At 52.6% G+C, this 57,671-nt stretch carries 50 protein-coding genes; 28 read left to right on the top strand and 22 right to left on the bottom strand.

Annotated elements, in window-relative coordinates; all coding sequences use genetic code 11:
- Positions 1-32 precede the first annotated feature (32 nt).
- Positions 33-374 carry a (2Fe-2S)-binding protein gene (locus IGR76_07585; protein ID MBF2078372.1) on the bottom strand — a complete coding sequence of 114 codons (342 nt, stop codon included), beginning with the start codon at positions 372-374 and terminating at the stop codon, positions 33-35.
- Positions 375-497: 123 nt separating this feature from the next.
- On the opposite strand from IGR76_07585, the gene cimA reads away from it, so the two are divergent.
- Positions 498-2,171 carry a citramalate synthase gene (gene cimA / locus IGR76_07580; GenBank protein ID MBF2078371.1) on the top strand — a complete coding sequence of 558 codons (1,674 nt, stop codon included), beginning with the start codon at positions 498-500 and terminating at the stop codon, positions 2,169-2,171.
- 5 nt (positions 2,172-2,176) lie between these two features.
- A complete protein-coding gene (locus IGR76_07575) occupies positions 2,177-2,962 on the top strand; it encodes an RNA methyltransferase (protein ID MBF2078370.1) in 786 nt (261 codons plus the stop codon).
- A 3-nt stretch (positions 2,963-2,965) separates the two neighbouring features.
- Here the strand turns inward: IGR76_07575 and IGR76_07570 are convergent, their stop codons facing one another.
- A complete protein-coding gene (locus IGR76_07570; GenBank protein MBF2078369.1) occupies positions 2,966-3,883 on the bottom strand; it encodes an NAD(+) kinase in 918 nt (305 codons plus the stop codon).
- Positions 3,884-4,116: 233 nt separating this feature from the next.
- Between IGR76_07570 and IGR76_07565 the strand changes: the two genes are divergently transcribed.
- Together IGR76_07565 and IGR76_07560 are read left to right on the top strand one after the other, a co-directional pair.
- Positions 4,117-5,871, top strand: a complete 1,755-nt coding sequence (locus IGR76_07565) for a hypothetical protein (protein ID MBF2078368.1) — start codon at positions 4,117-4,119, stop codon at positions 5,869-5,871.
- A gap of 145 nt (positions 5,872-6,016) precedes the next feature.
- Positions 6,017-6,997, top strand: coding sequence for an SDR family oxidoreductase (locus tag IGR76_07560; GenBank protein ID MBF2078367.1), 981 nt, complete (start codon positions 6,017-6,019; stop codon positions 6,995-6,997).
- Positions 6,998-7,113: 116 nt separating this feature from the next.
- Here IGR76_07560 and ndk read toward each other — a convergent pair whose 3' ends face one another.
- From ndk to lepB, 3 genes are all read right to left on the bottom strand, one after another.
- Positions 7,114-7,563 carry a nucleoside-diphosphate kinase gene (gene ndk, locus IGR76_07555; GenBank protein MBF2078366.1) on the bottom strand — a complete coding sequence of 150 codons (450 nt, stop codon included), beginning with the start codon at positions 7,561-7,563 and terminating at the stop codon, positions 7,114-7,116.
- A 124-nt stretch (positions 7,564-7,687) separates the two neighbouring features.
- Complete coding sequence (locus IGR76_07550; protein ID MBF2078365.1) at positions 7,688-8,491, bottom strand: RMD1 family protein; 804 nt, start codon at positions 8,489-8,491, stop codon at positions 7,688-7,690.
- A gap of 146 nt (positions 8,492-8,637) precedes the next feature.
- The gene (gene lepB, locus IGR76_07545) at positions 8,638-9,207 is read right to left on the bottom strand and encodes a signal peptidase I (GenBank protein MBF2078364.1); all 570 of its coding nucleotides are present in this window, start codon (positions 9,205-9,207) and stop codon (positions 8,638-8,640) included.
- Positions 9,208-9,677: 470 nt separating this feature from the next.
- On the opposite strand from lepB, the gene IGR76_07540 reads away from it, so the two are divergent.
- Positions 9,678-10,025: a resolvase gene (locus IGR76_07540; GenBank protein ID MBF2078363.1), complete on the top strand. Its 348-nt coding sequence runs from the start codon at positions 9,678-9,680 to the stop codon at positions 10,023-10,025.
- Positions 10,026-10,108: 83 nt separating this feature from the next.
- On the top strand, positions 10,109-12,214 hold the full coding sequence (locus IGR76_07535; GenBank protein MBF2078362.1) for a M3 family metallopeptidase: 2,106 nt from the start codon (positions 10,109-10,111) through the stop codon (positions 12,212-12,214).
- Here IGR76_07535 and IGR76_07530 read toward each other — a convergent pair.
- Both IGR76_07530 and IGR76_07525 read right to left on the bottom strand, forming a co-directional pair.
- Positions 12,211-13,320, bottom strand: a complete 1,110-nt coding sequence (locus IGR76_07530) for a hypothetical protein (GenBank protein MBF2078361.1) — start codon at positions 13,318-13,320, stop codon at positions 12,211-12,213. The genes IGR76_07535 and IGR76_07530 overlap by 4 nt on opposite strands.
- A 167-nt stretch (positions 13,321-13,487) precedes the next feature.
- Positions 13,488-13,901 (bottom strand): DUF393 domain-containing protein, encoded by a 414-nt coding sequence (locus IGR76_07525; GenBank protein MBF2078360.1) that lies wholly within the window; start codon positions 13,899-13,901, stop codon positions 13,488-13,490.
- A 482-nt stretch (positions 13,902-14,383) separates the two neighbouring features.
- Between IGR76_07525 and IGR76_07520 the strand changes: the two genes are divergently transcribed.
- The 8 genes from IGR76_07520 to IGR76_07485 all read left to right on the top strand — a co-directional run bounded on the left by IGR76_07520 (position 14,384) and on the right by IGR76_07485 (position 23,124).
- Positions 14,384-15,442 (top strand): PstS family phosphate ABC transporter substrate-binding protein, encoded by a 1,059-nt coding sequence (locus IGR76_07520; GenBank protein ID MBF2078359.1) that lies wholly within the window; start codon positions 14,384-14,386, stop codon positions 15,440-15,442.
- A gap of 155 nt (positions 15,443-15,597) precedes the next feature.
- Positions 15,598-16,539, top strand: a complete 942-nt coding sequence (pstC, locus tag IGR76_07515) for a phosphate ABC transporter permease subunit PstC (protein MBF2078358.1) — start codon at positions 15,598-15,600, stop codon at positions 16,537-16,539.
- On the top strand, positions 16,539-17,459 hold the full coding sequence (pstA, locus tag IGR76_07510; protein MBF2078357.1) for a phosphate ABC transporter permease PstA: 921 nt from the start codon (positions 16,539-16,541) through the stop codon (positions 17,457-17,459). Before pstC ends, pstA begins: the two co-directional genes overlap by 1 nt.
- 85 nt (positions 17,460-17,544) lie before the next feature.
- Positions 17,545-18,351, top strand: a complete 807-nt coding sequence (gene pstB, locus IGR76_07505; GenBank protein ID MBF2078356.1) for a phosphate ABC transporter ATP-binding protein — start codon at positions 17,545-17,547, stop codon at positions 18,349-18,351.
- Between the two features lie 138 nt (positions 18,352-18,489).
- Positions 18,490-19,128, top strand: a complete 639-nt coding sequence (locus tag IGR76_07500; GenBank protein ID MBF2078355.1) for a histidine phosphatase family protein — start codon at positions 18,490-18,492, stop codon at positions 19,126-19,128.
- 331 nt (positions 19,129-19,459) lie between these two features.
- Positions 19,460-20,821 carry a 30S ribosomal protein S12 methylthiotransferase RimO gene (rimO, locus tag IGR76_07495; GenBank protein ID MBF2078354.1) on the top strand — a complete coding sequence of 454 codons (1,362 nt, stop codon included), beginning with the start codon at positions 19,460-19,462 and terminating at the stop codon, positions 20,819-20,821.
- Between the two features lie 16 nt (positions 20,822-20,837).
- A complete protein-coding gene (locus IGR76_07490; protein MBF2078353.1) occupies positions 20,838-22,259 on the top strand; it encodes a DEAD/DEAH box helicase in 1,422 nt (473 codons plus the stop codon).
- A gap of 76 nt (positions 22,260-22,335) precedes the next feature.
- Positions 22,336-23,124, top strand: coding sequence for a 3'-5' exonuclease (locus tag IGR76_07485; GenBank protein MBF2078352.1), 789 nt, complete (start codon positions 22,336-22,338; stop codon positions 23,122-23,124).
- A 12-nt stretch (positions 23,125-23,136) separates the two neighbouring features.
- Here the strand turns inward: IGR76_07485 and IGR76_07480 are convergent, their stop codons facing one another.
- Complete coding sequence (locus tag IGR76_07480; GenBank protein ID MBF2078351.1) at positions 23,137-24,024, bottom strand: hypothetical protein; 888 nt, start codon at positions 24,022-24,024, stop codon at positions 23,137-23,139.
- Positions 24,025-24,726: 702 nt separating this feature from the next.
- Between IGR76_07480 and IGR76_07475 the strand changes: the two genes are divergently transcribed.
- From IGR76_07475 to IGR76_07455, 5 genes are all read left to right on the top strand, one after another.
- Positions 24,727-25,581, top strand: coding sequence for a BtpA/SgcQ family protein (locus IGR76_07475; protein ID MBF2078350.1), 855 nt, complete (start codon positions 24,727-24,729; stop codon positions 25,579-25,581).
- 284 nt (positions 25,582-25,865) lie between these two features.
- Positions 25,866-26,795 carry a vitamin K epoxide reductase family protein gene (locus IGR76_07470; protein MBF2078349.1) on the top strand — a complete coding sequence of 310 codons (930 nt, stop codon included), beginning with the start codon at positions 25,866-25,868 and terminating at the stop codon, positions 26,793-26,795.
- Positions 26,796-26,920: 125 nt separating this feature from the next.
- On the top strand, positions 26,921-30,013 hold the full coding sequence (locus IGR76_07465; GenBank protein MBF2078348.1) for a tetratricopeptide repeat protein: 3,093 nt from the start codon (positions 26,921-26,923) through the stop codon (positions 30,011-30,013).
- A 45-nt stretch (positions 30,014-30,058) separates the two neighbouring features.
- Positions 30,059-30,433: a cyclic nucleotide-binding domain-containing protein gene (locus IGR76_07460; GenBank protein MBF2078347.1), complete on the top strand. Its 375-nt coding sequence runs from the start codon at positions 30,059-30,061 to the stop codon at positions 30,431-30,433.
- A 333-nt stretch (positions 30,434-30,766) separates the two neighbouring features.
- Positions 30,767-31,438 (top strand): PEP-CTERM sorting domain-containing protein, encoded by a 672-nt coding sequence (locus IGR76_07455; GenBank protein ID MBF2078346.1) that lies wholly within the window; start codon positions 30,767-30,769, stop codon positions 31,436-31,438.
- Positions 31,439-31,661: 223 nt separating this feature from the next.
- On the opposite strand, the gene polA is transcribed toward IGR76_07455, so the two are convergent.
- A complete protein-coding gene (polA, locus tag IGR76_07450; protein ID MBF2078345.1) occupies positions 31,662-34,601 on the bottom strand; it encodes a DNA polymerase I in 2,940 nt (979 codons plus the stop codon).
- 93 nt (positions 34,602-34,694) lie between these two features.
- On the opposite strand from polA, the gene IGR76_07445 reads away from it, so the two are divergent.
- Together IGR76_07445 and IGR76_07440 are read left to right on the top strand one after the other, a co-directional pair.
- A complete protein-coding gene (locus tag IGR76_07445; protein MBF2078344.1) occupies positions 34,695-35,105 on the top strand; it encodes a VOC family protein in 411 nt (136 codons plus the stop codon).
- 124 nt (positions 35,106-35,229) lie between these two features.
- Complete coding sequence (locus IGR76_07440) at positions 35,230-36,516, top strand: glycosyltransferase family 39 protein (GenBank protein MBF2078343.1); 1,287 nt, start codon at positions 35,230-35,232, stop codon at positions 36,514-36,516.
- Between the two features lie 41 nt (positions 36,517-36,557).
- Here the strand turns inward: IGR76_07440 and IGR76_07435 are convergent, their stop codons facing one another.
- Positions 36,558-37,751, bottom strand: coding sequence for a 1-deoxy-D-xylulose-5-phosphate reductoisomerase (locus IGR76_07435; protein MBF2078342.1), 1,194 nt, complete (start codon positions 37,749-37,751; stop codon positions 36,558-36,560).
- Positions 37,752-37,952: 201 nt separating this feature from the next.
- Between IGR76_07435 and IGR76_07430 the strand changes: the two genes are divergently transcribed.
- The 5 genes from IGR76_07430 to IGR76_07410 are packed head-to-tail and all read left to right on the top strand — an operon-like array spanning position 37,953 to position 40,644.
- The gene (locus tag IGR76_07430) at positions 37,953-38,318 is read left to right on the top strand and encodes a hypothetical protein (protein MBF2078341.1); all 366 of its coding nucleotides are present in this window, start codon (positions 37,953-37,955) and stop codon (positions 38,316-38,318) included.
- A gap of 13 nt (positions 38,319-38,331) precedes the next feature.
- Positions 38,332-38,694, top strand: a complete 363-nt coding sequence (locus IGR76_07425; protein ID MBF2078340.1) for a YtxH domain-containing protein — start codon at positions 38,332-38,334, stop codon at positions 38,692-38,694.
- A 9-nt stretch (positions 38,695-38,703) separates the two neighbouring features.
- On the top strand, positions 38,704-39,240 hold the full coding sequence (locus IGR76_07420; protein MBF2078339.1) for a DUF948 domain-containing protein: 537 nt from the start codon (positions 38,704-38,706) through the stop codon (positions 39,238-39,240).
- 57 nt (positions 39,241-39,297) lie between these two features.
- Positions 39,298-39,972, top strand: coding sequence for a phosphoribosylglycinamide formyltransferase (locus IGR76_07415; GenBank protein ID MBF2078338.1), 675 nt, complete (start codon positions 39,298-39,300; stop codon positions 39,970-39,972).
- A 30-nt stretch (positions 39,973-40,002) separates the two neighbouring features.
- A complete protein-coding gene (locus tag IGR76_07410) occupies positions 40,003-40,644 on the top strand; it encodes a TenA family transcriptional regulator (protein ID MBF2078337.1) in 642 nt (213 codons plus the stop codon).
- 2 nt (positions 40,645-40,646) lie between these two features.
- Here IGR76_07410 and IGR76_07405 read toward each other — a convergent pair whose 3' ends face one another.
- The 3 genes from IGR76_07405 to IGR76_07395 all read right to left on the bottom strand — a co-directional run bounded on the left by IGR76_07405 (position 40,647) and on the right by IGR76_07395 (position 43,074).
- Positions 40,647-41,504 (bottom strand): DUF1049 domain-containing protein, encoded by an 858-nt coding sequence (locus IGR76_07405; protein MBF2078336.1) that lies wholly within the window; start codon positions 41,502-41,504, stop codon positions 40,647-40,649.
- 140 nt (positions 41,505-41,644) lie between these two features.
- Entirely contained in the window at positions 41,645-42,601 is a 957-nt protein-coding gene (locus IGR76_07400) for a site-specific DNA-methyltransferase (protein MBF2078335.1), read from the bottom strand.
- Positions 42,601-43,074, bottom strand: a complete 474-nt coding sequence (locus IGR76_07395; protein ID MBF2078334.1) for a CRR6 family NdhI maturation factor — start codon at positions 43,072-43,074, stop codon at positions 42,601-42,603. Before IGR76_07395 ends, IGR76_07400 begins: the two co-directional genes overlap by 1 nt.
- 266 nt (positions 43,075-43,340) lie before the next feature.
- Between IGR76_07395 and IGR76_07390 the strand changes: the two genes are divergently transcribed.
- Positions 43,341-43,652: a XisI protein gene (locus tag IGR76_07390; protein MBF2078333.1), complete on the top strand. Its 312-nt coding sequence runs from the start codon at positions 43,341-43,343 to the stop codon at positions 43,650-43,652.
- Positions 43,653-43,682: 30 nt separating this feature from the next.
- On the opposite strand, the gene IGR76_07385 is transcribed toward IGR76_07390, so the two are convergent.
- From IGR76_07385 to hetZ, 4 genes are all read right to left on the bottom strand, one after another.
- Positions 43,683-44,126 carry an anti-sigma regulatory factor gene (locus tag IGR76_07385; protein MBF2078332.1) on the bottom strand — a complete coding sequence of 148 codons (444 nt, stop codon included), beginning with the start codon at positions 44,124-44,126 and terminating at the stop codon, positions 43,683-43,685.
- 3 nt (positions 44,127-44,129) lie between these two features.
- Entirely contained in the window at positions 44,130-45,857 is a 1,728-nt protein-coding gene (locus IGR76_07380) for a SpoIIE family protein phosphatase (protein MBF2078331.1), read from the bottom strand.
- 381 nt (positions 45,858-46,238) lie between these two features.
- Positions 46,239-47,129: a hypothetical protein gene (locus IGR76_07375; protein ID MBF2078330.1), complete on the bottom strand. Its 891-nt coding sequence runs from the start codon at positions 47,127-47,129 to the stop codon at positions 46,239-46,241.
- 195 nt (positions 47,130-47,324) lie between these two features.
- Positions 47,325-48,494, bottom strand: coding sequence for a heterocyst differentiation protein HetZ (gene hetZ / locus IGR76_07370; protein ID MBF2078329.1), 1,170 nt, complete (start codon positions 48,492-48,494; stop codon positions 47,325-47,327).
- Positions 48,495-48,625: 131 nt separating this feature from the next.
- Here hetZ and IGR76_07365 point away from each other — a divergent pair, with 131 nt between their 5' ends.
- Positions 48,626-49,096, top strand: a complete 471-nt coding sequence (locus IGR76_07365) for a hypothetical protein (protein MBF2078328.1) — start codon at positions 48,626-48,628, stop codon at positions 49,094-49,096.
- Positions 49,097-49,639: 543 nt separating this feature from the next.
- On the opposite strand, the gene sds is transcribed toward IGR76_07365, so the two are convergent.
- The 5 genes from sds to IGR76_07340 form a co-directional block, all read right to left on the bottom strand.
- The gene (gene sds / locus IGR76_07360) at positions 49,640-50,611 is read right to left on the bottom strand and encodes a solanesyl diphosphate synthase (GenBank protein MBF2078327.1); all 972 of its coding nucleotides are present in this window, start codon (positions 50,609-50,611) and stop codon (positions 49,640-49,642) included.
- 806 nt (positions 50,612-51,417) lie between these two features.
- Complete coding sequence (locus IGR76_07355) at positions 51,418-53,604, bottom strand: Eco57I restriction-modification methylase domain-containing protein (GenBank protein MBF2078326.1); 2,187 nt, start codon at positions 53,602-53,604, stop codon at positions 51,418-51,420.
- 2 nt (positions 53,605-53,606) lie between these two features.
- Positions 53,607-54,695, bottom strand: a complete 1,089-nt coding sequence (locus IGR76_07350) for a tetratricopeptide repeat protein (GenBank protein MBF2078325.1) — start codon at positions 54,693-54,695, stop codon at positions 53,607-53,609.
- A 43-nt stretch (positions 54,696-54,738) separates the two neighbouring features.
- Positions 54,739-55,512: a 16S rRNA (uracil(1498)-N(3))-methyltransferase gene (locus tag IGR76_07345; protein ID MBF2078324.1), complete on the bottom strand. Its 774-nt coding sequence runs from the start codon at positions 55,510-55,512 to the stop codon at positions 54,739-54,741.
- A 13-nt stretch (positions 55,513-55,525) separates the two neighbouring features.
- Positions 55,526-57,671, bottom strand: a 2,146-nt coding sequence (locus IGR76_07340; protein MBF2078323.1) for a DUF3488 domain-containing protein, incomplete at its 5' end; no start/stop codon positions are given.

Here is a 57,671-nt window from a genome sequence, read left to right as displayed (position 1 = left end):
TACATTTTAATGCCTTGCCACATTTAGCGTTGCTATTCAGGGTCAGGTGTCCAAACTGGAGTGTCGCCCTGTCCCCAAAAGCCGTCGTACTTTGTTACCTTCACATCACCCAAGACGCGGGTTTGACATGCTAAGCGACGATTTTGCGTGAGAGAATGGGGAGGAAGCGATCGCCGGGTGCGATCGCGCCAGTTGGTTTCTGACACATCACCATCAATCTCCACCGCACAGGTACCACAGGTTCCCAACCCTCGGCAGTTAATCAGAGCCGATTGACCGTTATGAAGGGCAATTCCCTGCTGAAGCAGTGCGGTTCTCAAGTTAGTATTCGATGCGCACTCAAACGTTTGACCTTGCGCTTTAATGATCGGCATATACTCTGGTGGGTAAATGGTATACACCTTGATATTTTAAGATTTCGTTTTTGGTGGATCAGCGCTGACGACTCAGCTATTTCGTTTTGAACCGATATTCCCAGGACTGACTTTTCTGAACCCATGACCTCCGAGACAACCACCCGACGGCAAACTCCCATCTGGATCTACGACACGACGCTTCGCGATGGCGCACAGCGAGAAGGCTTATCCCTTTCCATTGATGACAAAATGCGGATTGCTCACCAGCTCGATCGGTTAGGAATTCCGTTAATTGAAGGGGGATGGCCAGGAGCGAATCCTAAGGATGTCCAGTTCTTTTGGCGGCTTCAGGAAGAACCTCTGACCCAGGCCAATGTCGTCGCCTTTTGCTCCACTCGTCGTCCGGGGAAATCTGCGGAGGAGGATACGCTGTTGCAGTCGATCCTAGCAGCGGGAACCCATTGGGTGACGATGTTTGGCAAGTCCTGGGATTTACACGTTACGGAAGGTCTAAAAACCACCCTAGAGGAAAATCTGGCGATGATCCGCGATTCGGTGGCCTTCTTCCGGCAGAACGATCGCCGCGTCATCTACGATGCCGAACATTGGTTTGATGGGTATGAGGCTAATCCAGACTATGCCCTGGACACCCTGAAAGCGGCGATCGCAGGCGGCGCAGAGTGGCTGGTTTTGTGCGATACCAATGGCGGAACCTTGCCCCACGAGGTACAGGCGATCGTGCGGGATGTGGTGCAGACTCTGGGTATTCAACCCGTTGAAGGCGGAACCTTACCCACCCTAGAGCCACTAGCCTCGCCCCAATTAGGCATCCACACCCACAATGATTCGGGAACAGCGGTGGCGAATGCGATCGCGGCGGTGATGGAAGGGGCACGCATGGTTCAGGGCACGATTAACGGCTATGGCGAGCGTTGCGGTAATGCCAACCTCTGCACCTTGATTCCGAACCTGCAACTGAAGCTAGGCTATCAATGCATCCAGTCAGACCAACTGGGTCAACTCACCGATTCCAGCCGTCTAATTAGCGAAATTGCAAACCTTGCGCCGGATGACCATGCCCCGTTTGTCGGCCTCTCTGCCTTTGCCCATAAGGGCGGCATCCATGTCAGTGCCGTTGAGCGGAACCCTCTCACCTACGAACACATCCGTCCGGAGCAGGTGGGCAACCGTCGGCGCATTGTCATTTCCGATCAAGCCGGACTCAGCAACGTGTTAGCGAAAGCCCGCAGTTTTGGCATTGACCTGGATAAGCAAGATCCCACCTGTCGTCAGCTTTTGCAGCGTCTCAAAGAGCTGGAAAATGAGGGATACCAATTTGAAGCTGCCGAGGCCAGTTTTGAACTGATGATGCGGGAAGCGCTGGGGCAACGTCCCCATTTCTTCGGGGTGGAAGGGTTCCAGGTGCATTGCGACATGAAGCCGGATGCTGACGTTTGGAACAGTCGTTCCCTCGCCACGATCAAAGTCACCGTTAACGACCAGGAAATTCTGGAAGCGGCGGAAGGCAATGGCCCGGTTTCAGCCTTGGATGCGGCACTGCGGAAGGCGTTAACGAATTTTTACCCTGAAATTGCCGAGTTCCACCTCACGGACTACAAAGTGCGGATTTTAGACGGGGGGGCGGGAACCAGCGCTAAGCCCAGAGTCTTGATCGAATCCAGCAACGGCTATCAGCGCTGGACGACGGTGGGCGTATCCACCAACATCATCGAGGCATCCTACCAGGCGATCGTGGAAGGCTTGGAGTATGGTCTGATGCTGCAACACCAGGCCAAGGCGGCCCTAACGTCCTAACCCCTATGCTCACGAGTCTGCAAAATCCGCTGGTTAAACAGCTTCGCAAGCTCCACCAAACCAAGGAGCGTCATCGTCAACAGGTCTTTCTTTTAGAAGGAACCCACCTCGTTGAGGAAGCTTGTGCTGCCCACCTTCCCCTCAGCGTCCTCTGTTTTACGGAGGCATGGCAAACGCGGTATCCCGACCTCTGCCAGCAAGCCGCCGCCGCTGCTGAGCGGGTAGAGGTGGTGAGTCCAGAGATTATTGCGGCGATCGCCACTACGGTTACGCCCGATGGTGTGGTTGCCACGGCTGGGCGCGATCGCCTGCATGAGTCGGTTCCGGTGGATGTTTCCCTAGGATTGGCGATCGAGTCGTTGCAGGATCCGGGGAACGTCGGAACCATTATCCGCACCGCCGCCGCCGCCGGGGTAGATGGCCTGTGGATCAGTCCCGACAGTGTGGATTTAGATCATCCCAAGGTGTTGCGAGCCTCGGCAGGGCAGTGGTTTCGCTTGCCCATGATGGTAAGTTCCGATCTCGTGGCGGATGTGCAGGAACGGCAAGCCGAGGGGATGCAGATTGTCGCAACGTTACCGACGGCCTCCAAGACCTATTGGGAGTTGGACTTCACTCAACCCACGCTGATTTTGATTGGCAATGAGGGAGCCGGACTGTCCCCTGAATTAGCCCAACTTGCCGATGAGCAGGTGCAAATCCCGCTGGCTCCGGGAGTGGAATCCTTAAATGCGGCGATCGCCACGGCCTTAATTCTGTACGAAGCACGCCGACAGCGAACCCAGCGTTAACGTTTAGGGCAACTCCACCGAGGTTGGCTTAGCGATGTGGGGCAAGCCCCAGCCCAGTTTTTCCCGCAACACATGGAAAAATTCCGGTGGGCGCAGGCGAATGAACTTGGCACGGTAGGGCGATCGATAAATCTGCACCCGATCTTCCGGCAACACATAGCATCCGGCATTGCCATCGACCACCATCACCAGGCGATCAGGATTGGCGGCAAAGATCGTCACAGGCTCCTCGTCTGAGAAGACCAGCGCACGGGAGGCTAGGGAATGGGGACAAATGGGAATTAGTTGTAAAACGGGAACGCCGGGGGTAATCACCGGGCCACCTGCGGAGAGGGCATAGGCTGTAGAACCCGTAGGCGTGGCAATGATCACCCCATCCGCTGCCACATCCACCGGAGCATGTTGACCAATTTCAATCTCGAAATGGCACATGCTGGTCAACGGTTCGCGATGAATCACCATCTCGTTCAGGCACAGTGCCTCCCAGATCAGGTAGCCGTCGCGGAAGACTTGAACAGTGATCATCACCCGTTCTTCAATGGAGTACTCTCCACGTTTCAGGGCATCTATCGCTTGGGGCAATTGATTCAGATAGGTTTCCGTTAAGAACCCCATATGTCCAGTATTGATAGCCAGGAGCGGAATTTGGCACGGGGCAATCTGACGGAAGGCAGACAGCACTGTGCCGTCGCCACCCAGAACCACCGCAAACTCCATCGTTTCATCAAACTCTGGCGGCACGAGTTTATCAATCGGGGTATGACAAACGGGTCGCTCTGGGCTGGAATAGCCCAAAATGCCACCCACCCCAGTCGCAGTATGAACGGTATACCCGTGCTGGCTGAACGTTTGCTTAAGCTCGTCAGCGACTCGACAGGCAATCGGTTTAATGTCGTTATAAATAATGCCTACGTTCGGCACACTCAGCGTCCACTTCCAAAACTCTAGAGAGATGCAACCCGTGTGCTGCATCGGGATACAAAGTTAGCCGCGTTCAGCATCTCTCAGCGAGAACGGCATGAATTCGGCCTCTTTATTAGATTAGTGTGTTATCGCCTGCTTTGCACAGATCGGCCTGTAAAGGTGTGTAATGTCCACCGGAGGCACAAGCACGGTTTAATGGGACTTGATCCCCACTGTTTCTAGACTTTGCCGTGGTTCATTCTGTATTTCGACCCCTGCGATCGCGATCGCAAACAGTATTTTGGCTCAGTCTCAGCCTCACCTTTGCCGCTATCTATAGTTTTCTGGCCTTGCGAATCGCGTTTAGCAGCGACTTTGTGGTTCAGGACGACGCCCGCCAGCACGTCTTTTGGATGCAGCGGTTTATGGATTCCACGCTGTTTCCGAACGACTGGATTGCCGACTACTTTCAGAGTGTTGCGCCCTGGGGATATCAGTGGCTTTACCATGGTGCGGCTCTGGTTGGTATTGACCCGCTGCTATTCAGTAAAATTTTGCCGCCCATTCTGAGCCTGATCACGGCAGCGTTGTGCTTTGGGGTAACGATTCAAATCCTGCCTGTTCCGGTTGCCGGATTCTGCGCGTCGGTGTTGCTGAGTCAGGCATTAGCCATGACGGATGCCATCTTCTCGGCAACGCCTAAGGCCTTCATTTATCCGCTGTTTTTGGCATTTCTGTACTATCTCCTGCGGCGATCGCCCCTCCCTTGCGCTATTTCTCTAGGACTTCTGGGTTTGTTCTACCCCCAGGTGATGCTGGTGGGGGCGGGGGTGCTGGTGCTACGCCTGGGGATGTGGGATCGGGGACGGCTCAAAATTGTAACCGATGGGCGCGATCGCCAAGTGTGCATTACGGGACTGGTCGCCGCGTTCGTCGTCCTGTTGCCCTACGTCGTATTGCCCAATCCCTTTGGCCCTGTGGTCACGGCAGAGGCAGCGCGACGGATGCCAGAGTTCTTGCCCGGTGGACGATCGGCCTTTTTTGACGATGCGAATCCCTGGAGCTTTTGGACCAAAGGCCGGGGCGGACTCCGCCTTGAGTCGATTCTGACTCCCGCTACAAACGCCCTGGGACTGCTGCTGCCTCTCTGTATCCGGTTCCCAGCTCGTCTACCCCTCGTCCGTGCCCTAACCCGGAACGTCGTCCTCCTGCCCCAACTGCTGATCACCTCCCTGGGGCTGTTTGCCCTGGCGCATCTGCTGCTGTTCAAGCTGCATTTACCCAGCCGCTACACCGAACATAGCCTGCGAGTCTTGCTAACTATCAGTGCTGGCATTGTCATTACTGTGGTGATGGATGCCCTTATCCAGTGGGCTTTTCCCGGATCGCCCGCTGAGTCGAATGGTTCTACGGATGTGGCGCAGCGATCGCCCCTCAAGACAACGGCGGCGATCGCCGGAACCGGACTCCTATCAGCGCTCCTGGTGTTCTATCCTGCCTTTGTTGCTGAGTTCCCCATTCCCCGCTACGAAATCGGTACGGAAGCCACCCTCTACCGCTACCTGCGATCGCAGCCTCCCGATACCTTAATCGCCTCCCTGGATAACGAAGCCAATAACCTACCGACCTTTGCCCAGCGACCGATTCTCACCGGAGATGAGTACGCCCTTCCCTATCACGTGGGCTACTACACAGAAATTCGCAAGCGAACGAGTGATCTGATTCAGGCTCAGTACAGTTTGGAGCCAAGTCAGGTGCGATCGCTCATCGAAGAGTACGGCATCGATTTCTGGCTGGTGCGATCGTCCGCCTTTAATCCGAAATATCTGCAGAACAATCCCTGGCTGCAACAATATCAGCCTGCCGCCGAGGATGCGATCGCCACCCTCGACGCGGGGCAACTGCCCGTCCTGCAAACCGTAGTGCCAACCTGTACCCTCCTGGAGAGCGATCGCCTTGCCCTACTGGAAACCCAGTGTATTTTAAATATTCTTAGCGCGGATTAGAGCGAGTCTATAGGCGATTAGAGGGGGCGATCGCCGCTTCTGCCTTAACGCCCTTCCTATAGATCACCTTTCAGGAAACTACCTCATTCTGAGTGGTATCTTAGAAAAAGTTAAAGTTTTGTTATCGAAATTCCCATATACCCTCATGACTCTATTGGTTGTTGGTGCTACTGGTACGCTAGGGAGGCAGGTAACTCGCCGCGCACTGGACGAAGGATACAAGGTTCGCTGCTTGGTGCGGAGTCCCAAGAAAGCTGCATTTCTTAAAGAATGGGGTGCCGATCTGGTGCTAGGCGATCTACGTGAGCCGGAAACGTTACCTGGAGCGCTAGAGGGAATTACAGCGGTGATCGACGCGGCTACAACCCGGGCTACGGACTCCGCACGAATGTATCAGGTGGACTGGGAAGGAAAGGTAGCGCTCATCCAAGCCGCTGTGGAAGCGGGCGTCGAACGGTTTATCTTTTTCTCTATCCTGGATGCTGAGAAATACCCGGACGTGCCGCTGATGAATATTAAGCACTGCACCGAGAAATTTCTGGCTGAGTCAGGGCTGAATTACACCATCCTCAGACCGTGCGGATTCATGCAGGGTCTGATCGGTCAGTATGCGATTCCCATCCTGGAACGTCAGGCCGTTTGGGTCATGGGCGACACCGCTCCAATCGCCTATATGAATACGCAGGACATCGCTAAATTCGCCATCAAAGCCCTCGAAGTTCCCGAAACCGAAAAGAAAACCTTTCCCGTCGTTGGCCCCCGCGCTTGGAGTGCCTACGAAATTATTCGCCTTTGTGAACGGTCATCGGGTCGGGATGCAAAGATCTCCCGCATGCCGTTGGGCTTACTCCGCGCCACTCGCAAAATTACGAGCTTTTTTGAATGGGGCTGGAATGTGTCCGATCGCCTTGCCTTTGCCGAGGTGATCGCCTCTGGGAAACCATTGACGGCATCCATGGAGGAAACCTACGCAACGTTTGGCATCGACCCAGAGGAAACCACCCGTCTGGAAGATTACATGCAAGAGTACTTTGGTCGCATCCTTAAAAAGCTCAAGGAACTAGAGTACGAAAAGGAAAAGGCCAAGAAAAAGAAGAAGACACCGTTCAAAACCCCGAAAGCCTAACAAAACCAACGAAACAATACCCCCGCGAGGCACAGCTTCACGGGGGTATCATTATCTAAATCTAATGAGTAAGGCGCTTTCATTTGTGGGGTGCGATCGCATACCCCTATGCTTTCCTATTCGTACAGCCAGGGCTTGATCGTAGGATCCCAGTTGGACAGTTCCCCATCGCTGAACCATAGGGATACTTCCCGCTGAGCCGTTTCAATGGCATCTGAACCGTGGATGATGTTGCGGCCGATGCTTACCCCAAAATCTCCGCGAATCGTTCCTGGTTCGGCGTTGAGAGGATTGGTAGCACCAATGATTTTGCGGGCAGAGGCAACTACGCCATCCCCTTCCCACACCATTGCCACCACCGGGGCAGAGGTAATGAAGTCCACCAAGCCTGCAAAAAATGGCTTGTCTTTGTGAACATCGTAATGACGCTCGGCTAGCTCACGGCTAACCGTCATCATTTTGAGTCCAACCAGGTTGAACCCTTTCGTTTCAAAGCGGCTGATAATTTCGCCCACCAGGCCGCGCTGGACGCCGTCGGGCTTAATTGCAAGAAATGTGCGTTCCACAGTGACTAGCTCCTAACTGTCTGTTGGGATTCTCTAAACTGAAGGCATGGAAACCTTCTAGCAGGTCATCACAACAATAGACCGTTGGGGCGATCGACTTCAAGCTATCGATCGGGAATCGGCATCAAGCGCCGCTAAAGAACAAATCATAGGTGGATAGTAAAATCTCAATGACAATCAGCAGCACAATGTACCACTCCATCCGCAGGGTTGAGTTGTGCTGGAGAAGGTCTAGGGCAGTTTCAGCAGTGCGTGAAATTAGTTCCAGCTTGCGTTCTAGGGCTAAATGACGCTCACGAATTTCATACTCATCTTCCAGCCGCAGAAACAGACGCTCTAAATTTGGCGCATCCCACAGCATTTCCGGCTTATCAATAATTTCGACCCGTCCTACGATTTTGTTCTGGATAAACAAATTTGTGCCGATCTGGGTCAGTAATTCCTTGCTGAGTCGCTCGTCCTTAGCCGTGCGCTGGAGCTTGGCAGCAAACGGCTCGATCCGATCAAACAGTTTTGCGGTGCTGTTCTCGTAGTGGGCGAGCACCACACTTTTTGCCAAAATCACCGAGACGATTTGCACATGCTCGACGCTAAATTCAGGCAGCCAAATGCCATCGGGTTCCACTCGTCCCTTACCCGATGCATCGAGGTGAAGACTGGTTTCTTCCGTTTCTGGGGAGGGAAACGGATCGACAATCAACGCCTGAAGTTGGGTCAGAAATGCGGCCTCTTCAACGGGCTGTAATCCAAACAGAACAACGGCTCCGTATTTGAATAACGCCGCACAGCCCTGCGAACCCACTGGAACCACAAGGGGCATAATCGCCAGAGTTTCAGTATTCTCCAGCATTTTGAGGTTGAGCCGTTCGCCAACGAATAAGGCGTAGGCTCGAACCGAGGTTTGATCGTCAAACAAAAGCTTCTGCATATCGGCTAATGTAACCAGTCTCACAGTAAAAAAACTGCAAGATTAGATTCATTTCCCTAGGGTGGTCTGTCCCTATGGTAGTCGCAGGTGACGGAGGAGGTATAGCAAAGCAACTTTGCGTTGTCTACAACTTATCTACAGTTGGTCTACAGCGGGCCAATCCGGTTGGGTGGCCAATAGCGGAAAACCGCCCGTCCCACGATGCGATCCTCCGGCAAGAAGCCCCAAACGTGGCCGTCGCAGCTATTGTTGCGGTTGTCGCCGAGTACTAGGAGTGAGTTGGGGGGCACGGTGACGGTGGGAAGTTGATAGTTGGGTGCCTCGGCAAGGTAGGGTTCGGCATCGACGGCACCGTTGATAAAGGTTTGGCCACCGCTAACCGCAACCTGCTCACCCGGTGTACCAATGACACGTTTAATAAAATCGCTGGTTTGACCGTTAGGTAAATTACACGCTTTGACCGCACTGGGAGGAGCTTCAAAAACGATGATGTCGCCTGTACTGGGTTCGCTAAACAGGTAGCTTGGCTTAAACACAATCAGGCGATCGCCCACTTCGAGGGTGGGAACCATCGATTCGGAGGGAATATGGAAGGCTTGGGCGATAAAGGTGCGAATTCCAATAGCAGCAACTAGCGCTATACCCAAGGTTTTAAACCACTCCAGCAGCTCATTGGTGGATTCTGCCTTCGGGTGATCGGATTCGGATTGTTTCATGGATTGTTATCCAAACAGACCATTGGTGAGCAATTCTGAGCCATTGTATAGCGTTTTTCTAAACGGGATGTAGAAAAGCGATCAGGGGAATGTACTATCGGTTTGAGTGATTCAGGATGATTTTACAAGGCATCGTGTAGATTAAACGTCCCTCTAACTGGTGAATGGCTCTGTTCCCATCTGCGTTTTGCCAAGGTACGGGAAAAGCTATGGTATTTCCGTTGCCTTCTACAGTGATGTGGACAACACCTCGAACGCGGCAACAACCTTCTACAATACTACTGATAAATTTTCTGATAAGTGGTTTGGGCATTTGGCAACGCCAGGTTTAGATGACAGAACGGGCGATCGCTCCCCCCCGTGCCTAGACGCGATCGCCCATCATCTACCCTCAGATTGCAAACCACTGTCATGGTTGAATCCTATCTTTTGCCTCTCTTCTATTCCCTAGACTCCTCTTGTACGAACGCATGAATCCTGAAACTGTTACTGCTCACAATGGGTTAATGACCGTAGACGATGTGCAAAAAGCCTTGGGGCGATCGCGCGCCTCGGTGTACCGCTATGCCAACACTGATCCAGAGCATCTAAATCCTGATTACGACCCCACTCGGCTCAATCCAGAATTCCGCACCCATAAAGACGAACCCATCGTGTTTCACCCCAATGAAGTCGCCCGCTTTGCCCAAGACGTATTAGGGATTAAGCACATCACCATTGAAGTGCGCGAATCGGCAGAAACGGTAACCCACCGCCTCCTGAAAGAAATCCTGAGCGAATTACGCCACATTCGCACGATGCTGGACGCCCGATCCTAAGCTGTCGCATCGGCAAGCTACAGGGATTCTCGCTAGACTGAAACGTAGTGCTAAATTCCAATCCAGTCTAATTACAAGAATTTATGAGTTCATCTGTAACTGCGCTTGAAAATCCGCTTTTGGTGGGTCAGGGGTTACCTCCCTTTGAACAGATCCAGCCCCAGCATATTGTGCCTGCGGTTCAGCAACTGTTATCTGATCTGGAAGATCAGCTTACGTCCTTAGAAGCGACCCTCAACCCAACCTGGACGGGCTTAGTTGAGCCATTGAATGCCATCAGCGAACGTCTATCGTGGACGTGGAGCATCATTGGTCATTTGATGGGCGTCAAAAATAGCGATGAACTCCGCAGTGCCTACGAAGCGGTTGAGCCTGAACTGGTTAAATTTTCTAATCGTCTTAGCCAAAGCAAGCCCATTTATGACGGATTCAAAGCCCTGCGCGAGGGTGAGCAATGGCATCAGTTAGACGAAGCGCAACATCGCATTGTGGAAACCGCCCTTCGGGATGCGGAATTTTCGGGTGTGGGGCTTGAGGGAGCTGAAAAGGAGCGGTTCAACGAAATTCAGCTTGAACTTGCCGAACTTTCCACCCAGTTTTCCAACCACGTTCTAGACGCCACCAAAGCCTTTAGTATCCTGCTCACCGACCCTGACGATGTAGCGGGACTGCCCCCTAGCCTCCTTTCCCTAGCGGCGCAAAGTGCCCGTGCCGAAGGCCATGAAGACGCTACACCCGAAAATGGCCCCTGGCGCATTACTCTGGATTACCCTAGCTACGTGCCCTTTATGCAGCACAGTCAGCAGCGGGAACTGCGCGAAAAACTGTACAAGGCTTTTGTTAGCCGTGCGTCTAGCGGAGACACGAGCAACCGTCCCCTGATTCAGCGCATCTTAAAATTGCGGAACGAGAAAGCCGCGTTACTCGGATTTGATAATTTCGCGGAGTTGAGCCTTGCCAGCAAGATGGCTCCGAATGTCCAAGCGGTTGAAGATTTGATGGAATCGCTGCGGCAGGTGAGCTACGGTGCGGCCTTGGCTGAACTCGACACTCTGCGCGATTATGCCAATCAAAAGCAGCCCGGTGCGGGGGATGATCTCAAGCATTGGGATGTGAGCTTTTGGTCAGAGCGGCAGCGGGAAGAAAAGTTTGCGTTCAACAGCGAGGAACTGCGCCCCTATTTTCCACTGGATCAGGTGTTGAATGGGCTGTTTGAGTTAGCGCATCGGCTGTTTGGCGTTTCTATTTCTCCTGCCGATGGACAGGCTCCCGTTTGGCATCCCGATGTGCGCTACTTCAAAGTAGCCGATGAATCAGGAGCGGCGATCGCCTACTTCTATCTTGATGCCTACAGCCGTCCAGCAGAGAAGCGCGGCGGTGCCTGGATGGATATGTGTGTGCAGCGGGGCAAGTTCGTGTCTGAGGATGGCACGACGGTACGGCTACCAGTGGCCTATCTCGTTTGCAATCAAACTCCTCCCGTAGACGATAAGCCGAGCCTGATGACCTTCAACGAAGTCGAAACCCTGTTCCACGAATTCGGTCACGGTCTGCAGCACATGCTGACCCAGGTGGATTATCCCGAAGCGGCAGGCATCAGCAACGTGGAGTGGGATGCGGTCGAGTTACCGAGTCAGTTCATGGAAAACTGGTGCTATCACCGTGCCACCCTGCTCGGTTTGGGTCGCCATTATGAAACCGGAGAGCCTTTACCCGAACACTACTATCAAAAGTTGCTGGCAGCCCGCACCTACATGAGCGGTAGCGCCATGCTGCGGCAACTGCACTTTAGCTTGCTGGATATTGAACTCCATTCCCGCTATAACCCCGACGGTTCGGAAACTCCGGAGGACGTGCGCGATCGCCTTGCCCAGACCACGATGGTGATGCCGCCCTTGCCCGAAGATGCGTTTCTGTGCGCGTTCGGCCATATCTTTGCGGGCGGCTATGCCGCAGGCTATTACAGCTATAAGTGGGCCGAGGTGCTGAGTGCGGATGCCTTTGCCGCTTTTGAAGAAGCCGGACTGGAAGACGAACAGGCGATCGCCCAAGTCGGCCACCGCTTCCGGGATACGGTGCTAGCCCTGGGGGGAAGTCAGCATCCAATGACGGTGTTCAAGGCGTTCCGGGGACGCGAACCCGACACAGAACCGTTGCTTCGTCATAACGGCCTCTTAGCAGCAGCTTAGGTCAACTGGAACCATCGCAACGCCGATTGCCACATCGCATAGCCAGAGCGACTGAGATGGAGGCCATCGGTTGTTAAGTCTAGGCGAAGGTTGCCCTCATCATCCGCAAACGTCGTCTGCAAATCGAGGTAGGCGACGTTTTCGCGTTGGGCGGTTTGGGCGATCGCCTGGTTCAAGGCTGTAATCCGTTCGTTGGGAATAGTAGGGAGGCGAGTGGGTAGCAAGGAGTAAACATAAACCTGAGCATCGGGGTGGCGTTGGCGCAGTTCATGCATGATTTGCTGAAGATTGGACAGCACCTCTGCATCGGTTGCCCCAGCCCGGAGGTCATTAATCCCCACCATCACATAGATCACATCGGGATTCGTCCCGTCAAACAGACTCAGACGCCGCAGCACTCCCGCCGAGGTATCCCCCGAAATGCCCTGATTGAGCCAAAAGCGATCGTGCGGTAATTGGTCATTCGGAAACCACTGGCTGAGGGAATCACCCAGAATCACCGTCAAGCGATTGCTGCCCTGCCCCCATGCCATCGCGTCTGCTTCCCGTTTCAGCAGGGCTAACCAATCCTCATATTGGGGATGATAGGTAGCGTCTTGCCACACGTTCTGAAAACTATTTGGTGGCAGACGGGTATACGTCTGACCGTTACGCAGGGCTTCCAGTCGCTGGGCGTAGAGTTGGCTACCCGACATCGGACGTACCGAGGGACTGCTTCCCGTTTCTAGAAATTCTGGGAACGGCATTGTGCTAGACACCATCGACGGCACTTGAAAGTAGGTCGAAGCAAGATCCGCGCTATCAATGGGGGGAATGGCTTTGGGAGTTTTCTCAAGCATGGACGGTGAGTTCGCTGGGGCTATTGAGCGATCGCCCATCTTGTAAGCGGTGTCGCTAGGCATCACCTGCGGAGGAAGGACGCTAAACTCTGGAGAAACAGACTCCACCGGAGTACCTTCCATGCCCTGCACAAGATTCACACCATTCTGACGGGCGATCGCCATCTCAGCATCAACCCCATTCAGATCTAGCGAGGGGGAAACCGTCGGCGCTTGGGCGAGATGTTTTTGAGCAACGAGGCTCAACGTCCACAACAATTCACTCATGGATCATCGTACTGACGACTAACGGACTTGAGCAGCAATCCTGCTGACCCCTTCTCACGGGCGATCGCCCATCCAGTCAGGACAGTTTCTACCCAAAAACCTAAAGTTTTCCTAACAAACCCCATCCCCCCAAGACTCAAGACTCAAAACTCTATCCCATCACCCCATCACTCCCTCACGCGACACCCATCCCCACAAATCGGATGCTGCGACCAATAGGTATCCCTGCGCTGACCAAAGATCTCGTACCGATGATCGCGCACTTGTTCATACAGGCGATCGCCCGTCCATTTCACCCCTGGGATTGCCCGATACGCCTGCACAAACAAATCCCCTGCGGGCAACCGTCGGCCAATTTCTTCGGCGGCGTTGCTACCCTGCCAGCGCTCTGTTGGATTGTCGGCATTGATTAGCAGCATGCCCAACTCGCAATCGGCGGCGGTGATGCCAAACTGTTCCAGCACAGGCTGATCCTGCATCGGCGCATACTGGAAGCGATCGCCCCGATCGAGGGATTCAAGCAATCTGACCAGCGTCACACACAGATTACAGTTTCCGTCGTAGATTACGTAGTACGTCATACCGTTCCGCTCGACTCATAGCTTGCTCTCTTCAGTCTAAAGAGGTTAACCCGTTGTTGTGAGGAGGAGGGCGATCGCGTTTCCTTTTTCAGGAAACAATCAAAAAAAGTAAGTAGATAGTCGTAAATAAACAAAGCTCTTCGTAGGATGGGTTAGCGATAGCGTAACCCATGCTGTCAAAGGATTTGATGCGTTACGGCTACACCTAACACATCCTACGTTTAATTAGGGTCACCTACTTAGTCTTTAATACAGCAATTAATTTAATTGATAGATGATTTCACTTATCCATCAAATTGCCTTTGAGGAAAAGCTTTAGACTGGAAGCTTATATCAACTTTTGTTGCTTAGACGTTGCAAATCCGCATTTTTTAATTTTTATCTTACAAGAGATAATACTCTGTTAACATTTTTGTTAACCTCATCTTCACGCCCACACAGTACGATGCTTGCGACATGATGTAAAAAATCAGAACAAACCCATGAGTTTTCAAGCAAGCGCAAAGCAAAAAATCCTTTGGACATCTTTAGTGGCTCTCGCTTTTGGTGCGACTGCCTGTGGTGGCGGCGCAACGGATACCGCAACCAGCGATACTGATGGCGCAACGAATCCTGCGGCGTCTGATCTGACCGGGAGTGTCCTGGTCGATGGTTCCAGCACGGTCTTTCCAATTTCCGAAGCCATGGCTGAAGAGTTTATGGCAAAAAACCCCGGCGTTCGCGTCACAGTCGGTGTATCTGGTACGGGTGGCGGTTTCAAAAAATTCTGTGCAGGTGAAACCGATATTTCCAATGCGTCTCGTCCGATTAAGCAAGAGGAAATTGAGCTGTGTAAACAGAATGGCATTGAGTATGTCGAGATTCCGATTGCGTTTGATGGTCTTTCCGTGGTAGTTAATCCTGGAAATGACTTTGCGCAATGTCTGACGGTTGAAGAGTTAAAGACAATGTGGGAGCCTGCTGCGCAAGGAACCATTACCAATTGGAATCAAATTCGACCCGATTTTCCTGACCAGCCTTTGGCACTCTACGGTGCCGGTACAGATTCTGGAACCTTCGATTACTTCACGGCTGCCATTGTAGGAGAAGAATCAGCAAGCCGTGGTGACTATACCGCTAGTGAAGATGACAACGTGATTGTTCAAGGGGTGGCGAGCGATCCAAATAGCTTAGGGTATTTTGGTTTCGCCTACTATTCTGAAAACCAGGATCAACTGAAATTAGTTGAGGTAGATGGGGGGAACGGATGCGTTGCTCCAAGTGAAGAGACTATTGCTGATGGCTCCTACCAGCCACTGTCTCGCCCAGAATTCTTTTACGTGAAGGCAACATCTTTGGACAATCCAGCAGTGGAAGCCTTTGCTCGGTATCAGATTGATCCAGATAATGCAAATCTAGTAGCAGAAACTGGATATGTTCCTCTGCCTGCCGACATTCAGAAGCTTACTGCAGTGCGGCTTGATGAGCGCAGAGTGGGTAGCGTATTTGAGGGTGGTTCTGCTGTCGGCCTAAAGCTGTCTGAGCTACTGAGTAAGGAGTAACGAGATCATCTTCAATCTAGAGGGTTTTGATTTCTCTAGGTTGAGCCTGAGCGGCTGTGGTGCATCTAAGATTCTGTTCGTGCCTCTACAGCCGCTTTGATTTCACTGATTGTATAACGTTTCACTTAATGCTCTCTCTCACCTAGTTTTTCACCATGACAAGTGATTTGCCCTCTTTTCAAACAGAGCGGTCATCCCTCTGGCAGCCCAATCGGCAACTAAGTAAGAGTATTGAGATGCTCGTCAAGATCATTTTCGGTGCTTTTGCCTTTCTTTCTGTCATTACCACTATCGGTATTGTATTAACCCTAATTTTTGAGACCATCAAGTTCTTTAAGGTTGTTCCCCTGTGGCAGTTTCTGACGGATCGGCAGTGGACGCCGTTGTTTAGCAATCAGCAGTTCGGTATTTTCGTGCTTCTGAGTGCCACGATTATGACCACGTTAATTGCGATTTTAGTGGCGCTTCCGCTCGGTTTAATGGCTGCGATTTATCTGAGTGAATATGCTGGTTCTAATACTCGAAAGCGCCTAAAGCCCGCTTTAGAAATTCTGGCTGGAATTCCAACGGTTGTCTTTGGTTACTTCGCATTGTTAACAGTAACCCCGGTCTTGCAAACGTTTGTTCCTGGGTTACAAGGATTTAACGCGCTCAGTGCAGGTTTGATTCTCGGCGTTTCTATCATTCCGTTAGTGGCTTCATTAAGTGAGGATGCCATTTACTCAGTGCCTCAGAGTTTACGCGATGGTTCCTATGCTCTTGGCGCAACGAAGCGAGAAACCATTACCGCTGTAGTAATCCCTGCGGCGCTGTCAGGAATTGTAGCTTCGTTCATTTTGGCTGTATCGCGGGCGATCGGAGAAACGATGATTGTGACCCTGGCCGCAGGGCAAAATCCTCGACTAGGCCTTAATCCGTTGGTACCTGTTCAAACCATGACGTCGTTCATTGTGCAGGTTAGCTTAGGGGATACGCCAGCAGGCTCTCTTGCATACAAAACTATCTTTGTTGTAGGTATGACACTATTCTTAATTACGTTAGTGCTCAACCTATTTAGCTTCTGGTTTGTCCGTCGTTTCCGGGAGAAGTACGACTAATGACTGTTCAAGACCCTCAGTCCATGTATGGCGATCGCTTGCCAAGTGAAGAGATCTTTGTCCCAAATTTAGCGGGGCGATATAAACGAGATGCTGTGTTTGCCGCTCTGGCATTGGTTTGCACCTGGATCGGTTTACTAGTTCTAGCGTGGCTGCTCATCGATATTTTTATGGATGGTGCTCACCGCCTCAATTGGAATTTCCTGACTTCATTTCCGTCGCGCCGTCCTGATGATGCAGGTTTGTTATCTGCTTTGGTTGGTTCGATTTGGCTTATTGGAATTGTGGCATTGTTCGCGTTTCCAATTGGCATTGGTGCAGGTATATTTCTCGAGGAGTTCGTTAAAGACAGCTTCTGGGAAAATATTGTGGAAATCAATATTTCTAACTTAGCTGGCGTTCCATCGATCATTTATGGGCTTTTGGGCTTAGCTGCGTTTGTACGTTTGATGGAGCCTTTGACTGGAGGGCGCAGTATTTTGTCTGGAGGGTTGACTCTTGCTCTTCTGGTGCTTCCCATTGTGATTGTGGCCACTCGTGAAGCTTTACGATCTGTTCCAGATAGTCTAAGACAAGCAGGATTTGCCCTAGGAGCAACTCGTTGGCAAGTGGTGCGCGAGCATATTTTGCCTCAGGCTTTGCCTGGAATCCTGACGGGAACAATTCTGGCTCTTTCACGAGCAATTGGTGAAACAGCTCCGCTCATTACCATCGGAGCATTAACATTTATCGCCTTTTTACCAGACGGGCCATTCGATGCATTTACAGCACTGCCAATTCAGGTTTATAACTGGATTGCCCGTCCTCAGAAAGAATTTCATGAGCTTGCAGCAGCGGGCATTATCGTACTCCTCGTTATGCTATTGCTGATGAACTCGGTCGCGATTTTTTTACGGAATCGGTTGCAAAAAGTTCGTTAGATTTCTTTGTGAGAATGCGGATTCCGTGAAACGTACATGATGGGATTGAAGTTTGATTATTCTGTTGATTTAGAGAGATGCAACCATGGTTTCTGATACGGCTAATTCTACGATTACCGAAGCTATTCTTCGCACAAAAAATCTGCAAGTTTATTATGAATCTAACTTAGCAGTTCGAGATGTCTCATTGGATATCCCACCGCAGAAGATTGTCGCATTTATTGGCCCTTCTGGGTGTGGTAAGAGCACCGTGCTCCGTTGCTTTAACCGTACTAATGATTTGATTCCAGGTGCACGAGTGGATGGTAGAGTAACATTCCACGGTAGAGACTTGTACGGAAAAGACATTGATCCAGTTGAGGTTCGACGTCGCATTGGCATGGTGTTTCAGAAACCGAATCCGTTTCCAAAGTCGATTTATGAAAATATTGCCTTTGGTGCCCGCATTAATGGCTATAAGGGCGATATGGATGAGCTGGTGGAAACCTCGCTACGGCGAGCCGCGATTTGGGACGAGGTGAAAGATAAGCTGAAGGATAGCGGTTTGTCGCTCTCGGGTGGACAGCAGCAGCGGTTGTGTATCGCACGGGCGATCGCCATCGAACCTGAAGTGATCCTGATGGACGAACCGTGTTCAGCGCTAGACCCGATTTCGACTCTGCGGGTTGAGGAACTGATGCAAGAACTCAAAGAGCAATACACCATCGTCATCGTGACCCACAACATGCAGCAAGCGTCGCGAGTGTCAGACTACACAGCCTTCTTTAATGCCGAAGCAACTGAAAAGGGCAGTAAGGTTGGGTATCTTGTGGAGTATGACAATACTCAGCAGATTTTCACCAGTCCAGTCCAGCAAGCCACCCAGGACTACGTTAGCGGTCGTTTTGGCTAAATCTGCAACGATTTCACCGGATTCACTTTGGCTATCATCCTTCAAAACAGCCTGCGTCCATTCGTAAGGCTGTTTTCTGTCCTATTGAGCCTGCATTGAACCTTCGGGCAACGCCGTCCTTTCAACATCGCGATTATTATGAGTCTAACGTTATACCTTCTCCGGCACGGTGAAACGGTGTACAGCCAAACGGGGGGCTACTGCGGCATGCTGGATCCGGACCTTACCCCGGCGGGACACCAAATGGCAGTGGCCTTTGCTGAAGCCCATCGAGATACACCGTGGAATGCGGTGTACTGTAGTCCCATGAAACGGACAGTCGCCACAGCGAAGCCGTTATGTGACACGGTTGGCTTAGATATGCAACTCCGGGAGGGGTTGAAGGAAATGGCCTATGGAGAATGGGAAGGTAAGACCGTTGAGGAGGTTAGAACTCAATACCCAAATGACTATGTTCGTTGGCTAACGGAACCTGCATGGAATCCACCGACGGGCGGCGAAACATCAGTGCAAATTGCCAGTCGGGCGGCCTTAGTGATTGCGGAAATTGAGGAAAAATATGAGACGGGCAACGTCCTAGTCGTGTCCCATAAAGCGACGATTCGGATCATGCTCTGTTCTCTCCTCGGAATTGATGTAGGTCGATATCGCGATCGCATCGATACCCCTGCTGCATCCTTGAGTGTGGTCAAGTTTGACGTTCATGGCCCGTTGCTCCAGCGGTTGGGCGATCGCGCCTATATGGATGAGGTGTTGCGATCGCGCCCTGGCACGTAATTGAACCCTAAATGGACCGATAACGGGGTTCATAAGCCTAGCATCTTCGTCAGCGTTTGCTGGCTTTTTTGAAATTTTGTGTAGTTATGTTGTGTTTTCTAGGTTAGTATTTATAGGCAACCGACTACGCAGAGGTCGCACCTGATAGTATGCATCGTCCTGGCTGGTGCCAGATGTTAGGATCTGAACTCGCCATAATGCGATCGCTGCACGTTTTAAGTATGAACCCCTGAGGTTAACTGAGTAGTCATTTACCCTTGGAATTATTGAAGACCACTAGGTTCTTTTCATACTGTCTGTTTCTGATCCCGACATCGTTGACATAAGCTACATGGGCAATAAGCCAACCATTGCAATCTCACACCTAGGGTGTGAGAAAAACCGAGTCGATACCGAACATATGCTGGGCCTGCTTGTACAGGCAGGGTACGACGTTGATAGCAACGAAGAATTAGCCGATTACGTCATTGTCAATACCTGTAGTTTTATTCAGGCTGCCCGTGAAGAGTCGGTGCAGACCTTGGTGGAGCTGGCAGAAGCGAATAAGAAGATTGTGATTACAGGCTGCATGGCGCAGCACTTTCAGGAGCAGCTTCTTGAGGAACTGCCCGAAGCGGTGGCGGTTGTTGGCACTGGAGATTACGGCAAGATCGTTCAGGTGATTGAGCGGGCTGAGGCTGGCGAGCGGGTGCGGGAAATCACGCCCGAACCCACCTATATTGCCGACGAAACCGTGCCTCGCTACCGAACCACCACTGAAGGGGTTGCTTACCTCCGGGTTGCCGAGGGCTGCGACTATCGCTGTGCATTCTGCATCATTCCGCATCTGCGCGGAAATCAGCGATCGCGATCGATCGAATCCATTGTGGCGGAAGCAGAGCAACTGGCAGCGGAAGGCGTTCAGGAGATCGTCCTCATCTCCCAGATTACAACCAACTACGGTTTGGATCTGTATGGTGAACCCAGGCTGGCGGAGTTGCTGCGAGCCTTAGGGAAGGTGGACGTGCCCTGGATTCGGATGCACTACGCTTACCCAACCGGATTGACGCCTGCGGTGATGGATGCGATTCGAGACACGCCTAACGTATTGCCCTATCTGGATCTGCCGTTACAGCATTCCCATCCTGAAATTTTGCGGGCGATGAATCGTCCGTGGCAGGGTCGGGTGAATGACGGCATTATTGAGCGTATCAAGACGGCTCTACCCAACGCGGTGCTACGGACGACGTTTATCGTTGGCTTTCCGGGCGAAACGGATGCGCATTTCCAGCATTTGATGGCGTTCGTCCAGCGTCACGAGTTTGATCACGTTGGCGTCTTTACCTTCTCCCCCGAAGAGGGAACGCCAGCCTACGACTTGCCCGATCAAATCCCCCAAGCGATCATGGATGAGCGTCGCGATGCCCTGATGGCACTACAGCAGCCCATTTCCCTAAAGCGCAATCAGGCCGAGATTAATCGGGTTGTTGATGTTCTGATCGAACAAGAACATCCAGAGACCGGAGTGCTGGTGGGACGCTCAGCTCGCTTTGCACCGGATGTAGACGGTGTAGTTTACGTTCAAGGTGAGGCTCGCCTTGGCTCTATTGTTCCCGTTGAAATCACCGACGCAGATGTGTACGACCTCTATGGTCAAATCGCAGATGCTCAAACCCAGTTGAGAGGCGCGCTCAGCCGTGTCTCGGCTTGTTGATATAGAAGGAGACTCAATGACGATTTCATTTAAAAGTCTAGGCTTATCCGAGGCGCGCGTTCATCATCTGGAGCAATTGGGCTTCACGCAGCCTACGGCTATCCAGGCTCAGGCGATCCCCCATCTTCTCTCTGGGCGCGATGTAGTCGGACAGGCGCAAACCGGAACCGGAAAAACCGCTGCGTTTTCGCTCCCAATTCTGGAGCAGATTGATTTGGGTAATCGTGCAGTGCAGGCGCTGGTACTCACCCCAACCCGCGAGCTGGCCGAACAGGTTTGCCAGTCGATTCGGGGTCTCAATGGCGATCGCCGTCTTCAGGTTATGGCCGTGTATGGCGGGCAGGCGATCGATCGCCAAATCTCACGCCTTCAGCGGGGTGTACATCTAATTGTGGGCACGCCCGGACGGATTCTAGATCTGCTCGGTCGGGGGGATCTCACCCTGTCGAAGCTGAACTGGTTGGTCTTAGATGAAGCCGATGAAATGCTGAACATGGGCTTTATCAAAGATGTTGAACAGATTTTGAGTCAGTCTCCGTCGGAGCGGCAAACGGCTTTCTTCTCCGCAACGATGGCTCCTGAAATTCGGGAATTGGCCGCTAAGTTTTTGCGATCGCCCGTCACGGTGACCGTTGAGCAACCCAAAGCAGCTCCTAACCGCATCATTCAGCGGGCGTATATGACCCCCCGTGGGTGGTCTAAGGTTCGCGCCTTACAGCCGATTCTAGAACTCGAAGATCCGGAATCCGCCCTGATCTTCGTCCGAACACGCCGCGCTGCTGCGGAATTAACTCGTCAGCTCCAAGCTGCAGGTCACAGCGTCGATGAGTATCATGGCGATCTCAGCCAGTCCCAGCGGGAACGTCTCTTGCTGCGGTTCCGCCAACGTCAGGTGCGTTGGGTGGTGGCAACGGATATTGCTGCCAGAGGTCTCCATGTGGATGATCTCAGCCATGTGGTTAACGTGGATTTGCCCGATAGCGTTGAAAACTACGTTCACCGCATTGGCCGAACCGGACGGGCGGGTAAAGAAGGCGTGGCGATTTCGATCGTTCATCCGTTGGATAAGCGCAAGCTGCGGGATATCGAGTCCCACATTCGCCAAAAGCTGGAATGGGGGCAAATTCCAACACGGGCAGAGATTGAAGCTCGCCAGCTTAATCATTTGCAGACTCGCGTTCGGGAAGCCCTGGCCGGAGAACGAATGGCGTCGTTCCTGCCAATCGTGGCTCAGCTCAGCGAAGAGTTTGAACCACACATGATCGCTGCGGCTGCTCTCCAGATGGCCTACGATCAAACACGTCCTTCCTGGATGCGGGTTGATTCTGGTGCCGCCGAGGAGCAGCAACCCGCCGAGTCTGGAGAACGTTCCTCTCGTTCGCGATCGCGCTCCAAGTTTCCACGTCCGCGTCGGGCATCGTCTTCGCCAACCCGCTAGGTCTTGCCGGGTTGAATAGAATCCCTTAAGCTAACGTGGCACTTGCATTGGAGCAGGTTGCCACGTTATTGATCCCATGCTTTCTTTCGATCTTCTGAACCACTATCGTCACCTTAGCCAAGCGGTTTTTACGGTCGTTGATGTCGAAACGACAGGCATTTATCCGATTAAGAGCCGTGTGATTGAGTTGTCTGTTCTCCAGGCCAGTTTGACCGATGGTGTGATTACCCAGCGAACAAGTCTGATCAATCCAGGGGTTATCGTTCCGCCACCGATTACCCGGTTTACGGGCATTTCCCAAGCGATGGTGGATACGGCACCGCCCAGCGCCGAGGTCTTTCCTGCTTATTTGCCTAGTGTCCAGCGTGGCACCCTCACTGCCCATAATCTGGAGTTTGACTACGCCTTCCTCCAATCTGAATTTCAGCAGCTCGACATTGAGTTTGAGCGCTCGGAGGATGAGCGGCTCTGTACGGTGCAGCTTGCGCGCCTGATGCTGCCAGAGCTGCGATCGCGCAGTTTGCCCAACTTAGTGCAGCACTTCAACTTCTCTGTAGGAGCGTCCCATCGGGCAGAAGCGGACACTCAAGCCTGTTGGTTACTCGCAGAACGGCTCCTCACCGAAATTGTGAACGAATCCGATGAGGAATTACTGCAACGCTTTGCCCAGCAGTGGCTCCCGCTGAAATATGCAGCACGATTGATGGGATATCGTCCTTCCGTAGCGCGATCGCACCTCCAATCCGCTGGAGCAGAGGGTCGATTGGTGGGACAGGGCAAGTCTAAAACCTGGATGTTTCGTCGGGGCGATGTAGAACGGGTGATTCTAGAGCAACGCGGCGATCAGCAACTGTCTTGGTTTTAGCGTCCAGTGAGGCTATCGATACTCGTCCGACGCACTCCGCCACGCATAGGGATCGCCGTAGAGGGTTGCTGTTTCGGTACTTTGGTTAAACTCAATTTGGATAGCAGGACTGAACCCCAGATCCAGATAACCAGAAAGCCAGGTGCGATTGTTTGACGGATTCACGAACGCAACTTGGTACGTGCCTGCAGCCAAATAAATAGATTGGGTGGAATTTGAGGCATCAAAGGCCAGTTGCTGGCTTCCATCCTGCCCCGTCAGTATCACAGTCACATCGCTGAGGCTTCCGGAAACAAGCTCTACCTGCACCAAACTATTGTTGCCAAAGGTAGGGATAGGATACGGCACGTAAACCCGATCGATGATGGATGGCTCGTAGTAGTATGAATCGTCATCGTAGCGGTAGGGATAGCGCCAAGGATTGTCTAGAAACGAGGAGCCGTAGTAAAGGCCAAAGTCCTCGTCGCCGTAGTACAGTCGAAATGTCCAGTCGCCGATGTTCCACGGTGGGCGATCGCCATAGGAACGATACAGATGATCATCAATATAGCGATCCTCGCTATCGCCGTAGTAATGGTGATACTCATCTTCCCAATACTCTCGGAGATGGTCGTTCTGTTCCTCGCGCCGAGTTCGCCACTCGCGTAAATCATTACGCCACTCGTCCTGGGCATTTTGCAACTGTTGGCGCATCTGATCGTGTTGATCCATCGCCCGCTGACGGTCTTCCTCTCTCTGAGTCTCGAACCGCTCCTCCTGATCTTGCGTCCATTGGGCGATCGCCGCCGGGGAGGACTGAACATCATTACTTGCTGGCAGATTCCCGTTGGCAGCATAGCTGGGGGTAATCTGCATAGCCCACAAGAGGCCAATGGAAAGAAGGGGAAGAGGCGATCGCATGGGAAACCTCCATCAAGGGACGAGAACGCTGGAAAGATGGCCAACTCGATAGACGCCCTATCTATAGGATAGTCCGTCCGACGAGGCGGTGAGGGGATGGTAACGGTGGTCGCCCTCCAGCCTGTGGGGGTTCAGCCTTGCTACATAATCGAACTCTGACAATTAGCCCGATCCAAGATGGAATCTGCACGCCAAAATAGAGCTAGCCCCTTGGTAAGAGTCCTCTGGGGTTGCCATGATGCCGAGCAAATCGCCTCGGTGCATCCCCTGTGGGCGATCGCTGAATTTTGAAGTTCCAATGGACTAGAAACCACGGAAACAGATTCTGCTGGATATCAAATTCCGATGAATGACCATCCCTTGAGACATTTCGGTTCCAGATTACTGTTACAGTTAGACATATCAGTGCGTCTCAATACCCCAGCGTCTTCTTATGGACTGGATTTTTCAGATGAACTGAGGAACCAATGGAGTTAAGATGAGATTTCGGAAACTCCAGGATTAGGCGTGCGATCGCCCTCAAAGGCTCATAGAACGTGGGAAAAGTCAGCTTTTCCTAAGTTCCAGTGGCTTTTCTGAGTCGAACATTGTTATCTAGTAGCCTCAATTGCAGACATTCCCATTTGCAAGAGTTGGCAACATTGTTCTTGGCGTTACGCTGTCCGTATACTGAGGCCAAATAGTCCGAATAATGTTAGACCCGTGGACTTAAAGCAAACGTTCAAAACAAACAATCCTGTTATTGGTGTCATTCACCTCTTGCCACTGCCAACGTCTCCACGTTGGGGTGGTAGTCTGAGCGCTGTTATTGAGCGTGCCGAGCAAGAGGCCACTGCGTTAGCCTCCGGTGGAGCGCACGGGATCATTGTTGAAAATTTCTTTGACGCACCCTTTGTTAAAGATCTGGTTGACCCAGCCGTTGTGAGCGCATTTAGCATTGTGATTCAGCGTCTGAAGCAACTGGTTACCTTACCCATTGGGGTGAATGTGCTGCGGAATGATGCGTGTAGTGCCATGGCGATCGCCACCTGTGCAGACGCACAGTTTATCCGCGTCAACGTCCTCACCGGAGTCATGGCAACCGATCAAGGCTTAATTGAAGGGCAGGCGCACAAACTGTTGCGCTATCGGCGCGAACTCGGTAGCGATGTCAAGATTTTTGCAGATGTGTTGGTAAAACACGCCCGACCGCTCGTTTCTCCCAATCTAACCACGGCGGTTCAGGAAACCATCGAGCGGGGATTGGCCGATGGGGTGATTCTTTCCGGCTGGACAACGGGAAGTCCGCCCAGTTTGGAAGATCTAGAACTGGCGACGGCTGCCGCAAACGGAACGCCTGTATTTATTGGCAGTGGTGCGGATTGGGAAAATATTCCGCGATTGATTCAGGCGGCGGATGGCGTCATTGTATCGAGTTCGCTGAAACGTCGTGGCCAGATTGATCAGCCGATTGATCCCATCCGCGTCGGACAATTTATCGAATCCATGCAGCAGGGAATTGAGAAGAAGCCTCAGACAGTCGAGGCTCCGAAGTCTGTTCCCGTATCAACTCTGTAAATCAACTCTGTAAAGAGAAACGGTGGAATTCGGCTCGGAGAGGATGGCAAGGTTAGGATAGGAGCGGGAAAGTCATCGTTCACTAGAGACAGTGTCCACTCCTCGTCTCAAGTAGGATAGGATAGTTGCCTAACCTGCACATCGGCTTTATCAGAGTCGCCAGGTTGCAGCCAGCAGCAAGCTATCCTTTGAAATATCAACGTTTTTCCGTTCACAGTTCCATTTGCTGTGAACTCTTGTATTGTTTTAGTGTGTTGTTAGCCTGTTCCCATAGGTGAATGCTTATGAGCCGTCGCCGTCAACAAACGTCCTGGCTTCAGCGTCGGTCGCGCCTAATTATTGCGGCGATCGCAGCCGTTGGAGCTATAGGGACTGCATATCTGACGATTGTTAAACTTTCAGGAGACGCTGCAAGCTGTCCCACGAAGAGTTGTGACCAGGTCTTGTCTAGCCCCTATGCCGAGGTGTTTGGACTGCCTTTGACCCTCTTTGGATTTTTGGGCTATGCGTCAATGGGCATCATGGCGATCGCGCCCCTACTGATCAACCCAGAAACGCAAAAAGACTTACGGTACAAAGTTGAAACCTGGACGTGGTTGCTCCTATTTCTGGGGGCAACTGCCATGGCGACCTTCAGCGGTTACCTGATGTACGTGCTGGCCTTTAAGCTTCAGGCTGCTTGTCCGTACTGTATTGCCTCTGCTACCTTTAGCCTCAGTATGTTCTTGCTGACTATCTTTGGTCGAGCCTGGGCAGATAAAGGCCAGCTCGTCTTTTCGGGGCTCATCGTTGTAGTCGTCACGTTAGTCGGAACTTTGGGTATTTATAACCACATCGAAAATCCGCCGCCGCCAGTCGTTGCCGAAGATGGGGGGCAACTGGGTTTGCCCATTACCACCAGCTCTGGGGAGTCGGAAATTGGCCTTGCGAAGCATCTAACCTCCATTGGAGCCAAGATGTATGGAGCCTACTGGTGTCCGCACTGTCACGACCAGAAGCAATTGTTTGGCAAGCAAGCTGTTGCGGAACTGACCTACATCGAATGTGCGCCGGATGGAGCCAATTCTCAAACTGCGTTGTGTCAAGAGCAGAGTGAAAATGTCCAAGGATTCCCAACCTGGGAAATTAACGGCCAGTTTTACGCTGGGACTCAGACTCTGGCACGCTTAGCCGAATTATCGGGTTATCAAGGGCCAAGCAACTTCCAGAATTAGGTCAATCCTCAGCTTAGATAGAAAGAAGGCTTCCGATTTGGGGGCCTTCGTGTTTTTTGTTCACAAAATTGGGTGATCTCGAAATTCAGTTGGCAAAATCTGAAGAGAACCGCTACTGAGAATCTATGCGCGACGTATCCCAAGCCCTCCGTCTTGCCAATCAGCAATACCAAACTGGACAATTTGCCCAGGCCGAGCAAACCTGTCGGCAACTCTTAACGGATGTAAACGACTCCGAGATCGAGGCTCAGACCTGGCAAATCTTGGGGATGGCGCAACAGCGTCAGGGTAATTTGGACGGGGCGATCGCATCCTATCAGCAGGCGATCGCCCTGAATCCGAGTGATGTGCGAAATTACAACAATCTCGGCACGGCATTTCGGGCGTTGAATCGTCCCACAGAGGCGATCGCATCCTATCAGCAAGCCCTTGAACATCGCCCCAACTATCCCGAAGCCCACAATAATCTGGCAAATCTATGCCGTCAGCAGGGGCAGCTAGAGGAGGCGATCGCCCATTATCAGAAAGCGTTGGAATTACAGCCAGGGCTCGTAGATGCGATGCACGGTCTGGGCAGTGTCTATCATCAGCAGGAGCAGTACGAAAAAGCGATCGCGTGGTTTCAGAAAGCGATCGCCCAAAATCCCAAAAATCCTGACGTGTTGAATAATCTGGGCAACACGCTGCAACGACTGAAAAAGTTTGACCTGGCTATAGAGTGCTACCGTCGGGCGATCGCCCTGCGTAAGACCGATCCCGCTTTCTTCAACAACTTAGGTGCGGCGCTGCAAGAGTTGGGTCGGGTTGAGGAATCCGTGGTGGCCTATCAGCACGCGATCCAACTTCAGCCAACCTATGCCGATGCGTACTACAACCTCGGCAATAACTATAAAGAGCAGGATCGCCTGGAGGATGCTGTTCGCGTTTACGAAACGGCGATCGCCCTCCGTCCCGACTATCCTGCGGCTTACAACAACTTGGGATTGGTGCTATTTGAACGTAATCAACTGGACGAATCCATTGCAACCTATCAAAAGGCGATCGCCCTCCGCGCCGACTATCCCGATGGTCATCTCAACATGGGGCTGTCCCTGTTGCAAGCTGGAGATTTAGCCGCCGGATTTCGGGAATACGAATGGCGATGGCTCGTGAAAGGGCCAAACTTCAAACCCGCGCGAGTGTTTCCACAACCCCAATGGGATGGCGGTGATCTGGATGGTCAAACCATTCTGCTCCATGCCGAGCAGGGCTTTGGCGACACCATCCAATTTATCCGCTATGCGCCGCTGATTGTGCAGCGCGGTGGACGGGTCGTTGTCGAGTGTCAGCAGCCCTTAGTGAGACTGTTAGCGTCAATGGAGGCGATCGCCCAGTGTGTGCCGCGCGGCGCAACGCTGCCCGACTTCGACGTTCATGCCCCGATCATGAGCCTCCCCCACCGGTTCGGCACCACCCTAGACAGCGTTCCCGCCCAGATTCCCTACCTCACGGCTCCAGATGCTCCTCGATTGCCGCTGTCCGAAACGGGACGCCCACGGGTGGGGATCGTGTGGGCGGGAAGTCCCGGCAATATGAACGATCGCCGCCGCAGTGTACGCTTTCAGGACATCCAACCTCTCCTTGAAGTGGATTCCATTGAATTTATCTGTCTGCAAAAGGAAGTGCGTCCAGAGGAGGAAGCGCTGGTACAAGCCGCAATCCAAGCCGGACAGCTTCAGGATGGGCGATCGCTCCTGGGTGACTTTGCCGACACCGCCGCCATCCTGAACCAACTTGATCTGATCGTGACCGTCGATACCTCCGTCGCCCATCTCGCCGGAGCCTTGGGGCGTCCCGTGTGGGTACTGCTCTCCTATGCCCCCGACTGGCGATGGATGCTCGATCGCGAGGATAGCCCCTGGTATCCCACCGCCCGCCTCTTCCGGCAATTCCAACCCGGCCACTTGCAATCCGTCATCCAATCTGTACTGAACGCCCTCCAATCTCACTTCCCCACCTCTTCACCTCTCCCCCCCTCCCCCCCTTCACCTCCCGCCCAACTCATCGCTCTCGGATGGCAGATCACTCCAGCAACAGGATGGGGCGTGTATGGCATGAACTTAGCCCTCCAACTGCTCAAGGCAGGGTATGCTCCTGTCCCTCTACTCCCACCGATGCGGGTTCCGTCGGCCTCCTTCAATCCGCTGCACTGGACGCTGATTCGTCCTTTCTTTGCCTATCAACAGAAAATTGCGGAAACGCTGAAGCAGCAGCCTGACGGAGTAACGGGGAATTTCCTGCTCTTGCGCGGATTGGGCAATCAAGTCCGTACCTCTCCCGATCTGGAGCGCATTTCGGGACGCTCGAACGTGGGCGTGATTTTCTTTGAAAATACGCAGCTTAGTCCAGAGGCGATCGCCCGTGCCCAAAGCTATGACCTGATCGTGACCGGATCGCGTTGGAATGATGAAGTATTGCGGAGTTACGGCTGTACAAATGTGCGAACCGTCTTTCAGGGGATTGATCCGGCTATTTTTCATCCGGCACCGAGTAACCGTCTATTTGGCGATCGCTTTGTGATCTTTTCCGGTGGCAAGTTGGAGTACCGCAAAGGTCAAGATCTGGTAGTGGCTGCCTTCCGCATCTTCCAAGCCCGCCATCCCGATGCCCTGTTATTAACCGCATGGCATAACTTCTGGCCGAAAACGATGGTGGGATTGGAGCAGGCGGGACACGTTACAGAGTTGCCCGCTATGGACACCAATGGACAGTTGCAACTTACTGAATGGCTGGTGCAGCAGGGAATTCCTGCCCGGGCCGTGGTCGATCTAGGCGCAATTCCAAATCATCTGGTAGGGCAGGTGGTGCGGGAAGTAGATGTTGCCGTGTTTCCGAATCGGGCGGAGGGGGGCACCAACCTCGCCGCAATGGAGTGTCTCGCCTGCGGCGTACCCACGATTCTCTCCGCCAATACTGGACATTTGGATTTAATCGCCACTAATCCCGACCACTGCTACGTCCTGCGTGACCAACGCCCAGTTAAGCCTATTCAAGAGTTTCCGGGTACAGATGGTTGGGGCGAGTCCAGGGTAGAGGAAATTGTGGAACGGCTAGAGCAGGCATATGGCGATCGCTCCCAAGCCAAAACCATTGGGCAACGCGGCGCAGCCTTTATGCAACACTGGACATGGAGCCAACAAACCCACAAACTACTGGAAATTCTATCGCCGTTACTGTAGGCTCATAACACTCAGCATGTAGACAGAATGTAGAAGTGATTCCGTATGCTTAAACCCGCTCAAACTGTTCAAGTTCTCCAACGCCATTCCGAACCCAGCACCTTTGCAGCCGGAGACGCCATTTTCAGAGAAGGAGAAACGGGCGATCTCATGTTTGGCATTATCGAGGGTGAAGTCGAGATGCAGATCAACGGCAAAACCATCGAGATTCTCGAAGTCGGGGATGTGTTTGGCGTCGGCGCATTGGTGCATGAGGATCAGCTTCGCACGTCTACGGCGATCGCCAAAACGGATTGCAAAATCGCCGCCTTGGATCAACAGCACTTTATGTTTGCCGTTCAGAGTTCCCCCATATTTGCCCTGGAAGTGATTCGCAGCTACTCCGATCGATTCCGCAAGGCCAAAGAAGCAATTAGCTAAAAATAGCTCAAATAGTGCTCATCAGGCTGGCATAGACAGACGTGACGCTTTGCTCTTCTATGCCAGTTAATTGGTAATTTTAAATTTTAATACGACTTAAAGGCTTAATCTATATAATTCTTGCAACCTTTCGACGTATTGGAAATCCTCACGTTATGTTTAAATCAGGGTTATCTACGCTAGCTGACTTTAACACTCCTGCATCAACCTATTTTGAGAGTCACTACGCATCAAGGGCTTTTTAGGCTATCCTCGGAACCCAAGCTCTTCAAGAAATTGGCTGTTACCTAAGAATTTATCCACAATTTATTTGAATCAAGCCAGGAGGTTTTCATGCGTACACTGCAAGATCATTCTCAAGTTTTTCGTAGTGCCAGAAACACTGCTTCAAAAGCTTTAAAAGTAAGAGGCACAGACGCTATTTTTCTAGCTGGAAGACTGGATGTTACAATTCCCCCATTAGGCAGCTCATCAAGCACGTTTCCATTAACCAGGCATGGCACGGTACGGTCAGATTTCCTGCGAGAAAACTTTCCAAAATCCATACCCGTCAAGCCTAGAAAAACATTGAAGTTTAAGGCAAAGGGAGCTATCGACTTTTTTAATGGAACCTCTGCCGGATACGGCCCTGATGGCGGTGCCCCCCAAGGTACAAGTCTGTTTGGAATCGCTGGGATCAGTGGATATGACGGACCAACGGGGGGGCTAGTCGGAGTTTTTCTAAGCGACGAAAATCCGAAAGATACCTTCCGACCCAAGAGCCTTAACTTTACACCAACGGGGCTTGGCACGGGATTTAAGAAGCTCTCTCCAGAACTTGGTCAGGTCTTTTTCATTGGCGATGGTCGGCGGGGAACTGGAGTCGGCAATCAGCAAAAATTTGTAGCCCCTAAAGGAGCGACTCGTCTGTTTTTCGGTATTGCCGATGGTTTTGGATTTGTAGGAAAACCGGGATATTATGAAGATAACGATGGTTTCTACAAGGTTTCAATCACTCGGTTATGAGATGAATCAATGAAATCATGTGAGAGTTGTTGGGTGAGTTGTTGGCTATTATTTTGAGCCATGCTCTAGCCTGAACCTAAAGCCTGGGCATTGTAACCTGGGCTTTTATAGTGCTAGCCATATCGGTTAGGACATTTTGGTGGGGTGGCTTCGCCGCTCCACCAAAATGTCCATGTCCTAAGCTAGCTGGCAACAGCTGTATATATGGAGATACATTCCTGCATTACTTGGTTTCCATCCAGTTTTTGCCAGCGTTTACCTCCACAACTAGGGGAATAGTCAGATCTACTGCTGACTCCATCACCTGTTTAATCTTAGGTTTCAACTCATCCCACTCCTCAGGTGGTACTTCAAACACCAATTCATCATGGACTTGCAGCAGCATTCGTGCCTGGTAATGCTGCAACAGGTCGTGAAGTTTCACCATGGCCACCTTGATAATGTCGGCGCTAGACCCTTGAATGGGTGCGTTGGCGGCGGCTCGTAGAAGCTGGGCATCGTACTGACCGGGAGATTTGATTTTATCGAGGTCGATAGTGCTGGCATCTTTGCCTAGCAATGATTTGAGTTTGCTGTTTGTAAAGTTAAAATAGCGTCGCCGCCCCAGGATTGTGGAAACATACCCGTGGGCGATCGCCTCTTGTTGCATCTGTTGAAGATAGGCAAAGACGTTGGGATAGCGTTCGTTGAAGCGATCGATAAAGGTTTTAGCATCTGTGCGGCTGACGTTGGCTTCCCGGGCAAACCGAGACGCTCCCATGCCATAGATCACGCCAAAGTTAATGACCTTCCCTAAACGACGTTCTTCAGAGGTAATGTCCTCTTTTTCAAAGAGAAGCCTTGCCGTGAGGCTGTGAACGTCATCGTTGTTGCGGTAGGTGTCGAGTAAAATGGGTTCCTGACTGAGATGAGCCAGAATCCGCAGTTCAATTTGGGAATAGTCCGCCGCTGCTAGCAGCCAACCGGGTTCTGGAATAAAGGCTGCTCGAATTTGGCGACTAAAGGCCGTGCGGATCGGAATATTTTGCAGGTTGGGATTGGAGGAGGATAAACGACCTGTGGCAGTAATGGCCTGATTAAAGTCGGTGTGGACTCGTTGGGTGGTGGGGTCAACCAGGGCAGGCAACGCATCCACGTAGGTGGATTTCAGCTTTGCCAAGGTGCGATGTTCGATGATGCTATCGATCACGGGATGATCGCCTTGGAGTTTTTCCAACGTTGCGGCATCGGTGGAGTAGCCTGTCTTTGTTTTGCGGGATTTTTTGCGATCTAGATTTAGGGTGTCAAATAGAAGCTCACTCAACTGTTTCGGTGAGCCTAGGTTAAACTCGGTTCCGGCAGCGGCATAGGCTGTTTCTTCAAGGTGGTGAAGATCTATCTCTAACTGTTTCGAGAAAGTTTTCAGATACTCCTGATCAATGCGAATACCGCAATACTCCATCTCCGCCAGCACAGGTTCTAGAGGGAGCTCTACAGCGTTAAGCAACGTATCCAATTCAGGAATGTCTGCCAGTTTGGCCTTCAAATGGGGGACAAGGTGGAAGGTGGTGTATACGTCTGTGCCACAGTAGTGGGCGACTGCTTCAACGCTCATATCGGCAATGGTTTTGCCTTTGGGTACAAAGTCGCTGTAGCTTTTGGCAGTGATGTTGAGATAGCGCAGACCCAGATCGGCAAGGTTGTGACTGTCCTCTGGATTCAGCACATAGCTGGCTAGCATCGTGTCAAAAACGACGCCTGCCAAGTTGATGCCTTGGGCACGCAGAATCAGGCGATCGAACTTCGCGTTTTGGAGCACTTTGGGATAGGCAGCACTTTCCAGGATCGGCTTGAGTTCTTTGAGAACTAGAGATTTTTCTAAGGTCTCGCCCGTGTGGTGTCCGATGGGAATATAGGCTAGGTCAGAGGGACTCTCTCCCCAGCAGCAGCCGATGCCCACCAGATCGGCCTTGAAGGGATCTAAGGCAGTGGTTTCGGTGTCCCAGGAAACGGGGCGATCGCTCTCTGTGCAGGTCTTTAAGTGCTTAACGAGATTGGCGAGCTTAGCCGGAGTGTCAATAATTTGGGGCAAGATGGCAGCATTAGAAACTTGCCGACTCGCCATCGTATCTTCCGCGCTGAAAAACCAGGTGTCATCATCGTCACGATCTCGATTTGAGGTAGATGGATTTGAAGCTGACTGTAAATCCTCTACGGTATCCTGGAGCAGTTCCGTATTCACTTCGCCGCCAAAGATCTGCTGAAGCTTGGGAAGTTGGTTTAAAAACTGGCGAAACTCCAGTCGTTGCAGCAACGGAATCAGGTTTGTGCTGTCGAATCCGGTGAGCTTGCAGTCCTTGGGGGAAATCTCAATGGGGACATCGAGATGGATTTGCGCCATGTACTGGGAGTGAATCGCGGCATCTTTGTCCGCTTCGAGTTTTTTGCGAACCGCAGGCTTAATCTCCTCCAAGGACGCATAGATTTTGTCTAAGCTGCCGTAGGTGCTGAGGAGATCCACGGCTGTCTTTGCGCCTATTCCTTTTACACCCGGAATATTGTCGGATGAGTCACCGCAGAGGGCTTTATAGTCCACCACCTGTTCGGGCGTAACGCCCAACTTATCCAATACCTGCTGCGGGCCAAACTCTGTGCCTTCAGACGTGGCACTGCGGTTGAAGGCGTTGCTGAGGTACAAAACGCTGATGCCCTGATCCGCATCCCGATCGGCATTCACTAACTGAAAGAGGTCGCGATCGCCACTCAGGATCTTGACCCGAAACCCTTCGCTACTCGCCCGTCGTGCCAGGGTGCCAATCACATCATCGGCTTCGTAGCCCTCGACAGTCACTACGGGCAGATTGAAGGCCGCCAGAATCTCCTGAAGGTTTTGAATATCGGGAATGAAATCTTCGGGGGTTTCGGCGCGTCCGGCTTTGTAGGTGTCGTCGGCGGTGTGGCGATAGGTGGGTTTGTCCAAATCGAAGGCGATCGCCATGTGGGTCGGGTTTTGAGCCTGCACCATATCCAGCATGGATTTGAGAAATCCATAGGTGACGCTGGTGGGAATTCCGGTGGAGGTGCGTAATCCCCCATCTCGCCCTTTGGCATGGGCATAGTAGGAGCGGAAGGCGAGGGAATGACCATCGACGAGAACGAGGAGTGGAGTAGAAGATTGGGACATGGATAGGCGCAAGGCTAGGGACTAGATTCCGATTGTATCTTTAGAACAGGTGTATTGTTCTTGGAGGTGTCGATTCTCTGTGGAGGCGAAAAAATGGTTTTGGGCACCATGAATCACCTGTCAATTACCGTGAGCGATCGCGACCAATCAGAGCTATTCTACGATGCCGTTCTCACCTTCATGGGCTACGCGCAAGTAGAACGCAACGAAGACTTTACCATGTGGTGGCAACAGGCCGCAGGGGCGATTTTGATTGTGACAGCTAATCCCGATTCTCCAAATCAGCATCACGATCGCTACTCCCCTGGACTCCACCACTTTGCGTTCAATGCCGATCATCGAGAGCAGGTCGATGCCCTCTATCAGCAATTACTGGATATCAACGCAACAATCCTAGATCCACCCGCTGAATACCCTCACTATGCCGAAGGATACTATGCCGTATTTTTTGCCGATCCAGATGGCATCAAGCTGGAACTGGTGCATATGCCGAAGGTGGACTGAGGGGCGATCGCCCTTGCAGGAACAAAGGTAGAAGACGAAATGATGTCAGGTGAAGCCCACGCAAAGGCGTGAGCTTCAGTTCGCTTCAACCTATGGTCACATTACAACCAGCAAGATTTAGAAAATCAAGAAATCGTCACTGGCGATCGCCAGTCTCATTCCCATCTTTCTGGTTGCGTTTGGCGTTTTGACCCTGCCCGATGCACCGCTCATCTTTTTCTGGACGGCAGCTCTATATACGGCAGCGACCGAGTTTTTTCCGATCGGCGTTGAACGCGATCGCCCCTTGTCCACCTTGTCCTATCGTCCGACCTACCGAATTGCGCTGATGGGCCTATGGGTCGGTTTAGCCTGTCTGAGCAAATATCATGGAGCCTTACTGGGAGCCGGACTCGTCGGTTTTTGCCTGACGAGTTCTAGGCATCGGCGTGTTCTGGGGTCACCCTGGATGCTGGTGAGTGTGGGGCTGTTTCTGCTGGCGATCGCTCCCATCCTGATCTGGAATCTAGAGCATGACTGGGTTTCCCTCCGGTTTCAGGCAGACCGAGCCGTACCAGAAAGCAGCTATCGTTGGAGGGACATGCTCGGCACCGCGCTCGTCGGGATTGCCTACCTTTTTCCAACGTTTGGCGTGCCGCTGTGGTGGGTGAGTGGTCGGGCACTGCTATCTCCCCTTCGGAAACTGAGGCTGCCGTCTCTCCGCCATCGACTGGTGTTGTGGACAGCGTTACCGTTGATCCTGGGATTCACGCTGATGGGGGGCTACCGTCCGATTCTGCCGACCTGGGCGATGCCAGGATTTTGGAGTACGACGTTACTACTGGGAACCTATGCCGATGGGTGGTATCAGCGATCGCCCCGTGCAGTGTATCGCTGGTTATGGGGATCGGGATGGGCGATCGCCCTGTTGCTGGTGGTTGCGTTATTGCATATCAATCTGGGGCTATTTCAGTCGGGTAGCCGATATGCCCTTGGAGGGCTGACCCTCGCGCCCGAAAACGATGCCTCGGTGCAACTGTTTGATATTTGTCAAGTGCGCGAACGCTGGCAAGCCTCTCCAACAGCGATCGCGGCTCTCCATCAAGCCGACTTTGTATTTACGGACAACATCTACCTCGCAGGTCAGGTTGGAATGGCGATCGCGCCCATCTCAGACGTGCCTGTGACCGTTCTGGATGACGATCTGCGGGGCTTTGCCTTTTGGTCTACTGCCGAGGAATGGGTCGGTCATGATAGCCTGTATGTCGCCACCACCTGGCAAACTCGTACAGATCCCACTCGCTACGAGCCGTATTTTGAGTCCATCCAGCCCATCGCTGAACTGCCCCTGCAGCGCGGTGGTGGCGTGGTGCAGACCCTAAACCTTTACGCGGCCCAAACGTTGCAGCGTTCCTATCCCCGACCGTACTAACCTGCCAACGGGGTAGACCCAGTGAGGGAGGAACCCCAGGTTTATCGAACGCTGACGACGGAGGCGGAGGATAATGTTTGACTCACGGCGATCGCCTCTTGGCGTGCCCATTGATCCGCGTGCAAAATGTCATCCAAGGTTGGAGTGCTGCGGTTACCAGATTGATGGCGATCGCACACGGTTTCAATCACTTTGGGGATATCCAAGAACTGAATCTGTTCGTCAATAAAAAGCGCCACCGCTTGTTCATTCGCCGCGTTCAGCACCGCCGGCATAGACCCTCCGGCCCGACCCGCGGCGTAGGCCAACTGCATACAGGGATATTTTTGATGATCCGGTTCCCGGAAGGTCAGATTCCCGGCCTTGACCAAATCAAGCGGTTCCCAGTCGGTGTAGATTCGCTCTGGGTAGGACAGCGCATACAGCAGCGGTAGCCGCATATCCGGCCATCCCAGTTGCGCCAGGACGGACGTATCCTGAAGTTCAATCAGTGAATGGATAATGCTTTGGGGATGGATCACGATATCAATACCGTCGTAGTCCATGCCGAACAGGAAGTGGGCTTCGATCACTTCGAGTCCCTTATTCATGAGGGTAGCAGAGTCAATCGTAATCTTAGGCCCCATCGACCAGTTGGGATGCTTCAGAGCGTCGGCAACGGTCACGCTCGCCAAGGTTTCCACGGGGCGATCGCGAAATGCGCCACCGGAGGCGGTCAAAATAATTCGGCGCAGTCCCCCATCGGGCACCCCTTGTAAGCACTGGAAAATGGCGGAATGTTCCGAATCGGCGGGTAACAACTTCACCCCGTGCTTTTGGATCAGCGGCAGCACCACTGGCCCCCCTGCAATCAATGTTTCCTTATTGGCAAGGGCAATATCTTTACCCGCTTCAATTGCTGCGATCGTGGGCAATAGTCCCGCACACCCGACGATCCCGGTGACGACCGCTTCGGCATCGCCATAGCGAGCCACCTCAACCACCCCTTTTTCCCCGGCTAGGATGATCGGTTGGGGATCAACATCGGCGATCGCCGCTTTGAGGTCAGCCAGCTTTGACGCATCGCAAATGGCGACAATCTCCGGTTTGAACTGGCGAATTTGGGCAGCCATCAAGTCTACATTTCGCCGCGCTGCCAACCCTACAAGCCGAAACTGGTCAGGGTACTGCGCCAGAATATCCAGGGTTTGGGTGCCAATCGAGCCAGTTGAGCCAAGAAGAGTAATCGGTTTCACGGGAGGGGATAAAGATGACCAGCCTCTTTACTATAAAATGTCGGGGGATCATTACCACTAGCTTTTGTGATCCACCATCGCTGTTGGAGAGGGGGAAGAAAGCTCCTGAACAGACGCCCCATTCGCAGAATTCAGTGGTTAAATAGTGGTCAAAGGTTTCATGGATTTAGTTGATTTAGACAACGGACTGTCAATAGCAGCATGGGGCTAGCGGTTCTGATTATTAATATTAATTTGGCGATCGCAGGGCTTTGCTGGTACGGCGTTTGGCGGGTTCTAAAGATTCGTCGTGCCTTGGCGATCGCCGTTCGTGGTTTAGATATTGCAGAGCGCAGTACTCACAATGTGCTGTACGGTGCGCCCCAGGCCATTATGAAAGGACAGCTCGGAATCTATCGGCTCCGTCAACGATACCAAGGTCTGGAATTACAACTGCAAAGGCTGCAAATGGTTTTGTCCTTGCTCAGTTTTGGACAAACGGCTTGGTTCCGCCTATCTCCCGCTAGACGGCAGCGGCGTTCAAAGTGGGTTAAAAAATCTATGATGGTGAGCAGGGAACAGTTGTAGGGAGGTCAATCGAATGTCAGAACGGCGCTCAGGGGGAACAGGAGCCTTTTTAGGAGGATTAGTATTGGGTGCAGCCGCCGGGGCGGTGGCGGGGTTACTCCTTGCACCCAGAACTGGGCGTGAGACACGACGACTCTTGCGAAAGTCCGCAGATGCCCTGCCTGAATTAGCAGAAGATTTGTCTACGACGGTTCAGTTCCAAGCCGATCGGCTCTCGGAGTCAGCGCTAAAGAACTGGGATGGAACCTTAACGCGGTTGCGAGACGCGATCGCCGCTGGGGTAGAAGCCAGCCAAAAGGAACGTCAAAAATTTCATAAAGATACGGTTTCGTCCACCGATTCTCCATCATCCGTTCGGGATCCCAGCACACCATAGGCGATATCTGTGATTGATCCAGTTTTTTGGTTAGGATTATCCATTTTGCTTGTTGCCGTGAGCCTCACGGCACTCCTGTCTGTGGCGATTCCGGCGTTTAGGGAGTTAGGACGGGCATCGCGCAGTGCGGAAAAGCTGTTTGATACGCTGAGTCGTGAGCTTCCCCCAACCCTGGAGGCCATTCGCCTAACCAGTATGGAAATTACGGAACTCACGGATGATGTCAGTGAAGGGGTACAGAACGTGGGTCAAGTCACCCAAAAAGTAAACGATGGCGTGAGCGGCGTTACAAATCAAGTAAAGCAGGCTGGGGTCACCACTCGCAGCGTTTTTGTGGGTATGAAAGCGGCCTGGAAAACCTTCAACCGTTCAGACCATCTCTCGGAGGATTATGACGACGAATCCTATGCCGTTGGCCAACTGCCTGTGGCGGAAGAGCAGGAGCTTGACCTTGAATACCTGACTCAAGAGGAGCAAGTCACTGCCTACGAAGACGTCCCTTCGTCTAAGGCGCGATCGCTTAAAGAGGAAGATTTATCTCGCTAAACTCCTCGTTGCCGTTACTAAAATTTCGACTCTCAATTTCTTACTGTAAGCATGTCCATGAAGGCCCGTTCTGATTCTTCCCTCGTTTCAGAGACTCCGTCAGCGCTGGTATCCCCCACCATTCAGTTCACCCCCGATTTCAATGCGCCGCCGCTGAAATTAGGGATTTTGGCGTCTGGCAGTGGCAGCAACTTTGAGACCATTGCCCAGGCGATCGCCCAAAAGAACTTGAATGCTCAAATTCAGGTCATGATCTACAACAATCCGGGGGCAAAGGCTGCGGAACGGGCGGATCGCCTCAAGATTCCCTCAGTGTTGCTCAACCACCGAGGATGGACGGATCGGGAAGCATTTGACGCCACCATTGTGGAAACCTTGCAGCAGTACGAGGTGGAATGGGTGGTGATGGCGGGCTGGATGCGCCGCGTCACCCAGACGTTGATTGATGCCTTTCCCAGACGAATGCTCAATATTCATCCGAGCTTGCTCCCTAGCTTTCCCGGCGTGCGGGGGGTGGAACAAGCGTTGGAGGCAGGCGTGCGCGTTACGGGATGTACGGTACACTATGTCGAACTGAAAGTGGACAGCGGCCCGATCATTATTCAAGCGGTGGTTCCGGTGTTGCCCAATGACGATCCCGCCTCCCTCCATGCCCGGATCCAGGTGCAGGAGCACTACATCTATCCGCGGGCGATCGCCCTTGCAACCGGACAGGGCATCATTGCTGACTAGCTAGCTGCGGAACCGAACCCCAAGAGAACTATGACCCTAACCGGACAACAGCTTTTAGAAAAACATCCCCAAGCATGGCAAGCGGCAACGGTGCATCCGTTTCTAACGCAGTGCAAAACGGGGGAGATTTCGCCAAGTCAGTTCAATACCTGGCTGGTTCAGGATTACCTATTCGTGATTGATTTCACCAAACTGCTGGCGCGGGTGATTGCGATCGCCCCTCCGGTTCACATGGACGTGCTGTTGGGGGGCATGATTGCCCTTAAGGACGAACTGCTGTGGTTTCAGGCCAAAGCCCAGGAACGGGATTTAACGCTCGATGTTCCGAAACAGGCGACCTGTCAGGAGTACTGCGCCATGATGGCTCGTCTAGCAGACACGCCCTACGCCGTGCAATCCACGGCATTATGGGCGATTGAGTTAGCCTACAACCAGGGATGGCAAAATCCTGGCACGATGACACCGCCCTATGATGAGTTTGCCAACCGCTGGGGCAATCGGGACTTTACGGCCTATGTCGGTTTATTGGAACAACAGGCTAATGAGGCTTTGGCTATGGAATCGGAGGATGTGCAGCACCAAGCCGAGCAGGTATTTCTAGACATCGCCCGCCTAGAAACCGATTTTTGGCAAATGGCTTATAGCGCCACTGCAGGCGAGAACTGTCCTTAGTTCTAGCGGGTTACTTGTTCTAGGCGAAAGCGGTTTTGTCCCCGCTGTTTAGCGTTTTGGAGCGCCTGAACCGCTTGGTCGATCAGTTGAGAACCCTCTAAATGTTCCGCAGACTCGGCGATCGCCCCACCAATGCTGATATTGGAGGGCAGGGTAGCACCATTCTCCAGGGTGAGGGGCGTATCGGACAGCGCTGCCCGCATTTTTTCGCCATAGTCTAGGGCAGACTTGGGATTGAGTCCGGGGGTCAGGCAGATCAGGCGACCGGAGCCATCCGAATGGAGCCAGCTTGTGGGAGTAGCGCAGGCTTGGAGGCGGGTTGCGATCGCCCGTAAAATGCCTTGACGCAGGATCTGATCTTGGGGAACCGTCGTTTCCTGGAGTTCGTTTTGCTCAATCACATAGGCACAAACGGACTGAAGCTCCGGCTTTTGCACGCTTTGCTGGAGTAGGTAGGATGCGGCTTGGGCAGCAGTGGTGTGACTCAGTAATCCCGTTTGGGGTTCGACGATCGACAGCGCCGAAAGCAGCGCCTGATGGCTTTGGCGGGTACGGTCTAACTCTTGCTGGTGGGCAGCGGCGATCGCACTCACTTCCGTTTGGTGCGTTTGAATCTGGCTCTCTAGTGAATTAATTTGGGTGACTTGGCGAGAAATGCGCCAATTTCGCCGCAGAATGGCCGGAACTGATACCAATAATCCAACGAGAACGCCAATGCCCAATGTCGATAGAATTACGACCGCTAAGGGTTGGTTAAATGTCCAGATAAAGAAGCTAATGGTTACAATCGCCTTGTTTTGCAAGGCAAACAACACGGCGAGGAGGGCGATCGCCAGTGCCAGAATAATCAACAGTGGCATGGTTTGCAGGTTTCCGTAGCAACAGCGAACCCAAACGATGGGTTGTAGGCGTGTCTATGATAACGCTCAACTTGGAATCTGCCCTATTCGCCAATCCCTTTGCCGACTTCAAGCGTCTGAATAGAATTGCGCTCCTACGACTAATTTCCAGTGTGCCGCCGCCGTAGGGACATCGTGTTTCGTTCCCAAAAGATGCGTTGGACAAAGCCTTGAATTTCCGAGTTTTCGTCTGCTAATTCCAGTCTGCGTTCAGCGAGGAGGCAGTATTCCTCATCCCGTTCAATGCCGAAATAGCGGCGTTCCAGCTTTTTGGCAACCACGGACGTTGTCCCGCTCCCTAGAAATGGATCGAACACTTGCTGCCCAGGGTTTGTACTGGCCAGGATGAGCTTAGCCATTAGCTTTTCACTTTTTTGGGTCGGGTGGTCAGTGTTTTCGGGCATCGACCAAAAGGGAATGGTGATATCAGTCCATACGTTAGAGGGATGGGTGTCTCGGAAATTGCCGTTCTCCGTTGGCTGCCAGTCTTTCGGTGTGCCATTCAGATCGCGATAGGGAGCCAACACGCGACGGCGCAGCTTCACAGCATCCACGTTGAACACATAGTCATCGGACATCGTGCAAAACCAGATATCTTCGCTGGCATTCTTCCAGTTGCGCTGGGAACCCCGTCCCTTTTCCCGTTCCCAGGTGATGCGATTACGCACGGTAAAGTGTTGGGTGGCAACGGTAAAAATGGAAATCGATGAAAACCAATCCCCGCAGATATAGACGGAAGCAGCGGGTTTAAGGAGCGGTTTGAGAACTGTGATGACCTGATTCAGCCATTGGGTGTAATCATCTACGGTGTGTTTGACAAACTTTAGCCCATTAAAGTCTTTGTTCAGGTTATAGGGCGGGTCGAGCACCAGGAGATCCACGGACTCTGGGGGAAGCTGGGGAGCGATCGCCAAGCAGTCACCGCAGACTGTACCGTTGGGTAGGGGGAATGGCCAGCTTTGATCATCGGGAGGAACCAGAAGGCGCGATCGCAACCGTGGGCGATCGCCCTCTGAAAGGGTCAGCGTACGATTTCGGGGCGCACGCGGCTTTTTCATTACTCCACCAAATCGAAAAATGCGTCATCGAGTTCGTATCCTAGGGTCAGCGCCAAGGCTTTTACCTTAGAACGCCCTTCAAGTCCTCCCTGCTTTAGCCAGTCGAGGATGATGAAAATCTTGTGCATAACGAACAGTTCCAGCGCTTCAGGATTGTACTGAATCCCGTCAGAACGGCTGAACTGATGGGGAACCAGCATGGCGGTATAGCGGCTTAACTCGGTGCCCCAATCCAAGACGAAGGGAAACCACGGATAAACGGCATCCAACCGCACAAACCACAGTCTGACCTCTGGAATTTCTGAAATCTCGCGGGGATCATTGGGTTCCCGCGGATAGTCAATGCTGAACGCCACGGATTGTTCGGAGGCTCCAATATTCCCGGCATTTAGCATCGGCTCAATCACAGACTTGGCAGGGGAAAGATCAAGGGCGTGGATACAGTGAGCGTCCAGATAGATCGGAGTAGTCATGAGGTGGTAAAGTTGACCGAAAAAATGGCAAGGCAAGTGTAAGGAGTGTAACGCAAGTCCTTACACTTGCGATATGGGGATAGTCCCCATGGACAATCATAGACAAGTTGGGTCATCTGATGCCTGCTGGTTAAGAAATGAGGCACTACTTCCACACCCCTGAATCTCCAGCCCTTCAAGTCTTGCTCTCGTTAAGATTAATTACAATGTCCAAGCGAGACGATTGACACTTCCCCCTACGTCGCACCCTCGAAAAAGATTCTTCAATGGATCACCCACTAAGCTACGCGGACATTCTCAAGCAAACGGTACAGGCAGCAACCGTTAACCAACCTCGACTTCAATCGATCAAGCTCTATCCTGTCTGCGATACGGATTCTGGTCACTTTCTCATTCTGGCTACGGGCTGGGATAAACAGCGATGGATGGATGCCATTCTGTTTCATGCCCGTCTGGTCGAGAACCAGGTCATTATCGAAGACGATAACCTTGAGGAAGGACTGACCCCAACCCTGATTGCCGCAGGGATCAAACGAGAAGACATTACAACCACCTCAAAGCCAGCAATCGTATCCTAATCGGTTTTAGATCGCATTGCTCTCGTTGTATTAATCTTTTGGCTGGGGATCCGGTTCTTGCTCAGGAAGCGTTGTGACCAGGGTCAGACAGTTTTGGCCGTTGACTTGGAGACGGTATTCCACCCGATCCATCAGGCGATTCAGAATCAGCCATCCGTATCCGCCATCCTTTTCGTTATCCGGCGATGGCGGGAGATACGTCGAGAGATCGTACCCCTGACCATGATCCCAAATCTCGACCATCAAATCTCGATCCTGTAACTCTAAACGAATCAGGACTGGTAGGTTTGGCTGATCCTTGTGGGCATGGCGTACCACGTTGGAGTAGGCTTCTGCCAAAACCAGACGGAGACGATTAGCTTGGCGAGGCCAATCAATGCGATCGCCCAATTCTACTTCTAGAGCGCCCAAGAGCCAGTTTTCGACAATGGTTAAAAACCGTAAGTCGCTGGGAACGTGAAGTTCGCTCTTCATGACTCACAGCACCTCCAGGGAAAGAATGGTTTGATCATCTTCCTGTACCGGATTTTGGGCTTGGATATCCGCTAGGATTTGAGCCAAATCCAGTGTCCCTCCTTGCCGAACGACAAGTTGCCACAGTCCAGATTGGTGAAGCATTGCTCGTCCTTGGCTGGGATTGTTATTTTCAGGATCAGAGGTGTTCATTACCGCTTCAGTAATGCCATCACTCGTCAGGAGAAACACCTCGCCCGTCTGAAGCGAAATCTGCTCAGATTTGGCCATCCACTCTGGCAAAATCCCGATCGGTACACCCCTAGTTTTGAGATAGCGTGGCCCTATCGATCCCTCCTGGGCTTGAGCAATGACGTTTGGATGATGCCAAACCAGGGGATACAGATGTCCGGCGTTGGCGTAGGTCAGTTGCTGAGTTGCAGGAGTGTACTGAGCAAGCACCATCGTAATGAAGCAGTTGGTACGCACTAGGTCATCCAGCAAACTGCGATTCAGGTTTTGGAGAATAATGTTTGGTTCTGGCGGCTTTTCCTGCGATAGTTCGCGACGCAACACCGAAATGGCGCTTGCCATAAAGAGTGCGGCTGGAACCCCTTTACCCGATACATCCCCAACCGCTAACCACACATCTCCCTGCGGATGTTGAAAGACCTCGAAGAAATCCCCTCCGACCTCCCGAGCCGGATGACAACAGGCTTGAATGCGAGCCGTGTCAAGTTTGGGAAGGCGTTGGCGGAGCAGATTGCTTTGAATTTGGCGAGCCACTTCTAACTCGGCACGCATTTGCTCTTTTTGGCTTTGGACTTGCTGGTAGAGTCTGGCCTGGGCGATCGCCAATGCCACCTGTTCAGACACGCTTTCTAGGACTTCAATATCCTCCGGTCGCCAGCCTGCATCCGTCGATTTGTACAGCGAAATCACCGCTAACGGCTGCTGCTGAGTCACCAACGGCAAAATCAGGTGATGATAGGACTGGTCACCGCTGAAGTATTGAACCTGCCGAAACTGGCGATCGCCCACGGACTCCAGTACCGCTTGGGGGGGAATCATCATTTCTGCCTGTAGGGCTTCTATTCCCAGAACGGACTCCGACCAGTATGCATGGGCATCTACAAAGGGCAGTGGTGAATCAGATTGCGTTAGATCAGAGGAAGCATGGGAAGATACCAACTCTAACGGATAGACAATACAAGCATCCGCTGCAAATGTCCGGCCCATGGTCTCGACCACCGTTTGCAGCATGCTGTCATAATCCAGCGATTCTCGAATGGCAGTCATGACTGCATTAAACATGGATTCTCGGCGCAGTGCTCGATTCAGTTCGCTAGTCCGCTGCTTCACCGCTCGATAGGTTTCGGCGGCCTGCTGCACCATCGGCAGCAGGTCACGAGCATCCCAAGGTTTGGTGATGTACTTGAAGACTTTGCCGTTGTTGATGGCATCGACTAAATCGTGAACGTCGGTATAACCCGTCAGCACCATCCGAATCGTATCGGGGAAGCGTTCCAGCGTTTGACCGAGAAACTCAATCCCGCTCATTCCGGGCATCCGCTGGTCAGAGATGATCACAGCCATCTCGCCTTCCCGATCCAGAATTTCTAGCGCTTCACGAGCACTTTCCGCCTTGTGTACCTGAAAATCGCGGCGAAACGTGCGGTATAGCAGTGCGAGGTTATCAACCTCATCGTCAACGACCATCAAGTGTGGTTTCTGGTTGTCGCCTTGAACCATTCAACCCTGTACTCCGCAACATGCATGGGGAGGAAATCAAGCGGAGAAATGCTCAAACACTGGTGTAAGGTTTGGCATGGATGGCACGTATTCCGTCACCCTATAGCCAAACTTAGACGTTTGATCCCACTTGATTTATGCCCAGTCTAGTCGCTATTTACGATTCCTTCACTGCGCAATAGTACGGGTTTTAACTAGAAGACTGACCCTAGGCGATGCTGGATCTGCTGACACTGCCACGCATGCTTAGATGAACTGTTCAAATCAAAACGGGTAAAATCTGCTGAAATACAGATGGGTTGTACGGACGGGTTTACTAACAAAACCCAGAGGTATCAAAGGTTAGCCGCAAAACCCGTCCCTAAGAACTTACCCCTACACCTAACGCTCAGAATCATCCACAACCTGCACAACGCAGCGCAACGGGGGGGCAGATGTCCCTACCGATAAACTCAGACGGTAGGTGTCACCCACTACCACATCCGGAAGCTCTACCGTCAGTTCACCGGGTTCAGTCCGCTCAGCCTGCACGGTCGTACCATCGCCTTGCAAACACAGCCAGCCTTGATCGGGAAACTCGCCGCGAATCCGAAGTACCGACCGGGGCGATCGCCCATAGTCCAGCGACAGCACCAAAGTCCCCACTGCTGTAAACCATTGATGTTGAGTGTGGGGCTGATGCAGAGGAACCGTAAGGGTCAATGCGTCAAAGAACCGCTGGGCAACCACAAGCGACAGAGCCATTTGCTGGAGAGGATTAGCCGTATCGTATTGGGTCGGAAGGTTCGTGCCCGACGGATCGGTGGCATTAATTTCGGCTGCCAGCCGTCCCGATCGGGCGGGCGCTGCCAACACTGCTCCAGCCACTTGATGCAGCACTTGGTCATATCCCGGAAACAGATCTTCCACCGCCTTGACCAGCCGTTCTCCTGTGCGGAGGGGAGACTGCACTAAGGTCTGACAGTAGTCAAATACATGGGTCAGCACCCCATCAGGAATCAGCGTCGGTACGCTGGATGGCTGAAGCTGAATCCCCCAGAACTGTGCAGGGGCAACTTGCCCTGAAACGCTCAGTTCAGGCTCCTCCTCGGCGCTGTAATCATGAATTTGACTCTCCCAAGGAAACAGAGGGGGATTCCGTTCAATCTCGGAACGCAATCGACGCTTTAACAGAGCATGGAAACGATTTCGCACGGCAGGTATATCTCCCAGTTCGATTAATGAGTGGCGATTTAAGACATCATCCGTTGAGCCATCTAATGATTTAGACATTTGATGCATCTCAACAGCATCTGCCCTCTCAATGCTTGGATCCATCGTCTCAGATGAACCTGAGCCAACCTCTTGTCTGGAACTATGCCCTGATGGTGCTCGATCAATGGGGTTGGGATCCTGTTGTAACCAAGCCAGTAACTTCTTGATTACGTCTGACTCTGTATTCATGGAACGATACCCCTGCTCCGGACATTAATCACTATTTCGGATTTCCCACGCAAGTTCAAGAATTTTCGTCCACTGCTTTTGCAGTTGGGTGGGGGTCATTCCAACCTGCTGGGCGATCGCACTATCGGCTAAGCCTTGTCGCCTCAAGTGTAGGATCTCTTGCTGCTGACGGGGCAATTTCTCTGTAAAAATCTGCCACTTCTGGGGAGGTAACCCCAAATTTTGCTCTAAGTCTGCTTCTAACCACAGGTGTACCAATTCCCAATGGTGGGAGAGGGCAAATCGGATGAGGTGGTACTTAAAGCGCTGCTGGAGGTAGTCCCGCTGACGCGGGGAGAGGTTTAAAAGTTCCTCGATCTCATGGGTGGGCAAGTCTTGCAAGCGCAGGGTGAAATAGTCGATACAGTCGTCCTGCTGGCGTTCTTCGAGGTAAGTAATTAACTCCCGAATAATGCTGCTGCGGAGGTCGGACTCCGACGGCTCCGGCTCTAAGGACACCATCTGCTCCCGCACTTGCTGCACCGAGGGCGTATTCCAGCTATAGTCACTGTCGTTGCCACCCCCTTCAGCCGCTTGTTCCATATCCACCATCGCTTCGGGAGGCTGTTGATGGGAAAAGGTTTGTGCCCGCAGGATAATTAACTGCTGGCTGCGGCGTCCGGGGAGGGGAATCCGGCGTTTGCCATAGCGCTCGGTAAAGGCCATATATTCGGCTAATTCGAGGAGCGATCGCGGGCAGTAGTCGGTCGGTAACGCATTTTCCCGACGAAAGGCATTGAGCGCCTCAATATAAAATCCTTGGAGAAAATCTTCAATTAACGTGAGTCGTGCCTGGTAGCTGGCTTGGGTTTTCGGAATCGTCACATAGCGGTATACCACGGCGCTAAGAGTACTGTGGAGTTCTACCCGGCCTTGGCGTGACCCCAAGCGGTAATATTTTAGGCACTGCTTTAGGCGATGACGAGCCAGCGTGACCGACCAATTGCCAACTTCGCCAGAGGATTGAATTCGCGAACTTTCAGCGCAAATGCGATCAACCTCTGACGCTAACCGAGTGGCAACGGCTCTGCATCGCTGCTCGGATTCGGGAGTATGCTGTTTAAACTCATGGAATAACAGCTCAAACGTGGATTCCACGCCATAGACACTTTGATCCTGATAGTCTTTCGAGCATTCAAAACTTGAAGCCACCATAGCCTTATTCAGATTTCCTAGAGGTGGACAAGTCAAGCCGGGGGGGCTGACTGTTAGCATGCACAAGAATGGTTTTGTTTTGGAAACCAGGTACTGAATTGAGTGACCGACTACTAGACGAGAATTGCCCAATGGATTTTGATCAACAAATTCAAGCGTTAGTGGATTATGCCCCGCAAGATGGCCAAACCCCTAACCTGGTTCGCACGATCGCCCCAGCCCTGAAGAGCCTGGCGAGTAAATTACAACACCCTGAATACTTTGTTTTGCAAACGTTGGAACAGCGGTGGTTGGTGACGACCCTTAATAATCGCCAACAGTCAAACATTGAAAAAAGAGTGGTTTACGCCTTTCCAACACCTGAAGACGCCATGCAAATGCCCGGTGCCGATGACCCACAGCTCGTGGCCTTACCTGTCCCGGTTATTCACATTCTGTTTCAGATGATGTCGCTTAAAACGGTAGATAGCACGGTCTTTTTTGAAACCCCGGGGCAACGAGCAACGGGCGTCGAAATTGGGTGTAAGGATGTTCAGCAGTTTATTCGAACCTATCTCCAACGACTACAAGCTGAACTCCAACCTCCTTCTGACATCGCCTAATGTCTACCTCGACCCACAGCGGGATATGGTTCTATACGAGCTACTCGATCGGTAATCGGCAGCCGTAGGTTGATGCGGTCGGAACCCTGAAACACAACGTAAGCGTGCACATTCAAGCGCTATTCTAACGCTAGTAAATTCGCGGAACTTAAACCACAGTAAACCTACTGACACCCTCATAATGAACTGAAATCTTTGTGGGAACTTTATGGATTGGTCGTCTAGATCTAACTATGTAAGCCTTCTATAAAGTTTTTGTGGCAATCAGAGCCAAATTTTGCGTAGAAACTGAGCATTGGACGTTAAGGATCAGTACATTTGCTTATGGCCTGGTCTCAATGGAAGGTACTGGGGGTGGGGAAGACGTGTTTTTCTATACCAAGATATAGCTAGCGCTATAGATTCCAGATCGCGTCTTGGCAGGTCACGTTGGTGACTGCGATCGCCCGTGTGCGAGTCTCATGGTTAGTCCCTCCCAAAACAGGAGCCTCTCAACGGGAAGCTCCTGTTACCTGTTCGCTCATTTCCGATTGCCCATTGCGGTTAGTACAGCCGCCGTAGAACGTAATCTGACAGGCTGACCAGGGTATGAAGTGAGTCCGAAGGGGGCAAGTTTACCAATTCCTGAGCTGCGGCCTGGGCGTGGTGAGAAGCCAGATCGCGGGCACGCTGAATCCCTCGGCTATTGCGAATGAGGGCGATCGCCTGCTCTAAATCTCCCTCTTGGGCAAACTCGCGTTCAATCAGCGTTTCGAGATAGGGTTCCTCTTCCATGGCATAGAGAGCCGGAGCGGTCAGGTGTCCTGCTTTAAGGTCTGAGCAGGCGGGCTTACCGAGGGTATCACCAGAGCTTGTGAAGTCGAGAATATCGTCCACGATCTGGAAGGCTAGGCCAAGGTAGCGACCGTAGCGATAGAACTGCTCGGCCATTTCGCTGGGAACCTCGCTCAGCACCCCCGCCGCTTTTGCACTGTTCGCGATTAGGGAAGCGGTTTTGTAGTAGCTTTTTTCGAGGTACGCATCGATGGAGAGCGACGTATCGAAGCGGTTGAGTCCTTGACGAATTTCCCCTTCTGCCAAATCCATGATCACCTGGGAGAGCAGCTTGACCACGTCTAAATTGTCTAAATTTGCCAAGTACCAGGAGGACTGGGCGAACAGGAAATCACCCGCTAGTACCGCAACCCGATTCCCAAAGCTACTGTGAACGGTGGGGATGCCTCGTCGCGTTTCTGACTCATCCACCACGTCATCATGGACGAGACTGGCGGTGTGGATCATTTCTGTGATTTCGGCCAGTCGTCGGTGGCGGGGGGTCGGGTCTTGACCAGGGGCGATCGCCCGTGTCAAGAGTAGAACAATTGCAGGTCGAATGCGTTTGCCCTCAGCGCTAAACAGATGCTCCGCTGCTGCGTACAGGATAGGGTGTCGGGCTCCAACCAGTTGCTTTAGGTTCTCTGTCATGAGGCAGAGATCATCCTCAACCGGGGAAAAGAGGGAAAGCGCTGAGGTCATAGGTTACTAAACCAAACAATTGTTTAAGAAATTTTACAGCTCTTACTCTTATTCTAAGGCAAGCCCCCCGAAGATCAATGGACAAAGTTTGACAAAAACGCTGAATTGATTGTGGTGAAAGGACTTAAGCGGTCGAAATCAATTCCGGGCGATCGCCTGCTCTCAGAAAATTAGAACGCACTCATGGCTGTTTGGGGACTTTATAAATGGGACTGCTAAGGCTGGCGGATCGCTTTTCCTGGCTGGCGGTGCGTGGGCATCCCCATCAGGGCATAGTTCCGGACTCCTAAACCTTAGGCTAGCGGGTTCATGCTCCATTCTTAGCGTTTGGCAAGGGGCGATTCCATTGCTGAACTGGCAGGACTTATGCAATTGGGCGATTTTGCGCGGGTGTAATACCAGTTCTCAGTTACGAAAGCCGTGTCATACCCTAGGTTACGCGTTGGCATCTATAGCTGTTGCCAGCTAGCTTAGGACATGGACATTGTGGTGGGGCGGCAAAGCCACCCCACCACAATGTCTTAACCGATATGGCTAGTGCTATATAGCCCAACTTAGGAGAAACGGTGTAACCTGTGCAAAATCGCTTAAAAGACTCAGGACGCCGCACGTAGTGCGTAATACCAATTCTGAGTTTTGTTCGCGCAGCGTCTCCGCAGGAGAAATGCTCAGTTTTGAGTTATGAATGCGTTGCTCCGTCAGGGATGTCAGCCTTTCATCTGTAGCCGGAATTTTTGAAATTGGTATAAGTCCTGACTGGGTTACGTTTTGGGCTGAGGCTGGAATATTGCTGAGTTAACGCTGCTTTAGCAGGAATTTTCCTGCAAATACTCAATTTCTCCTTTAGAAAAGTCGTATAATTGGTAGACCCATTGATCGATCGCTTGATTGAGATCCGCACGAGCGATCGCCCTTTCTTCAGATAGGAGACATTCCACGTTGCGAATCCCGGATTGAATAAAATCCGATTCCCAGTCCTCCGTCGGTAGCCGAATGGGGAGCGATCGCAACTGAGCCGTGCCCACGCGCAGATATCCCCCGTGGAGGGCATGGCCGCCAAAGATCCAACGGTAATAGAGACTCATCAGCTTGCTATTGAGAATGGCAAGAAGATAGGGAAGGGCGATCGCACTCTGCACAATCGAGGTTGATTTTCCCGCCAGAATATTGCCTTGGACATCTGCCACGCATTCCAAAACCTGGGTCATACTTGCCACAATGATTTTGGGATGATTGGCCTGCTGTTGTCGCGTTGGGGATAGGCAGGTTTGCTGCGCGTGGAGGATCACCGGATGGAGGTAGGTGTGCTTCAGGTAGCGGAGGGGTTTCTGTCCCCACAGCATCCGGTAGCGATCAATGGTGCCACTGTTCACCACCCGCCACGAGGATTGGAGATCGGCATGGGCATCATCGCGTAAAAGCGGCTGAATATCATAGGCTTCTGCTACCGTTGCTGCACCTAGAACAGAGGCGATCGCCCCTAGCGGACTCGACTGCTCCTCCATTCGTTCCAGAAGTCGCATCAATCGGGGCTGCGAGGTACACCAGGTTTGACAGGTAGACCGCAGAAAGCGGTGGTAGGGAATGGCGTATTGGGCGTGATCTTCTCGGGTTCCCATGCGGTAATACTGAATTGCCTGGGAGGGTTGGGGAGGTCGTTTTTGGGCGAGATAGACGATGGGATAGACCGCAACCGGAAAACAAGACTCTTGGGAATAATCCCGCAGATGGAGGAGGGTGTGGTCGTGGGCGAGGATCTGGCGTGTCCGTGCTGCGTAGGGGACGGATTGCAGCTTGTTCGGCACAATTAGACTGGTGAATCCACCCGGTTTACAGAGATTAAAAGCTTGCTCGATAAAGATACAGAACAAATCCCAATTGCCGACCGCACTTTGGTAATGGGTCGCGCAATATCGACGTTCGATCGCCATGTGGTGCGCCATCCATTCCGAATCCAGATAGGGTGGATTGCCAATCACCACATCGAATCCACCGGATGTCATGACCGCTGGAAATTCATGATGCCAATCAAACGGACGTAGACGAGTTCTATCTTTTCGAGAAAGGGACTGAGTTTCTTCAATGTCGGGGGCAACGATCGCGTTTCCCCACCGAATCCGCTGATTTAGCTTCGTGAACAGGGTTTGGGCGATCGCCCTTCGATCGTTCCAGGGCGGATTGCCGTGCCGAAGTACCGTTAGGACGAGAAGCAATTTGGTCATCTCCACAGCATCGGGATCGAGATCAACCCCGTAGAGGGGGGATAGAGCGAAAGACAGGGTTTCAGGATTTCGCCAGTTTGTAATGCCCAGACGCGAACGGAACCCTAAGGACTCCTTTCCATCCAAATACGCCATCCACCACTCGCAAACTGTGATCAAAAACGCCCCAAATCCACAGGCTGGATCGAGAACACAAAATGATGAGGTAAATAGATGGTGTTGACGGTAGGCGTGTAGGGCATCATCCACCATCTGATGGGTGATATCAGCAGGCGTGTAGTAGGCTCCGTAGGACTTTTGGCGGGAGGGAGGGGCGGAGGTTTGCTCAGAGGGAAGGGAGGGGCGATCGCTCCAAAGCAGTTCTAGAACCGTTGCGGGATGGGTGCGTAATGCCTCTGTCCAAATAGACTGATACAGATCGGAGAGAATCTCCTGAAACCCCTCGGTGGATAGGAACAGCATGGGAGGAGCGTGGATCGGTTCCGGTTCTAGTTCATTCCATGCCGGATGGAGGAACGGCAGAGCATAGCGATCGCTCACCTCGCTTAAATAGACCTCAAATTGAGGATAGACATCCGATACCGTTCCGAATCTTGCTAAAGAGCCGTCTGGTTCTATACCCCAACATTCCAACAGCCGCAGCACCACTAGCCGACTCAGAGTTACTTGGGCCGCATGGGCGAGATCCGACCGTCCGTTCCCCAGCGATACGTCACTGTCGATGTGCATGCGCCACCGTTGGAGCGAAGAACCTAGGGTTGCCCGATCCATGCCTAGGCTCCGTCGTGGAGAAAGATCAGACTGCTGTAGAGATGGAACGCCGGATCCCAGTTGCTATCCGCTTCGCGGAGGATGTCGATGTGGGCATGAAGACCGTCCACGAGATCTAAATGATCTAGAGCCGTTTCGGCAAAGGTGGTGAAATCTGTCCAAACGGGGACTCCCTCTAAGTGGCGATCGAGGTATTGAAGTAAGTGATTCCAATTAATGCGGATGGTGGATTGGGCGATCGCCCCATCAGCGACCTCTTGGGAAAAACTCAGCCCGTGCTGAAATTGGTAGCTGCTGTCGCAAAACCGCAAAATACAGTTTCGTCGCGGAATGTGGAGGTCATACACCTGCACATAGTCCTGCATCCGCTCTTTCCACTGCAAGCGCTTCCAAGCTCCTAGATCCACCACATCTCCAAAAATCGGCAATAGACCTTTCACGCACCGTGCCACCTCTGACCACTGAAAACTCAGCGCCCCCTGCTGTCCGGCTTCGTTCTGACAAATAATCGCCGGATTCGGATCATCGGACTGGAGGTGATTCACGCGGAAGAGGTGGATGTTCGAGACCGCATCCAAAGACGCTGTAAACGCCGGAATTCCAGCCGCTGCTAGCTCCTGCTGATAGACATTCAGTGCGCCCAAGGCTCCCGTGCGGTAGAGCTTCCAGCCCCGGCTCGGCAACTGCATCCGCGCCGTGTAGGGATCAAGCTGAAAGATGCGGGCAAAGTATTTGGCGGATTCGGCCTTTCCCTCCGGTGGGATCGCTTTCAGGATTAAAAATCCGGTGCGGCTGTTGTCGTCGTTGAGCGTGGCTTGGGCAATGCGGGCTTGGCGGGCTGCTTGCTCTGCCGCTTCTAATCGTTGGAGTCCTTGCCGTGCCTGCATGGCAATTTTCAGATTCGTTGTTTCCTTCAGCAATTGGCGATAGAGGTGGCCTGCGGATTCCGCTTTCCCGGCCTGTTCCTGCAACTTTCCCGCATAGAGCAACGCCATCGGATCGCGGGGATTGGCTTTGAGGCGGGCTTTGACCAATCGCGCCGCCGTGGCGTAGTCGTTTTGATTAAAGGCAGCAACAAAATCGTCGGTCATGGGATTTAGGGAATGGCGACGGAACAGTTGGGCACAATCTTCCTCAGCTTAACGCTTCTGGTCGTGGACGCACCGGATCTTCAGAAACCGCAGCAATTACAGCCAGGGCAGCGACCGGAGCCGTCACCGATCGCAAAATTCGCGCACCCAGGGTTACAGGCTGAAATCCAGCGGCGATCGCCCGTTCGGCCTCTGCGGTTGTCCATCCCCCTTCCGGGCCAATGGCAATAGCGATCGCGGCTTCTGGACGATTTTCTAGGGGCGAAAGGGCTTGGAGCAGGGACGGAGAATCGGAGCGTTCCAGGGCAATCAGGCGCAGGGTTGCAAGGGATTCTGCTTGGGCGATCGCCCCTGTCCAGGATTGCGGTTCATGGATCGTCGGGATGATTTGGCGTTCAGACTGCTCCGCTGCTTCCTGGGCAATGCGTCGCCAGCGGTCTAGCTTTTGGGGGCTAGGGTTCAACAGGGTGCGATCGCTCTGCACGGGCACAATCGCCGCCACGCCCAGTTCCGTGACCTGTCGCACTACATCATCCATCCCCGACTTGGGCATCGCCATCAGCAGCGTAACTGAAACGGGCAGTTCGTTCTGGATTGCGATCGCCTCTAGACACGTCGCCTGATCCGGTTCTGTGCCCAGTTCCGCCAACCACCAGCCCGATTGTCCATCCATCACGATGAAGCGATCGCCCGCCTCCAGCCGCAACACCCGTCGGAGATAATGCTGCTGCTCAGTAGTGAGGTCAACGCGATCGCCAGTCCGTTGGATTGGGGCGATCGCCAACTTTTGTAGATGGGAAAGCGTTGATTGAGCCACAGCCCTCCATCCCTCACGAACGAGAACCGACGCGATCACGCCCGTTAGACGGTACCTCTAGGGGCTTTTCCCATTCGGGATAGGGCGATTTTGTTAACTGGCTGAGGTGGTGTTTGAGGGTGGCTAAATTGGGCGATCGCGTTCCATAGCGCCATTCCACATAGGCATGGGTAATCGCGTCAATGCGGTCGGCTTGGTCAGGCGGGTAATGCTCCCGACAGTGTGCCGCAAATTCCCAGGGCGTTTGGGCGGCAGATTTGCGGATACCCTGCTGACGTAAACGGCTCAGCATGCGTTGGTAGAGCGCCTCCATCGGGGGCAACCGTTTTAGCCAGCGTCGATAGCGCCACGTCCGCCACAGCCCCCAGCCAAACCAACCCAGAAGCCCTGTCCCCAGCAGCAGCGCAATCCCCACAATCACGCCCAGAAATCCCCGGTTCAGCAATGTGGTGAGCCATTGAATAGTGTTGGCGATCGCGGAACTAATCAGTTGGAACAGTCCCGATAGAAATCCCGAAACCGGGGAGGGAAGCCATCCGGCAATCCAGTTCCAAAACCGACGCACCAGACTGAAGGCATCGGACTCGCGGAACGAGGGTGGCTCGACTTCATGGCCGGGAATCGGGTCGAAGGCAAACCAGCCCATCTCCGGAATGTACACCTCGGTCATGGCATAGGCATCGGTATTGCGGACGATGTAGTATCCGGTAAACGGGTTGAACTGTCCGGGGCCAAAGCCCACCACCAGCCGCGCTGGAATACCCACAGAACGGAGCATCACCGTCAGTACCGATGAAAAGTGGTCGGGATACCCACCCTGATACTCAAACAAAAACTGCTCCACCAGATCATCCGTCGGATCTAGAAACGGCAAATCCAGCATTACCGTATAGTTTTGCTTGAGATATTGCGCCAGGTAGAGGGCAATTTCCGACGGAGCCGTGAGGGGACTGGGAGATGCGGCAAGGATCCGTTCCGTTTCCTGCCGAATGCGATCGCGCGATGCCTCTGGTACATCCAAATAGTAGTTGCGAATGAAGCTGGGATACTCGGTCGGAGCCCCGGCCATTCTGGTGCGATCGCGATAGGGCACATCGGAAATGACGGTATAGGTTAGCCCCTCCGCCAAATTGACGGGCGATCGCAATCCCCCTTCCAAATCCACCGCGATTTCCTCTGTAGGAAAGTACAGTTCTCGCGGTGCGTACAGTGCCGGAATCAGATTCGGCAAATCCGAAACCACCGTATAGGTTTGAATAATTTCACGACTGCGGGAACGGGCGGTCAGAGCAGGGGGAATCAAAAAGCGATAGGACCAGAAGGAACGCTCGACCTGCTCAATATCATCCTCCCCATTGCGCGAAATCTCCCAGCCTTGCCCGGTGTAGCGGTCAAAGGCCAGCACTCGCCAAAAGCCTTCCGCCTGCGATCGCACTCGCATCACCACCTGGGGAATCATCTGACCCCGCAAGTTTTGGTTAATGCGCGTATTGAACCCATAGTAAAACTGTGGATCGAGTTCCCCCGGCCCCGTTTGCCAATTATCACCCTGGGGACCGGTGCCATCCTGCTCTCCTCCTCGGACGTAGCCCGGATTCGTGATCGTGCGTCCGTCAAAGTCCTGGTTGTATTCAATTGGGTTACTCACAGGAAAGTTGCGGATTTGGTATCCCGGCAGGCGGGGCAAGAAGAGGAACACCGCCAACCCCAACCCCAACACCACCAGCAAAAAGGGGATAAACCGCTTTGGGGATAGGTCTGTCCCCGCTTGACGCAGACTGTAGGTGACAATGCCCAACCGGGAGCGATAATCCAAAATCAGCACGGGGAGGGCGATCGCCAAAAATAGCAGCAGCAATACTCCAAAAATTAGCGTTTGGCTAATCGTAGCCGCCACCCCAATCAAAATCAGACCGATCATCATGGAGTAGCCTAAATCCTTGCGACGAGGTAAGTCGAAGCTATGCAACACCTGGAGCTGGATCAGCAGTTCGGCCAGAACTAAGCGGGTATCGTTGGCCTGACTAACCAGGTTCATGAAAAACGCCACCAACGCCCCAAGCATGGCGATCGCAATGCAGAACTTTACCCCCACATTGCGATTGTGCCGCCGCCGCCAGCTCCACACCGCGCCCACCGCACTCGCCGGAACGGCCCAC

It is taken from the genome of Synechococcales cyanobacterium T60_A2020_003 (assembly GCA_015272205.1).
GTDB lineage: Bacteria > Cyanobacteriota > Cyanobacteriia > RECH01 > RECH01 > JACYMB01.
This window is presented reverse-complemented; position numbering and strand designations above follow the sequence as displayed.

What these genes read in the sequence shown, in the direction of transcription:
- hetZ (MBF2078329.1), bottom strand. Translation starts at nt 48,494, where the DNA reads ATGGTGGCTTCAAGTTTTGAATGCTCGAAAGACTATCAGGATCAAAGT.
- IGR76_07415 (MBF2078338.1), top strand. Translation starts at nt 39,298, where the DNA reads ATGAAGGCCCGTTCTGATTCTTCCCTCGTTTCAGAGACTCCGTCAGCG.
- cimA (MBF2078371.1), top strand. Translation starts at nt 498, where the DNA reads ATGACCTCCGAGACAACCACCCGACGGCAAACTCCCATCTGGATCTAC.
- pstC (MBF2078358.1), top strand. Translation starts at nt 15,598, where the DNA reads ATGACAAGTGATTTGCCCTCTTTTCAAACAGAGCGGTCATCCCTCTGG.
- IGR76_07400 (MBF2078335.1), bottom strand. Translation starts at nt 42,601, where the DNA reads ATGAAAAAGCCGCGTGCGCCCCGAAATCGTACGCTGACCCTTTCAGAG.
- IGR76_07465 (MBF2078348.1), top strand. Translation starts at nt 26,921, where the DNA reads ATGCGCGACGTATCCCAAGCCCTCCGTCTTGCCAATCAGCAATACCAA.
- IGR76_07430 (MBF2078341.1), top strand. Translation starts at nt 37,953, where the DNA reads ATGGGGCTAGCGGTTCTGATTATTAATATTAATTTGGCGATCGCAGGG.
- IGR76_07395 (MBF2078334.1), bottom strand. Translation starts at nt 43,074, where the DNA reads ATGACTACTCCGATCTATCTGGACGCTCACTGTATCCACGCCCTTGAT.
- pstA (MBF2078357.1), top strand. Translation starts at nt 16,539, where the DNA reads ATGACTGTTCAAGACCCTCAGTCCATGTATGGCGATCGCTTGCCAAGT.
- IGR76_07350 (MBF2078325.1), bottom strand. Translation starts at nt 54,695, where the DNA reads ATGACCGACGATTTTGTTGCTGCCTTTAATCAAAACGACTACGCCACG.
- IGR76_07460 (MBF2078347.1), top strand. Translation starts at nt 30,059, where the DNA reads ATGCTTAAACCCGCTCAAACTGTTCAAGTTCTCCAACGCCATTCCGAA.
- IGR76_07375 (MBF2078330.1), bottom strand. Translation starts at nt 47,129, where the DNA reads ATGTCTAAATCATTAGATGGCTCAACGGATGATGTCTTAAATCGCCAC.
- IGR76_07390 (MBF2078333.1), top strand. Translation starts at nt 43,341, where the DNA reads ATGGATCACCCACTAAGCTACGCGGACATTCTCAAGCAAACGGTACAG.
- IGR76_07525 (MBF2078360.1), bottom strand. Translation starts at nt 13,901, where the DNA reads ATGACGTACTACGTAATCTACGACGGAAACTGTAATCTGTGTGTGACG.
- IGR76_07455 (MBF2078346.1), top strand. Translation starts at nt 30,767, where the DNA reads ATGCGTACACTGCAAGATCATTCTCAAGTTTTTCGTAGTGCCAGAAAC.
- IGR76_07405 (MBF2078336.1), bottom strand. Translation starts at nt 41,504, where the DNA reads ATGCCACTGTTGATTATTCTGGCACTGGCGATCGCCCTCCTCGCCGTG.
- IGR76_07365 (MBF2078328.1), top strand. Translation starts at nt 48,626, where the DNA reads ATGGATTTTGATCAACAAATTCAAGCGTTAGTGGATTATGCCCCGCAA.
- IGR76_07500 (MBF2078355.1), top strand. Translation starts at nt 18,490, where the DNA reads ATGAGTCTAACGTTATACCTTCTCCGGCACGGTGAAACGGTGTACAGC.
- IGR76_07445 (MBF2078344.1), top strand. Translation starts at nt 34,695, where the DNA reads ATGGTTTTGGGCACCATGAATCACCTGTCAATTACCGTGAGCGATCGC.
- IGR76_07425 (MBF2078340.1), top strand. Translation starts at nt 38,332, where the DNA reads ATGTCAGAACGGCGCTCAGGGGGAACAGGAGCCTTTTTAGGAGGATTA.
- IGR76_07410 (MBF2078337.1), top strand. Translation starts at nt 40,003, where the DNA reads ATGACCCTAACCGGACAACAGCTTTTAGAAAAACATCCCCAAGCATGG.
- pstB (MBF2078356.1), top strand. Translation starts at nt 17,545, where the DNA reads ATGGTTTCTGATACGGCTAATTCTACGATTACCGAAGCTATTCTTCGC.
- IGR76_07485 (MBF2078352.1), top strand. Translation starts at nt 22,336, where the DNA reads ATGCTTTCTTTCGATCTTCTGAACCACTATCGTCACCTTAGCCAAGCG.
- IGR76_07585 (MBF2078372.1), bottom strand. Translation starts at nt 374, where the DNA reads ATGCCGATCATTAAAGCGCAAGGTCAAACGTTTGAGTGCGCATCGAAT.
- IGR76_07535 (MBF2078362.1), top strand. Translation starts at nt 10,109, where the DNA reads ATGAGTTCATCTGTAACTGCGCTTGAAAATCCGCTTTTGGTGGGTCAG.
- IGR76_07385 (MBF2078332.1), bottom strand. Translation starts at nt 44,126, where the DNA reads ATGAAGAGCGAACTTCACGTTCCCAGCGACTTACGGTTTTTAACCATT.
- IGR76_07470 (MBF2078349.1), top strand. Translation starts at nt 25,866, where the DNA reads ATGAGCCGTCGCCGTCAACAAACGTCCTGGCTTCAGCGTCGGTCGCGC.
- IGR76_07355 (MBF2078326.1), bottom strand. Translation starts at nt 53,604, where the DNA reads ATGGATCGGGCAACCCTAGGTTCTTCGCTCCAACGGTGGCGCATGCAC.
- polA (MBF2078345.1), bottom strand. Translation starts at nt 34,601, where the DNA reads ATGTCCCAATCTTCTACTCCACTCCTCGTTCTCGTCGATGGTCATTCC.
- IGR76_07520 (MBF2078359.1), top strand. Translation starts at nt 14,384, where the DNA reads ATGAGTTTTCAAGCAAGCGCAAAGCAAAAAATCCTTTGGACATCTTTA.
- IGR76_07540 (MBF2078363.1), top strand. Translation starts at nt 9,678, where the DNA reads ATGAATCCTGAAACTGTTACTGCTCACAATGGGTTAATGACCGTAGAC.
- IGR76_07530 (MBF2078361.1), bottom strand. Translation starts at nt 13,320, where the DNA reads ATGAGTGAATTGTTGTGGACGTTGAGCCTCGTTGCTCAAAAACATCTC.
- lepB (MBF2078364.1), bottom strand. Translation starts at nt 9,207, where the DNA reads ATGAAACAATCCGAATCCGATCACCCGAAGGCAGAATCCACCAATGAG.
- rimO (MBF2078354.1), top strand. Translation starts at nt 19,460, where the DNA reads ATGGGCAATAAGCCAACCATTGCAATCTCACACCTAGGGTGTGAGAAA.
- IGR76_07575 (MBF2078370.1), top strand. Translation starts at nt 2,177, where the DNA reads ATGCTCACGAGTCTGCAAAATCCGCTGGTTAAACAGCTTCGCAAGCTC.
- IGR76_07380 (MBF2078331.1), bottom strand. Translation starts at nt 45,857, where the DNA reads ATGGTTCAAGGCGACAACCAGAAACCACACTTGATGGTCGTTGACGAT.
- IGR76_07550 (MBF2078365.1), bottom strand. Translation starts at nt 8,491, where the DNA reads ATGCAGAAGCTTTTGTTTGACGATCAAACCTCGGTTCGAGCCTACGCC.
- IGR76_07480 (MBF2078351.1), bottom strand. Translation starts at nt 24,024, where the DNA reads ATGCGATCGCCTCTTCCCCTTCTTTCCATTGGCCTCTTGTGGGCTATG.
- sds (MBF2078327.1), bottom strand. Translation starts at nt 50,611, where the DNA reads ATGACCTCAGCGCTTTCCCTCTTTTCCCCGGTTGAGGATGATCTCTGC.
- IGR76_07490 (MBF2078353.1), top strand. Translation starts at nt 20,838, where the DNA reads ATGACGATTTCATTTAAAAGTCTAGGCTTATCCGAGGCGCGCGTTCAT.
- IGR76_07560 (MBF2078367.1), top strand. Translation starts at nt 6,017, where the DNA reads ATGACTCTATTGGTTGTTGGTGCTACTGGTACGCTAGGGAGGCAGGTA.